This window comes from Pseudoalteromonas sp. 2CM28B, from assembly GCF_023161935.1.
The window spans coordinates 1-57,671 of sequence record NZ_JALNTH010000040.1 but is presented as its reverse complement, the minus strand read 5'-3'; the positions used below and the strand labels follow the sequence as shown (position 1 = coordinate 57,671).

Sequence of the window (57,671 nt, the reverse complement as noted above, 5' to 3'; positions counted from 1 at the left end):
CATTTTTATTTGAATTATATTTAGGCAATAAAAAAGCGAGTTATAAAACTCGCTTTAAATATTTAATAAGTAATGGCCATTACTATTTTTTAACTGGGCGTTTCCAACCATCTAAATTGCGTTGCTTGCCACGTGCTACGGCTAACTGATCATCCGCGACAGTATTGGTGATCACAGAACCTGCACCTACAGTTGCTGTAGCACCAATATTTACAGGAGCAACCAGTGATGAGTTAGAGCCAATAAAGGCATTATCGCCAATAACGGTTTTCGCTTTATTCACACCATCGTAGTTACAAGTGATCGTGCCTGCGCCAATATTCACTTTTTCACCAATTTCAGCATCGCCTAAGTAACTTAAGTGGTTTGCTTTAGAACCCTTACCTAAACGAGTTTTTTTCATTTCGACAAAATTGCCAATGTGCGAGTCTTCTTCCATTACTGCACCAGGGCGAAGGCGGGCGTATGGGCCGAGTGTACATTGAGCTGCAACTGATGCATCTTCAATTAGTGTATTGGCTTTAATAATAACATTATCACCGATGCTACAGTTTTTAAGTACACAGTTAGGTCCAATTTGTACGTTATTACCTAAGGTCACTGTACCTTCAAAAATAACGTTGATATCGATGAGGACATCTTCACCTGTTTTAACGTCGCCACGTACGTCAATACGTGCAGGGTCAGCAAGGGTGGCCCCATTTAGCATGAGTTCTTCTGCTTGCCATGCTTGATAAGCACGCTCTAATCCTGCAAGTTGTACGCGGTTATTTGCACCTTCAACTTCCATTGGGTGATCTGGTTGTGCTGATGTAATTTCTACGCCTTCACTATGCGCCATAGCAACTATATCTGTTAGGTAGTATTCACCTTGGGCATTATTGTTAGATAGGTTACCTAACCATGTTTTTAAAAGCTTACCATTTACCGCCATAATACCGGTGTTTACTTCGTTAATAAGTAACTGCTCTGCGGTAGCATCTTTTTGCTCAACAATACCCACTAACTTACCATCAACACGTAACATGCGCCCGTAGCCATTTGGATTTGCTAAATTAACGGTTAATACTGCTAAACCATTTTTAGGTGTCACTGCTAATAAGCGCTCAAGTGTAGATTGTTTCGTTAAAGGTACGTCACCGTATAAAACCAGTACAGCGTCGTCGTCATTTATATGTGGGTTTGCTTGTGCCACTGCGTGGCCTGTGCCTAGTTGCTCAGCTTGTAGCACCCAGTTTACGTTATTATCGGCTAACTGTTGTTGTAATAGTTCGCCGCCATGACCATAAACTAAGTTAGTCGATGTAGCACCTAGCGCATTGGCATTATCGATAACGTGTTGCACCATAGGTTTACCTGCCACTTTATGCAGTACCTTAGGCAGAGCAGAGCGCATACGAGTACCTTTACCCGCTGCAAGAATTACTGTTGTTAGAGCCATTAAAACAATTTCCTTTTTCCGTTGTTTTAGCTTGATAGAATAAGTGTGCTGCAAAGTAGATTACGTAAGTCACATCATGTGCAAATACTCAGTAGGCTAAGCAATGACTACTGAATCTTAACTTAAGCAAAATAACACCTAATAGAATAGGGTTATTGTAACGAGGATCTTGCGTAGATATAAGTAATAATGAAGAGATATTAGCCATTACGATTAATTTATTTACAAATAGTCACGGGATTTATCATCAAGCACAAAAAAGCCCACATAAAGTGGGCTTTTAAAAACCAGATAGGCTTACTTTTTACGTAATTGCTGAATAATGCGTAGCTGAGCAATTGCTTCAGCTAGTTGCATTGCTGCTTGATTGTAATCAAGTTCAGCAGATGCGCCTTTTGCCATTTGGGCTTCAGCGTCACGCTTAGCTTGCTCTGCAGCTTTTTCGTCTAGGTCTTCACCACGAACAGCTGTATCAGCAAGTACGGTCACTATGTTCGGTTGAACTTCTAGTGTACCGCCAGCAATATAGATGAGTTCTTCTTCACCAAATTGCTTAACTAAACGTACCATACCAGGTTTAAGGGCAGTTAGTAGTGGGGCGTGACCGGCGTTAACACCTAACTCACCTTCACTACCAGATACTTGAATAGATTCTACTAAACCAGAAAATAATTTCTCTTCAGCACTTACTACATCAAGATGTACAGTCATAGCTGCCATACTACCCTCCTAATTACATGCTTTTGGCTTTTTCTTGAGCTTCTTCGATAGAGCCAACCATGTAGAACGCTTGCTCTGGCATATCATCAAACTCACCGTTTAAGATACCTTTGAAGCCTGCAATTGTGTCTTTAAGTGAAACGTATTTACCTGGCGCACCTGTAAATACCTCTGCCACGAAGAATGGCTGAGATAGGAAACGCTGGATTTTACGTGCACGAGATACAAGTTGCTTATCTTCGTCAGAAAGCTCGTCCATACCTAGAATCGCGATGATGTCTTTAAGCTCTTTGTAACGCTGAAGAACTGTTTGAACGCCGCGCGCTACACCGTAGTGCTCTTCACCGATTACTTGTGGATCAAGCTGACGTGAAGATGAATCAAGAGGGTCTACCGCTGGGTAAATACCTAGTGATGCGATATCACGTGAAAGTACCACTGTTGCATCTAAGTGAGCAAACGTTGTTGCTGGAGATGGATCCGTTAAATCATCCGCAGGTACGTATACCGCTTGGATTGAAGTAATTGAACCTGTCTTAGTAGATGCGATACGCTCTTGAAGTACACCCATTTCTTCAGCAAGTGTAGGCTGGTAACCTACCGCTGATGGCATACGACCAAGAAGTGCTGATACTTCTGTACCCGCAAGTGTGTAACGGTAGATGTTATCTACGAAGAAAAGTACGTCGCGACCTTCGTCACGGAACTTCTCAGCCATAGTAAGACCTGTTAACGCTACGCGTAAACGGTTACCCGGTGGCTCGTTCATCTGACCGTATACAAGCGATACTTTATCAAGTACGTTTGAATCGTTCATTTCATGGTAGAAATCGTTACCCTCACGAGTACGCTCACCAACACCTGCGAATACTGAGTAGCCGCTGTGCTCGATTGCGATGTTACGGATAAGTTCCATCATGTTTACGGTTTTACCAACACCGGCACCACCGAATAAACCAACTTTACCACCTTTAGCGAATGGACATACAAGGTCGATTACCTTGATACCCGTTTCTAAAAGTTCTACTGAGCTTGATTGCTCTTCGTAAGTAGGTGCTGCACGGTGGATAGACATACGCTCGTCTTCACCGATTGGACCTGCTTCATCAATTGGCTCACCAAGTACGTTCATGATACGACCTAGGGTCTTAGTACCAACTGGAACTTGAATTGCTTCGCCTGTGTTTGCTACTGCAGCACCACGACGTAAACCGTCTGTAGTACCTAGTGCGATAGTACGTACCACACCGCCACCTAGCTGCTGTTGAACTTCTAAAGTCAAACCAGCTAAATCGCCATCTGTTACTTTTAGCGCGTCATATACGGCTGGCACGCTGTCTTGTGGAAATTCGATATCCACAACGGCGCCGATAATTTGGACGACCTTACCTAAACTCATGTCTATTCCTCTCGTTAATCTTTGCCTGAAGCATTAAACTGCTGCTGAACCAGAACAAATCTCACTAATTTCTTGTGTGATTGCTGCTTGGCGAGCTTTGTTATATACAAGCTGTAACTCATCCATAAGGTCACCGGCATTATCAGTTGCAGCTTTCATTGCAACCATGCGGGCAGCCTGTTCAGAGGCAGCGTTTTCAACTACACCTTGGTATACCTGAGACTCAATGAAACGTACTAACAAAGACTCTAAAATAGCCTCTGGGTTTGGTTCATATAAGTAATCCCATGCATGTGTAGATACTTCTTCTTCAGCTTTTGGCAAAGGGAGTAACTGATCTACTATTGGCTCTTGCTTCATGGTATTAACAAAGTTGTTATATACCAGGAATAAACGGTCAATTTTACCTTCAGAGAATGCATCTAGCATTACTTTTACAGGACCAATTACATCCTGTACTGAAGGCTTATCTCCAAGACCTGCTTTTTTAGCAAGCACTTGACCACCAAAACGTTGAAAGAAGCCAGCTGCTTTACTACCTAAAGTAGCAAAATCAGCATCTACGCCTTTTTCTTTCCACGCTTTAATCTCTAATGCGACTTTTTTAAACTCGTTTGAGTTTAAACCGCCACACAGACCACGGTCAGTAGAGATAACAATATAACCAACTCGTTTTACTTCACGTTCTTCTAAGAACGGGTGAGTAAAATCAAGATTTGCTTGAGCAACACGACCAATCACTTTACGTAATTTTTCAGCGTATGGACGGCTTGAAGCCACTCGTTCTTGCGCCTTTTTCATTTTAGACGCAGCAACCATTTCCATTGCGCTAGTGATCTTTTGAGTATTTTTAATACTGCCGATCTTGCTTTTAATCTCTTTTCCGCTGGCCATGACTCTCTCTCCGAATCAAGGTGTGCTTTAGAATATAAAGCACACCATTAATAACTAAATTACCAAGTTTGCGTAGACTTGAACTTCTCTAGAAGTTCTTTAAGCTGCGTTTCGATCTCGGCGTTGTAGTTACCAGTTTCATTGATTTGAGCCATAAGCTCTGCGTATGTGCTATTTGCGTAAGAAAGTAAAGCCGCTTCGAAATCCATAATTTTAGCGATTTCGATGTCTTTTAAGTAACCTTTCTCAGCTGCGAATAACGACAAAGACATTTCAGCAACAGACATTGGCGCGTACTGTTTCTGCTTCATTAGCTCTGTTACACGCTCACCATGCTCAAGTTGAGCACGAGTAGCATCATCAAGGTCAGACGCGAACTGCGAGAACGCAGCTAATTCACGGTACTGAGCTAGGGCTAGACGGATACCGCCACCTAGTTTCTTAACGATTTTAGTTTGTGCAGCACCACCAACACGCGATACCGAGATACCAGCATTTACTGCCGGGCGGATACCTGAGTTGAATAAGTCAGTTTCTAAGAAGATCTGACCATCGGTGATAGAGATAACGTTTGTCGGTACGAACGCAGAAACGTCGCCGCCTTGAGTTTCAATGATAGGCAATGCCGTCAATGAACCTGTTTTACCTTTCACTTCACCGTTAGTGAATTTTTCAACGTAATCCGTGTTTACACGTGATGCACGCTCTAAAAGACGCGAGTGAAGGTAGAATACGTCACCTGGGTATGCTTCACGGCCTGGTGGACGCTTAAGTAGCAATGAGATTTGACGGTAAGCAACAGCTTGCTTAGATAAATCATCATATACGATTAATGCGTTTTCACCACGGTCACGGAAGTATTCACCCATAGTACAGCCCGAGAACGGTGCTAAGTACTGAAGTGCCGCAGATTCAGAAGCAGATGCTACAACTACGATAGTATTTGCAAGTGCTCCGTGCTCTTCTAATTTACGTACTACGTTAGCAATAGTAGATGCTTTTTGACCAACCGCAACGTACACACACTTAACGCCTGTGTCTTTTTGGTTGATGATAGCATCGATTGCTAGTGCAGTTTTACCTGTTTGGCGGTCACCGATAACAAGCTCACGTTGACCACGACCAACTGGAATCATTGCATCGATAGATTTGTAACCAGTTTGCACTGGCTCATCTACTGATTGACGCTCGATTACACCTGGTGCAATTTTTTCTACAGGTTCAAAACCGTCGTTATCTAAAGCGCCTTTACCATCGATAGGAGCACCTAGTGTGTTTACAACACGACCAAGTAGACCCGCACCAACAGGCACTTCTAAGATACGACCAGTTGTGTATACTTTTACGCCTTCTGTAAGGTCAGCGTAAGGACCCATTACTACTGCACCAATTGAGTCGCGCTCAAGGTTTAGTGCGATAGCATAACGGTTGCCAGGAAGCTCAATCATCTCACCTTGCATACAGTCAGCTAGACCGTGGATGCGAATGATACCGTCAGTAACAGATACAATTGTACCTTCGTTACGAGCTTCACTTACAACTTCGAACTTCTCAATACGTTGTTTGATCAGATCTGAAATTTCAGTGGAATTAAGTTGCATGCTCTTTTTCCCAATTACGATTGTAGTGTTGTGGCTAAGCGATTTAATTTACCGCGTAAAGAGCCGTCAATTACAGTGTCACCCGCCTTGATAATAAGACCGCCAACAACTGTAGCGTCTTCACTACAATTCAGCTTAACTTTGCGTGCGAAACGTTTTTCAAGTGCCGCTACCAATGATTCTTGCTGCGCTGCAGCAAGAGGCGTTGCCGAAATCACGTCAATATCGATTTCTTTGTCATAGTCTGCTTTTAAAGCAGAAAATAAATGAGCAACTTCAGGTAGTGCAATCAAACGTCCATTTTCAGCCATCACCTTAACTAGGTTCTGACCTTGTTCGTTGAGCTGCTCACCACATAAGTTAATAAATAACTCAGCTTGTGCAGTAGCAGTAGGCAACCCAGCTAAAATGGTTGATGCCTGTTCATTGCTGGCAACGTGGCCAGCAAAGAACAACATGTCATTCCAACTTTCAATGGTGCCTTTTTCAACGGCAAGTTCAAAAGCCGCTTTAGCGTATGGGCGAGCGATAGTAGTCAATTCAGACATGCTCATACCCTCCTAATTACAGCTCAGCGACAAGTTTTTCAACGATGTCACTATGTGCGGCTTGATTGATTTCGCGCTCTAAAATTCTTTCTGCGCCAACCACAGCCAGAGTTGCTACTTTCTTACGTAGCTCTTCTGTCACACGGTTACGCTCTGCTTCGATTTCAGAGTGCCCTTGAGCAATAATTTTTTCACGCTCTTGTTGACCACGAACAGTTTCTTCGTCAACGATTAGCGTGGCACGCTTTTTAGCTTGTTCAATGATATCAGCCGCTTGAGCCTTTGCATCTTTAAGCTGTTCTGCAGCTTTGTGTTGCGCAAGTTCTAAGTCTTTTTCGGCTCTATCAGAGGCAGCTAAACCATCTTCGATTTTCTTCTGGCGAGCTTCAATTGCACCGTTTAGTGGTGGCCATACGTATTTCATACAAAATAATACGAACACCGTAAACGCAATTAATTCACCGATAAGAGTGGCGTTTAAGTTCACAACCGCTCCTCCTTAAATAGTAAGCTGTTCAAAAAATAAAATTAAAGTACGAACAACAATACCATCGCGATACCAACACCAATCATTGCTACAGCATCGATTAGACCAGCAAGGATAAACATTTTAACTTGTAGCGATGGTGCAAGCTCAGGTTGACGCGCACATGCTTCAAGGAATTTACCGCCCATGTTACCAAAACCGATTGCTGTACCGATTGCACCGAAGCCGATAAGTAAAGCTACTGCGATGTACTTAAGACCTAATACTAGTTCCATTTTTTTCTCCAAAGTTTCAATTGTAATTAAAAGTAAAAATTAAAAGTTATAAATTAGTGATTATCCGAACTTGCCATGCTTAGGTATACGATTGTAAGCATCATGAATACGAATGCTTGCAATACAATTACCAAGATATGGAATACAGCCCACACAAAGTGCAACGGTAGTTGCATTAAACCTATTGCACCGATAAGGATGAAGATTAATTCACCTGCATATAAGTTACCGAACAAACGCAGAGCCAGTGAAAACGGCTTAGAAACCAATGCGATAAGTTCTAGTAATAGGTTGAATGGGATTAAAAGAATCTGCATAGCTGTATTGTTTGAACTAAACGGGTGAAGTGTTAGTTCTTTAATAAAACCGCCGATACCTTTGATTTTAATTGAGTAACCAATCATTAGAATGAACACGCCCAGCGCAAGTGCAGCTGTCATGTTGATATCTGTAGTTGGTACAATTTTCATGTATACGTCGTGTGAATCCATACCGAATGCAGTTTCGCCAACAAAGCCAGCAAATGCAGGTAGGAAGTCAACTGGGATTAAATCCATTAAGTTCATTAAGAATATCCAAACGAATATTGTTAATGCTAATGGTGCAATTAGCTTACTTTTACCGTGGAAGGTATCGCGTACGTTGTCGCCAACGAACTCAACAACCATTTCAATGAAACATTGAAGTTTTCCAGGTACACCCAGAGTTGATTTTTTTGCGGCACTACGGAAGATCCATAAAAATATTAGACCTAGTCCGATAGACCATGCGAGGGTATCTATATGCCATGTCCAGAAGCCACTATCCGTACATGCTTTATTGAAGGCAAGACCGGCGTCGGTCGAGCACATCTTAGCATTGGTTAAGTGGTGCTGAATATGGCTAGATAGAGTAACTTCTTCTGCAGCCATGTTATATCCCAAAAGTTAATGTTTAAAAAAAACGGGTGTAAACAATCCTGTAAACAACACCAACACATAAGCACAAAAGAAAGGTAGCAGTACTACCGGATAAAGCTTTAGCATTAGTGCAAACAAAACGATTGTTAGCATAAATTTTAATCCGTTGCCGCGTTTTAACGAGGCATACGCTTGATTTGCTCGACTTGCACCCATATATCTGAATGCATAAAGCGCAAATACAAAGTTAGGAAGTACTGCGACTGCGCCACCAGCTAGAGCTGAAAGTGCGGCATTGGTTTCCCAACCTATAAAAATTATTAGTGCAGCTAAAAGGGCTACAAATCCCTGAAGGCAAATTAATTTTAATGCGGCAAGCCTATACGGGCTCGCTAACTTATTAGTCACTTTTAATTAACCTTTATGACGCTCTAATTGTCAGGGTATGAAAACTGGCGAAATTATACTTAATCCTGCCAGTTTTGCAACTTGAGTAGGTGCTTTGTAACACAAAATCGCTGTAAATGTCCCTTTTTAGACATCCAATGAATTAATGGTGGGAATAGTCTTGATTGATACGGTTTAAAATACCGTCTAACTCGTCAAGATTAGTGTAAGAAATAACCAACTTCCCTTTGCCTTTTTTGTTGTAATTTATTTCTACTTTTGCCCCTAAGTTATCAGCAAGCTGTTGCTCTAACTGTTTAACATCTGGGTCTTTTTCTATTACTTCTTTTGCTGGAACAGGCTCTAAAATAGAACGTACTAGCTTTTCAGTTTCGCGAACGGTCAATGCTTTTGCAACAGCTAAACGGGCAGCATCCGATTGCACTTCGCCTTCAAGTGCTAATAAGCAACGTGCGTGACCCATTTCAATGTCACCATGCTCTAACAAAATCTTTACATCGTTATTGAGGTTGTTCAAGCGTAATAAGTTAGTCACGGTAGTACGCGATTTACCAACGGCATCAGCCACCTGTTGATGCGTTAACTCAAACTCATTAAGCAAGCGATTAAGTGCTATCGCTTCTTCCATGGCGTTTAAGTCTTCACGCTGAATATTTTCAATTAGGGCAATGGCAACGGCCGCTTCATCGGGTACATCTTTAATAATACACGGTACAAACTCAAGCTTGGCAATTTGCGCAGCGCGCCAACGACGTTCACCGGCAATAATTTCATAACTGCTATGCGCAACTGGGCGTACAACAATCGGTTGAATTATCCCTTGTGAACGAATTGAACTGGCAAGTTCTTCAAGTGCCTCTTCAGACATGTCTTTACGAGGTTGGTATTTCCCTGAGTGTAAAAATTCGATGGGTAGTTTTTGTAATTCACTGTTGTTAGGCTGTGCCGCATTTTCAACTGCGTTTGTTACATTGGCGCTGTCGTGTTCCTTGCTTTCGCTTGGTGCAGGTTTAGATGAACTTAAAAGTGCATCGAGTCCTCGGCCTAAACCTCGTTTTTTAGCAGACATGTTATTTTTTTTACCTCAAAGTTAGGCGACAACAGGAGTTGTTTTTTCTTTTCTGCGCAGCATTTCACCCGCGAGAGCTAAATACGCTTTCGCACCACTTGATGCTCGATCGTAGTACATTGCCGGTGCGCCAAAACTAGGGGCTTCTGCAAGTCGAACATTACGTGGGATCACCGTACGGTATACTTTATCGCCAAAATGTTGTTTTAATTGTTCTGATACATCATTTGCTAATCGATTACGCGGATCGTACATAGTACGAAGTATGCCTTCAATCTGTAAGTTAGGATTAACTAACTTAGCAAGTTGCGTAATCGTATCCATTAATGCAGTTAATCCTTCCAATGCATAATATTCACATTGCATAGGCACTAAAATAGAATCGGCAGCAGCCATGGCATTAACGGTTAGCATATTTAAAGAAGGCGGGCAGTCTATAAAAATAAACTCGTACTGCTCCTGAATTTTTTCAAGTGCATTGCGTAAGCGTACTTCGCGAGCAAATAATTCCATCAATTTAACTTCTGCAGCGGTCACATCGCCGTTTGCAGCAATCATATGATACTCGCCTGAGGTTTCTTTAATAATCACCTCATCAATAGGCTTATCTTCTATGAGTAAATCATAGATAGTAGGGACGTCACCATATTTGTCGACGCCACTGCCCATGGTCGCATTGCCTTGCGGATCGAGATCTATTAACAGCACTTTACGTTTCGTTGCAGCCATAGATGCAGCGAGATTAACGGCAGTGGTCGTTTTACCTACTCCGCCTTTTTGATTTGCTAATGCGATGACTTTTGCCACAGTGTCTCTGATCCCTAGTCTTTAGAAAGAATTATTAAATGTCGTTGTGCATCTAAATCGGGTACTTCTAATGCAATTTTTTGCTCAAACTTAACACCAGCAGGGAGTGAGTCTAATTCCTCACTTGGAAATACCCCTTTAAGTGCAATGAACTTACCTGAATGATCGATTAAGTGCGAACACCAGTCAATCATATCTTGTAACGATGCAAATGCACGACTTAGTACGCCATCTAATTTAACACTTGGTTGATATTCTTCAACTCTTGACTGCACAGGGGTCACATTATCAAGGCCAAGCTCATGTTTAACATGCATTAAAAAACGTACACGTTTGCCTAAACTATCTAATAATACAAACTGCGTATCGGGTAAGGCAATAGCTAACACTATGCCCGGTAAACCAGGACCTGTGCCAACATCAATATAATGATGACCGGTCAAGTGAGGCGCAACAACTAAGCTATCCATTATATGTTTAACCATCATTTCTTGAGGTAAACGTACTGAGGTTAAATTATAGGCTTTATTCCACTTATCGAGTAATTCGACATAGCGAACAAGTTGCTGCTGTTGTTTTTGTGTTAGCGCAATATCAGTTTGCGCTAACAAAGTTGTTAATTGTTGCTGTAACACAATGTACCTTTACTGTTACGCAGTTTTGCGCAACAAGCCTTGCTTCTTCAGATACACTAATAATAGCGAAATCGCCGCTGGGGTGATACCAGAAATACGCGAAGCTTGACCAATAGTGTCTGGACGAGCATCAATTAGCTTAGCAACAACTTCATTTGATAAACCAGAGACGGTTTTATAATCAAACTCTTTTGGTAAAATTGTTTCTTCATGACGAAGCTGCTTATTGATCTCATCTTGCTGGCGTGCAATGTAACCTGCGTACTTCGTATGAATTTCAACCTGCTCTAAAGCGGCCTTATTGGTAAATTCAGATCCGAGTCCTTCAATGGCCATCAAGTCGTTATAACGCACTTCAGGTCGGCGTAATAATTCTTCTAAGCTGGCTTCACGCACAAGTGGAGTTTTAAGTAATTCATTTACTTGATCAACAACCGCATGATCTTTATGGATCCAGGTATCTTTAATACGCTGTTTTTCTTTAGCGATCACTTCCATTTTTTCGTTGAATGCTTGCCAACGTTCATCGTTAACTAAACCTAATTCACGGCCTTTTTCAGTTAAACGTATATCAGCGTTGTCTTCACGTAGTAACAAACGGTATTCAGCGCGGCTAGTAAACATGCGGTACGGTTCTTTTGTACCCAGTGTTGCTAAGTCGTCAATTAATACACCAACATAAGCTTCATCACGACGTGGCGTCCACGATTCTTTACCTTGTACTTGTAAGGCTGCATTCATACCTGCGATCAGACCTTGTGCGCCCGCTTCTTCGTAACCGGTAGTACCATTAATCTGACCAGCAAAAAATAAACCATCAATAAATTTAGTTTCTAATGATTGTTTTAAGTCGCGCGGATCAAAAAAGTCATACTCAATAGCATAGCCAGGACGACAGATATGTGCATTTTCAAATCCGGTGATCGATTGCACAATTTCTAACTGCACATCGAACGGTAAGCTGGTTGAAATACCGTTAGGATATAACTCGTATGACGTTAAGCCTTCTGGCTCTACAAATATCTGGTGCTTATCTTTATCAGCAAAACGGACAATTTTATCTTCAATAGACGGACAGTAACGTGGGCCTATTCCTTCGATAACACCTGAGTACATAGGTGAGCGATGTAAGTTTTTGCGAATAACATCATGTGTTTTTTCATTTGTGTAAGTGATGTAACACGGAATTTGTTGTGGGTGATCACTTTGTTTACCTATAAATGAGAATACCGGTGTTGGTGCATCACCTGGTTGTTCTTGCATTTTAGAAAAATCAACAGTGCGTGCATCAATACGTGGTGGTGTGCCGGTTTTTAAACGATCCACTCTAAATGGAAGTTCGCGTAAACGATCAGCCAATGCAATTGAAGGTGGATCGCCTGCACGGCCACCTTTAAAGTTTTCAAGACCGATATGAATTTGGCCACCTAAGAATGTGCCTACGGTTAGTACTACACTAGGAGCACTGAAACGCAGACCCATTTGGGTAACGACACCGGTTACACGGTTGTTTTCAACGATAAGATCATCACATGATTGTTGAAAAATCTTTAAGTTTTCTTGGTTTTGAAGTGTGTTCTGAATAGCCGCTTTGTACAAAGCACGATCCGCTTGAGCACGAGTAGCTCGTACAGCAGGGCCTTTAGAAGAATTAAGCGTACGGAATTGGATCCCGCCTTTGTCAATAGCCTGAGCCATTGCGCCACCCAGGGCATCAATTTCTTTAACTAAGTGGCCTTTGCCAATGCCACCAATCGCTGGGTTACAAGACATTTGACCAAGGGTATCCATATTGTGAGTCAGCAGCAGGGTATTCATCCCCATACGGGCAGCTGCCAATGCGGCTTCAGTGCCAGCATGTCCACCACCTACTACGATAACGTCAAAATTTTCGTGAAAAATCATTAATGGGATCCTACTTAAATCAAACCAGTAAACTTCAAAAGGGAGCGTATTCTACCTAGAAATTAGCAGAAGATAAATGATTAAACAGTGCTCAAGATCTAAGTAAGTGATCTCTAATAATATAAAGGATCTTTTAAAGAGATCTTTTAATACTATTACTACTACTGATCGGGTTTTCTGTTGATAAGCTTTAGATCGTGATTAAAAACATATAATTAGATCGGATCTAAAGGTGTTAATATGATCGGATCTTCAGGCAAATAAGCTCTGATCAAAACAGGCTGTTATGCACAGGCCGATCAAGTCTCGATCTTATCCCATGGATAAGCATGGTTAAAAAAGCAGTTTAATCAGTGTTTATCCACAAAATCTTTTAAATTATTAGTAAATTGTGGGTAACTTTATTTATAACTTTTTACTTGATCTTTCTATTTTAGACCTGTTTTTGCTATCCACGAGTCTAACCAAGCTAAGGCCGTATCTTCTGGAAGTGCTTCATCAAGAATATTCAGTTCTAAGCGCGGTGCTAATTGTATCGCGCCTTTTTGGCTTAAAAGCGTATCTATATTACGCCCTGCAAGGTTATACGTGTCATAACTGGTATCACCTAAAGCGATGACCGTGTACTTTAAGTGCGATAAATCATCAACTTGAGATAACTCATCAACAAAGTTAATAAGGTTTTCTGGGTAATCACCCGCACCATAGGTTGATGTACAAATTAACCAAATGGTATTTTGCTGATCTATTTCACTAAATTCAGGTTGATCATGTAGTTGGGTATTAATACCTTGGCTATTAAGCGCATCGCTTAGTTGCTCGGCAACGTATTCTGCGGATCCCATTTGACTACCAACGATAAGATTTACTGAACTCATGAATATTTGTGATCACTATTAGTTTTAATTGCCGCCTATAATAGCCCAGTGAGTATAACAGTAAAGTTAAGAGTGCTATTTTGTATAACTATTTTTGTACTTATTTAAGCCTTCACTTAAATGTACTGCTTAACTACTTGATAATTAAAGGTTTAACAAAATATCTTTAAATGTAATCTTCTGATCAAGTTGTTGATAAGGTTGGGGAAAGCTCTGCTTAACTATCAATTAAAGTTGCAGTTTTATTGCTAAGTCATTGATTTTATATTTAGTATTTGCCACCAGCGATTGAAAATAAACGTATAGATGCTTGTTGATCTTAATGTGGATATAAAGCTTGTTGATAACCTTAAATTGGGATCGAAAATAATTTTAAAAAATGATCTATTTAGTCAGATCAGGTTAAATAACCATTATTATTTTTTATAAACAGCCCTTTTTTAATTAAATACAGCTTATTTTCCTATTTTAAAGACGTTTAATTTATCTCTGAGGCAAAAAAACACGCAATTGTGGATAACTGATCTGCAAAAAAATAAAATTTGAGTGATCTAAAGTGAATATTTAACTGAATTTTGCTGGTGGTGTAGACGAACAAAACGTATTTTTTAGTTACGTTTTGTTTTTATGACTTGATAATTCCCCCTATTCAAACATGGATAACCAATGCTATAGCTTCAGTTTTAGAGTGTTTAATAAGCATAACTACAGCTATTTTGTTCTATAAATGAAAACGTTTTAGCCGCTAATAGCTGTGATTATTAGCGTTGTTACATTTTTTATGTACATTATTAAAGGCGAATTGAGGCTGATATAAGTGCAGCTCAAACTGTATTTGTAGTCTGTTTGGTTTTTAAAGTGGATTATTAAAGCACAGCTAGGTGAGTTGTTATTGTAAATATTAGGCATGGAAAAGGGCGCCTAAGCACCCTTAATAAATTATATTGTTACTTATTAATTCGACTATTTACCGATACAGAACGAGCTAAATATTTTGCCAAGTAGATCATCTGAGGTAAATTCACCAGTTATTTCGTTAAGATACTGCTGCGTTAAACGCAGTTCTTCAGCCAAAATTTCACCGGCCACATGCATTTCTAATTGTGTTTTACCGGTATCTAAGTGGTAGGCTGCATGCTCAAGGGCATCTAAGTGACGACGACGCGCCATAAATCCACCCTCTGTGGCCCCATCAAAACCAATACAGGCTTTTAAGTGCTCACGCACAAGTTCTATACCGTCAGCATTTTTAGCACTTAAACTGATGACCGGATATTGTTGCTTTTGATCCATACCGACTACATCACCTGATAAATCGGCTTTGTTTCTGATCACGGTCACGCCCATACCTTGGGGTAACTTAGCCATAAATTCTGGCCAAATAGCATGAGGGTCGGTATCGGTTGTATCGGTGCCATCAAGCATAAATAATACCCGATCGGCTTGGTTTATTTCATCCCAGGCTCGTTCAATACCTATTTGTTCAACGCGATCTGGGCTTTCACGCAGGCCTGCGGTGTCGATTATATGTAGTGGCATACCATCTATATGTATATGCTCACGTAGTACGTCTCGAGTGGTGCCTGCTATTTCTGTTACGATGGCCGCTTCTCGTCCTGCTAATGCATTAAGTAAGCTTGATTTACCTGCATTAGGGCGACCAGCAATTACGACGCGCATACCCTCGCGCATTATGCTGCCTTGTTTGGCTTGATTGGTTACGGCATTAAGCTGCTCAATGATGGCATTTAAATCACCGCCCACTTTTCCGTCTGATAAAAAATCGATTTCTTCGTCAGGAAAATCAATAGCTGCTTCCACATACATACGTAAGTGAATGACTTTTTCTACTAGGGTTTCTATGTGCTTAGAGAATTGGCCTTGAAGTGACTGTAGGGCGCTTTTAGCTGCTTGCTCACTGGTTGCATTAATTAAGTCGGCGATTGCTTCTGCTTGAGTTAAATCAAGCTTGTCGTTCATAAACGCACGCTCAGAGAATTCACCAGGCTTTGCTAAACGTACACCGTCTATTTTACTTATTTCTTTAAGTAGCATATCAAGGACAACAGGGCCACCATGGCCTTGAAGTTCGAGTACATCTTCACCGGTAAATGAGTTTGGGCCAGCAAAGTAAATCGCAATACCTTGGTCAAGTTGCTGACCTGCAAGGGTGTTAAATGGCACATAGTCGGCATAACGAACTTTAGGGACTTTGCCTATTATTTTTTCAGCAACCTGTTTGGCTAGGTTTCCTGAAACGCGAATAATACCAACACCGCCTCGGCCTGGGGCAGTGGCTTGTGCTGCAATTGTATCGTGATTGATCATGCGGTTTATTTGCCAACTTAAATAACGTAATGGCGGTATTGTAACCTATCAAATAGGCACTCGCGAATGCTGTTATAAAAAATTGACAATAAAAAAGGCGACCTAAGTCGCCTTTATATAAGTAGGGAGTTTAATCGCCCCTTACTTTAATTCCTTTTTTTTCCATGCCACGGTAGATGATCAACATCTGGACAATAGAAATAAGGTTAGACACTAACCAGTAAAGTACTAAACCAGATGGGAACCATAAGAAGAACACAGAGAAGATAACCGGCATAAAGGTCATCATTTTTTGCTGCATTGGATCGGTAACCGTCATAGGTTGTAGTTTTTGCGTTATAAACATACTCGCACCAAATAAGATTGGTAATACGTAGTATGGGTCTTTTGCAGAAAGGTCAGTTAGCCAAAGTACAAATTCAGCGTGACGAAGTTCTGTAGACTCTAAGAATACATAGAACAAGGCTAAGAAGATTGGCATTTGGAGTAAAATAGGGAAACAGCCACCCATAGGGTTTACTTTTTCTTTACGGTACATTTCCATGGTCGCTTGGCCGAATTTTTGACGATCATCGCCATACTTTTCTTTTAGCGCCTTCATCTTAGGCTGTAACGCACGCATTTTAGCCATTGAGGTGTACTGTGCTTTAGTCAGTGGATACATTAATGTTTTAACGATAATAGTGATGGCAATAATTGCTACACCCCAGTTACCTAAAATGCTGTGTAACCATTTTAATAGTACAAATAACGGCTGAGAGATAAACCATAACCAACCGTAATCAACGGTTAAGTCTAGGTCAGTGTGAATCGCTTCAAGTTTATCTGACTCTTTAGGGCCCATGTAATAAGTTGCAGTAAGTACTTGTTCACTACCAGCTTGAACATTTACCGCTTCGTCTTTAACACCAATAATAGCTGCGTTACTTTTAGTGATTAAACTATAAAGTGTATTCGCTTGATCTTGCATTGGTACCCAAGCACTTACAAAGTAATGCTGAATAAAGGCAACGTAACCACCTTGGGTATTAATGTTTAGGTTTTTATCGGCCATATCTGAAAAACTATACTTTTCGTATGGTTCCTCATCTGTACCGTATGCAGCCCCTAAATAGTTTTGATCAACCATGCTGCCTTTTTCTTGTACGGTACGCTTTATTTGTGTGTAAAGCTGTACTTGTACAGGCGCGCTGGTGGTGTTGTTAACTTTATATTCTAAGCCAACATCATACTGACCCTTTTTGAATACATAAGTCTTAGTAAAGCTTACACCGTTGCTGTCGGTAAATTGCAGTGGAACGCGAAGCTCATCACCTGTTAAGGTGTAAGAGGTTTGCTCTGATTGGTAAGTAGGACGACCATTTGCAGATGCATCTGGGCCATTTAAACCTATTAAACCACTTTGTGAAAAGTATTGTTTACCATCAAACTCACCAAGTAGCATGTAAGGAACATCACTGCCTTTGGTTTCTTTATAATTAATTAAGTTTGTTTCAACAATGTCACCGCCTTTGGTGTCAATTTTAACTTTGAACACGTCAGTTGTAATATCAATGACTGAGCGTTTAGCTAAAGTAGTTGAAGCAGGTAAACCAGAGTCTGATGAAGCTGGAACATAATCATCTGATTCCGGTGAGTTTGCTTTTAGTGTTTGTGTAGTGGCACTAGGATCGGCTTTTGGTGTGTTGTAGTCATTATTCCATTCTTGAAATAATAAAAACGACACTAGCATTAGGCCGATGAATAAAAACGTGCGTTGCGATTCCATAACAGCTCTTATTTCTCGTGTTGGTGGTTAATACGGGTTAATTTTTCAGGAACGGGGTCGTCTCCACCTGAATGTAAAGGATGGCATTTTAATATGCGTTTAACTGCGAGCCAACTGCCTTTTACTGCACCATGCAAATTAATTGCTTGAATAGCGTAGCTAGAACAGGTTGGATTAAAACGACAATGCGGACCCAATAGCGGGCTAATCCACTTTTGATAACCGCGGATAAATAAAACTAAACAACGTGTTGGTAACGCAGCAAGTGGTTTAAGTAACCTCATGTTGTACATGCCCCTACGTTATGTTTAGTGAATAGATACCATGTATTTAAAGACTTACTTTAAGATTTTAAACGCATGATTAAAAGGTGAGCTAAAGATACCTTAATTAACCCTGTAATTCTATTGCTATTGGGTTTGTTTAGTCGATTTAGCTGATTTGTTTGGGCGTTTTTTAAATGGTGGCGGTTTAGGGGCACCGGGTTTGCAGCGTTCATTAATTTTACGCCACAACTTTGTTAGTTGTTTGGTTAATTCTTCATTAGACTGTTCATCAATGCCACTTTTTACCATCAACACAATATCAATATTATCGAGAGTATGTTGGTTTAAACGAAAACTTTCGCGAGCAAGACGTTTAATACGGTTTCGTTGACATGCCTTTTTTACACGTTTTTTAGCAACAGTAAGGCCTAACCGAGGTTTTGACTGGTCACTTGGTTTTGCTAATAAGGTAAAGAAAGGAGTTGCAGCCCGAGCGGGTTCGTTAAATATGCGAGAGTAATGCGAGGGAGTTAACAGACGTAACTCCCTGCCAAAGCTAAAGTCTTCCACTTATAAATTAAGCAGAAAGAACTTTGCGGCCTTTAGCACGGCGACGAGCTAATACTTTACGGCCATTTACAGTTGCCATACGAGCACGGAAGCCGTGTGTACGTTTGCGTTTTAAAACGCTAGGTTGAAAAGTTCTTTTCATAACAATCTCATCCGATCGGTTAAAGTTAAAACATCCTATGCAGGTCGCGATCCTGGCACAGGTGCCATTGCGAGCGCGAGATATTATAGATGAAGTGACGAAAAGTCAATCATAATAGAGTGCGTAAAGCATGTTTATTTATGATCAATTTTCATGATCCGATAGGATCATCATAAATAAGAAGTTTTCCACAGCCCCTGTATAAAAAGTGAATAAAAGCATGGGAAAAGTAAATTAGATCGTAAATTGTGGTCGCGATCTGCTGCCAGTTTTGTTATGATCTCTAATCAAGCTTTAAAATAAAAAGCTTTTTAAATCAGTCTGTTATTATATTTATACATCGATATCAACAATTTTACAAAAATCAATCTTTTACTTGTGGATAAAGTGCATTCATAATAGTCGGTCTTGGGCTGCTTATTGAGCCATTTAAACGCAATACAGGTGTGATTTTTGAATCATTATTGATGTGCGGGAATAAAAATTATATCTCTGGGAGTTTTACTGTGTATCTGTCGGTTTGGCAAAGTTGTTTATATGTATTGCAAGATGAATTGCCTTCGCAGCAATTTAGTATGTGGGTCAGACCACTTCAAGCAGAAAGTACCGAAGATACCTTGACGATTTATGCGCCTAATCGTTTCGTACTTGATTGGGTAAGAGAAAAATACCTAAATAGAATAAATGAATTACTGGTTGAAATTTGTGGTGTAGAAGCACCAGAGTTACGCTTTGATGTAGGCAGCAAGCCGCTATTAAATGCACAAGCTGCGCCGGTAGTTGAAACACAATCAGCACCAAGTACGCAAGCAACGGTAAAACAACAACCACGAGAACAAAAACCAGTTGTTGAGCCCGCTCCTAAATCGGGTTATAAATCAAATATTAAAGAAAACTATACCTTTGACAGTTTTGTTGAGGGTAAATCTAACCAATTAGCAAAAGCGGCTGCCACTCAGGTAGCTGATAATCCTGGCTCTGCATTTAACCCTGTTTTTATTTACGGTGGTACGGGCTTAGGTAAAACGCATTTATTACATGCGGTAGGCAACGGTATTATGGCCAATAAGCCAGATGCTAAAATTGTCTACATGCATTCAGAACGCTTTGTGCAAGACATGGTTAAAGCACTGCAAAATAATGCGATTGAAGAATTTAAGCGTTATTACCGCAGTGTTGATGCACTCATGATTGATGACATTCAGTTTTTTGCTAATAAAGAACGTTCACAAGAAGAGTTCTTTCATACCTTTAATGCATTATTAGAAGGTAACCAGCAAATTATTTTAACCTCTGACCGTTATCCTAAAGAGATAGAAGGGGTTGAAGATCGCCTTAAATCTCGTTTTGGTTGGGGATTAACTATCGCGATTGAGCCGCCAGAGCTTGAAACACGCGTTGCCATTTTGATGAAAAAAGCCCAGCAAAGTAAAATTAATTTACCGCATGAAGTGGCATTTTTTATTGCTAAAAAATTACGCTCAAACGTACGTGAGCTTGAAGGTGCATTAAACCGTGTAATTGCTAACGCAAACTTTACCGGTCGCCCAATTTCTATCGACTTTGTAAAAGAAGCACTGCGTGATTTATTGGCGCTGCAAGACAAACTAGTCACCATAGATAACATTCAACGTACGGTTGCAGAATACTATAGAATACGTGTGTCTGATTTACTGTCTAAGCGCCGTAGCCGCTCTATAGCAAGGCCTCGCCAAGTTGCCATGGCACTCTCTAAAGAACTCACTAATCACAGCTTACCTGAGATTGGGGATGCCTTTGGTGGACGCGACCATACAACAGTATTACACGCGTGTCGCAAAGTTAAATCACTACGTGACGAAAGCCACGAGATTAAAGAAGATTACCAAAATTTAATAAGAACATTGTCATCTTAGGGCTGACTTTATTATGCAAATAACAATATCAAGAGAACAATTTTTAAAACCATTGGTGCAAGTATCGGGTGCCATAGAGCGTAAGCATACGTTACCTATTTTATCTAACGTATTACTCGTGGTAGAGAATGGCCAGCTTTCAATGACAGGGACCGACCTTGAAATTGAATTAGTGGCGAGTGTATTTGTAGGTGATGATGTTGCCGATACTAAACTCACATTACCAGCTAAAAAGTTACTCGATATTTGTAAAAGTTTACCGGATGGGTCTGACCTTACTTTAAGCTTGCAAGACCATCAGCTACTTTTAACCAGTGGTAAAAGTCGTTTTTCACTGACCACTTTAGCTGCTGAAGATTTTCCTAATTTAGAGCAGTGGGATGGTGAAGTTGAATTTCAACTAACGCGTTTAGAGTTACGTAAATTACTTGAAAGCACGCACTTTTCAATGGCAAACCAAGATGTGCGTTATTATTTAAACGGCATGTCGTTTGAAGTTGATAACAGCGATATAAAGACAGTTGCCACTGATGGGCACCGTTTAGCGATTGCACAAAAGCAACTAGGTCAGTCATTAAATACACAGCGCCAATTAATTATACCGCGCAAAGGCGTGCAAGAAATTATGCGCTTAATGGTGGCCGACCAAGAGTTAGTCACTATTCAGTTTGGTGCTAACCACATTCGTATTATTGATATTGAATTTACCTTTACAAGTAAATTAGTTGATGGTCGATTCCCTGACTACCGTCGTGTTTTACCTCGAGGTGGCGATAAAGTAATTACTGCGAATCGTGAATGGCTTCGTAATGCGTTTCAGCGTGTGTCTATTTTATCGAACGAAAAGTTTCGTGGTGTGCGTTTAAATTTATCAAACGGTTTATTAAAAATTACAGCCAACAACCCAGAGCAAGAGCAAGCTGAAGAAGTGGTTGAAATAATGTACGAGGGTGATGACCTAGAAATAGGCTTTAATGTGTCTTACGTATTAGATGTACTAAATACATTAAAAACCGAAGATGTATTATTTACGCTTGCCGATTCAAATAGCAGTGCACTTATAGAAGGTGCCGGCGATGAAGAAGCTATGTACGTTGTTATGCCAATGCGTTTATAAGATCATATATACATAATGAGCTTAAGTCATTTGAGCCTCAAATATTTTCGTAATATTGAGGCACTGACGCTAGAACCAGTTAATGGCGTTAATATAATTTATGGTGAAAACGGCAGCGGAAAAACCAGCCTTTTAGAGGCTATTTATTACCTTTCTCACGGCAAATCTTTTCGAACCTCTAAACATAAAAGCATCATAGCTCATCATCAAGATCAGTTTGTTATTTATGGCCGCAAAGCGTTATACGATTTATCTATCCCTATTGGTATTAGTAAAACCCAAGCGGGTGAAACCAATTTAAAAATACAAGGTAAGGCGAGTCGAAAAGTATCTGAACTTGCCCAGTTAATGCCGGTACAAATAATAACGCCAGAAAGCTACTCACTATTTTTTGGCGGTCCTAAGGAGCGCAGAAAGTTTTTAGACTTAGGTTTGTTCCACGTGGAACATGAGTTTTTTTTCTTATGGCAATCGTTTAATAAAGTGCTTAAACAACGCAACGCCTTATTAAAATCTAAGCCTAAGAATTATTTTGACCAAATCAAGTTTTGGGACAAAGAATTTGTTAGACTGGCAGAACAAATAAATAAATTAAGAATCGCTTATATAACTAGGTTTAAGCAGCAATTTTTTGATAAAATGTGTGCAGAATTAACGCTAATACGCGATTTAGAAATTAGCTTCAATGCGGGCTGGAAAGAGAGTGAATCTCTTTGTGATGCGTTAGAGCAATGTTTTGAGCGAGATGCTCGCCAAGGCTTTACAAGTAAAGGCCCTCATAAGGCTGATTTTAGTTTTAGTGTCGCTGGCAGCAGTGTTGAGAATGTATTCTCACGCGGGCAATTAAAGTTATTGTTGTATGCGTTAAAAGTAACGCAAAATAGTTTAATTGAGTCAGAGACAGATAAGCAATCTATATTGCTAATAGATGATCTACCTTCAGAACTAAGCGAAGATACAAAAGAGAAAGTGGGCCAGTTATTGACTCACTGTAGTTCTCAAATATTTATTTCTTCAATTTTATCTGAAAGTATTTCTGCTGTGGTGGAACCCATGCAACGAGAACTAAAAATGTTCCACGTGAAACATGGCAACCTAATAACAAGATAAGTGGGATTAACCATGTCTGAGAATTATGATTCGTCGAGTATTAAAGTACTTAAAGGATTAGATGCAGTAAGAAAGCGTCCTGGTATGTATATAGGGGACACCGATGATGGTACGGGCTTACACCACATGGTGTTTGAGGTCGTTGATAACTCTATCGATGAGGCCTTGGCGGGTCACTGCGATGATATTTATGTCACTATTCACTTAGACGGTTCGGTATCTGTAAGAGATAACGGCCGTGGTATTCCTACTTCTATACATGAAGAAGAAGGTGTATCTGCAGCTGAAGTAATTATGACGGTGCTACACGCCGGTGGTAAGTTTGATGATAACTCTTATAAAGTATCAGGTGGCTTACACGGTGTTGGTGTATCGGTAGTAAATGCATTATCAGAAAAGTTAAAACTAACCATTCGTCGTGAAGGTAAACTTCATGAGCAGTTTTACACTATGGGTGTACCTGATGCACCTCTAGCTGTAATAGGTGATTCTGAAACAAATGGTACTGAAATTCGTTTTTGGCCAAGTGGCGAAACGTTCACTAACCTTGATTTTCATTATGATATTTTGGCAAAGCGTTTACGCGAGTTGTCGTTTTTGAATTCAGGTGTAAGTATCATATTAAGCGATGAGCGCGAGGAAAATAAAAGCGACCACTTTAAGTACGAAGGCGGTATCAGAGCATTCGTTGAATACCTAAACCGCAATAAAACACCAGTGCATAAAGGGGTATTCCATTTTACTCACGAACGTGAAGAAGATGGTATTAGTGTAGAAGTATCAATGCAGTGGAATGATGCATTCCAAGAAAACATTTACTGTTTCACAAATAATATTCCTCAACGTGATGGTGGTACTCACTTAGCTGGTTTTAGATCGGCGCTAACGCGTACGCTTAATAACTACATGGAAAAAGAAGGCTTTAACAAAAAAGCTAAAACAACCAGTAATGCAACGGGCGATGATGCGCGTGAAGGCTTAACTGCAGTTGTGAGTGTTAAAGTACCTGATCCAAAGTTCTCATCGCAAACAAAAGACAAGCTAGTTTCTAGCGAAGTTAAGTCGGCAGTTGAGCAAGCAATGGCTGAAAAATTCACTGAGTTTTTATTGGAAAACCCATTGGATGCAAAAATTGTTGTTGGCAAAATTATTGATGCAGCACGCGCCCGTGAAGCAGCGCGTAAAGCACGTGAAATGACACGTCGTAAAGGCGCTATGGACTTAGCTGGTTTACCAGGCAAATTAGCTGATTGCCAAGAAAAAGATCCAGCTCAATCTGAACTATACATAGTGGAGGGTGACTCAGCTGGCGGTTCAGCCAAGCAGGGTCGTAACCGTAAGAATCAAGCGATTCTTCCGCTTAAAGGTAAAATCTTAAACGTAGAAAAAGCACGTTTTGATAAAATGCTATCTTCGCAAGAAGTGGCAACGCTAATTACTGCACTAGGTTGTGGTATTGGCCGTGACGAATATAACCCTGAAAAACTACGTTACCACCGTATCATAATCATGACCGATGCCGACGTGGATGGTTCTCACATTCGTACCTTGCTACTAACATTCTTTTACCGTCAAATGCCGGAAATTGTTGAACGTGGTTACATTTATATTGCTCAGCCTCCACTTTATAAAGTGAAAAAAGGCAAGCAAGAGCGCTATATTAAAGATGATCCAGCATTAGTTGATTACCTTACATCGTTAGCGCTAAGCAATGCAGCATTGTATACCAGTGATAGCGCAGAGGCGGTTGATGGTGAAGCATTAGAATCGATTGTTCACGATTATCAAAACACGGTTAAAGTTATCGAGCGCTTAAAGCGTAAGTATCCGAATACGGTTATGAACCGTTTGATTTACCAAAGTGAACTGAAAAAAGAAGACCTTTCAGACGAAGCTAAGGTAATTGCTTGGACTAAAGAGCTGGTTGATGACTTAATTGAACGTGATGAAGATGCAACTATTTTCCATGCCGGAACTGAGCACGATACAGAGCGCAACCTGTATTATCCAGTTGTGAATATTCGTCAGCATGGTGTGGATAAAGCGCACGTACTTCATTATGACTTTATTACATCAAGAGACTACCAACGCATTGCTCTAACAGGTAAAAATATTGCTAATATCATCACAGAAGGTGCATATATCCAACGTGGTGAAAAAACAAAACCTGTTGATAACTTTGTGGATGCATTGGAATGGTTGATCGCAGAGTCTAAGCGTGGGATCTACATTCAACGCTATAAAGGACTAGGTGAAATGAACCCAGATCAACTTTGGGAAACCACCATGGATCCAAGCGCACGCCGTATGTTGCAAGTGACGATTGAAGATGCTGTTGCAGCGGATCAATTGTTTGCTACGTTAATGGGCGATCAAGTTGAGCCGCGTCGTGAGTTTATTGAAACGAACGCACTGCGTGTGGTTAACTTAGACGTATAAAACATTATCGTAATCACAAAAAAGGAGCCTTAGGCTCCTTTTTTATTTTTTCAAACGCACAAACTGCTTAAAACCTGAGTGTACACAAGGTATACTGAGAGTAATTTTCACGCTACTTCTCAGATAGTAAAAAGCCAAATATGCAAAAATATGACGTTAAAACCTTTCAAGGTTTGATCCTGGCTTTACAGGATTATTGGGCACAGCAAGGCTGTGTCATTATTCAACCACTTGACATGGAAGTGGGCGCAGGGACATTTCACCCACAAACATTTTTAAAATCAATTGGCCCAGAGCCAATGTCGAGCGCATACGTTCAACCGTGTCGTCGTCCTACCGATGGTCGTTACGGTGAAAACCCAAACCGCTTACAACATTACTACCAATTCCAAGTTGTGTTAAAGCCATCTCCAGATAATATCCAAGAGCTTTATTTAGGCTCTTTAGCGGCGATGGGTATTGATACCCTCACTCACGAAGTGCGCTTTGTAGAAGATAACTGGGAATCACCAACGCTGGGTGCATGGGGACTGGGCTGGGAAATTTGGTTAAATGGTATGGAGGTAACCCAGTTTACCTACTTCCAGCAGGTGGGCGGCTTAGAATGCTCACCGGTCACAGGTGAAATTACCTACGGCCTAGAGCGTTTAGCAATGTATATTCAAGGCGTAGATAGCATTTACGACTTAGTATGGGCAGACGGTCCATTAGGGCGCGTAACCTACGGTGATGTATTCCATCAAAACGAAGTAGAGCAGTCTACTTATAATTTTGAACATGCAAACGTAGAAGACTTATTTGCACAGTTCGATAAATGTGAAGCTGAGAGCCAAAAGCTAATTGAAGCAAACTTACCATTACCTGCCTACGAGCAAGTAATGAAAGCATCGCACGCATTTAACTTATTAGACGCACGCCATGCTATTTCAGTAACCGAGCGTCAACGTTACATTTTACGCGTTCGTGCATTATCAAAAGCGTGTGCACAAAGTTATTACGATGCACGTGAAGCGCTTGGTTTCCCGCTGTGTAAGGATAAGTAAGCATGTCAGCAGAAAATTTATTAGTAGAAATTGGCACCGAAGAGTTGCCACCAAAATCACTTCGAAAATTAGCCGAAGCCTTTGCTGCAAACTTAACAGCAGAATTAGAAAGCCTAGAACTAGGTCACCAAGGTGTGAGCTGGTATGCATCGCCTCGTCGTTTAGGTTTACAAGTAAAAGCACTTGAAGCTAAACAACAAGACAAAGAAGTTGAAAAACGTGGCCCTGCAACTAAAGCAGCATTTGATGCTGAAGGTAAACCAACCAAAGCAGCCATGGGTTGGGCTCGTGGTTGTGGGATTGAAGTAAAAGATGCGCAAACACTAGAAACAGATAAAGGCGCATGGTTATTGCACATTGCTAAAGTTGCAGGGCAAGAAACCAAATTACTAATGGCTGATGCAATTAGTAAAGCGCTTGCTAAATTACCTATTCCTAAACCAATGCGTTGGGGCGCGAATAAAACACAATTTATTCGCCCTGTGCATACAGTAACTATTTTACTGGGTAGTGAGCTAATAGAAGGTGAGATACTGGGTAAGCAAGTGAGCAATCAACTGCAAGGCCATCGTTTTCATCATCCAGAAAAAATTAGCATTAACCATGCTGATGATGTGTTTGACGTACTTAAATCAGCTTACGTGATAGCTGACTACGAACAGCGTAAAGCACAAATTCGTGCGCAAATAGAAGGCGCAGCAAAAGCAGTTAATGCCGTAGTTGCAATGGATGAAGATTTACTTGAAGAAGTTACTTCATTGGTTGAATGGCCAGTAACGCTAACAGCTACATTTGAAGAAGCATTTTTAGATGTGCCAGCCGAAGCGCTTATTTACACCATGAAAGACGATCAAAAATACTTTCCGTTATTAGATCAAAACGGCAAACTTTTAAATAAGTTTTTGTTTGTTTCTAACATCGAAAGTAAAGATCCAAGTGTGGTTATTTCTGGTAACGAAAAAGTAGTGCGCCCGCGTTTAGCTGATGCGCAGTTCTTCTTTGAAACAGATAAAAAGAAAACACTTGAAAGCCGACTTGAGTCGCTAGACAGCGTTTTATTCCAAAAGCAATTAGGCACACTTAAAGATAAGTCACAGCGTATCAGTGAACTTGCCGGTTACATTGCAGAGCAACTCGGTGCAGATAAAGCACTAGCAGCGCGTGCAGGCTTATTAAGTAAAACCGATTTAATGACCGAAATGGTGATGGAATTTACCGACGTACAAGGTGTAATGGGAATGCATTACGCACGTCATGACGGTGAAGCTGAAGATGTCGCTGTTGCGCAAAACGAGCAGTACATGCCACGCTTTGCCGGCGATAACTTACCAACGAGTTTGATCAGCTGTGCAGTGGCTATTGCAGATAAGTTTGACACGCTGGTGGGTATTTTTGGTATAGGCCAAGCACCAAAAGGTGATAAAGACCCATTTGCACTTCGTCGTGCGGCCATTGGTGCATTACGTATCATGGTAGAAAAGCAGCTACCACTTGATATTTTAGACCTGGTTGCTAAATCACAAACCTTGTTTGGTGAAAAGCTGACTAACCTAAATGTATCAACCGATGTATTCGAATTTATGCTAGGGCGTTTCCGTGCTTGGTATCAAGATGAAGGCATTGAGGTAGATGTAATTCAAGCGGTACTTGCGCGCCGTCCAACGAAGCCTGTTGATTTTGATCGCCGAGTTAAAGCCGTAAGCCATTTCCGCACTCTAGACGCCGCAGAATCGCTTGCAGCCGCTAATAAGCGTGTAAGTAACATTCTGGCTAAAAATAACATTACAACGCAAGGTAATGTTGATCAGAGCTTATTAAGTGATGACGCAGAAAAAGTATTGGCTGCGCAAGTTGCAAAATTTGCCACTGATTTAGCACCACTGTACAGCGATGGAAACTACCAAGAGGCATTAAGCCAATTAGCAGGCATTCGTGACAGTGTTGATAACTTTTTTGACAATGTCATGGTTATGGCCGACGATGAAGCGGTTAAGCAAAACCGCCTTGCGCTTTTAAGTCAGTTAAGTGGGTTATTTTTAGAAATTGCAGATATTTCTGTATTACAAAAATAACAGCTAACAGCTATTAAAAAAGCCAGCATAATGCTGGCTTTTTAGTGTTTTATTTATATTAGTTAATAGAGGATTCATCATGAAGCTCCCAATGAAACGCATTTTCACGTTAGCCTTAGTGGGCCTATTGAGTGCCTGTACCAGCCAAATTTCAATTAACGATGTGTTACCGCAGCAAGAATTGGATCGCAGTATTTATTTAAGAGGGGACTTCACATTATGGGATGCCGAACCTCAATATCAATTTAAACAAGTTGGGCCTGCGCTTTACCAAGCCCAAGTTAGGTTTTCGACCCCAGGCAAAGTGTACGAATTCAAAATAGCGGATGCAGATTTTAGTGAAGGCTTTAACTGTGGCTACAGCGATTCACAGCCAACAGGGCAAAGCCTAACACTTGGCCAATCAACACGCGCCGACTGTAATACCATTTATAATTACTTTAGCTATACACCAGCGATTAAAGGCTCCTACATAGTCAGCATTGATTTTAGTGACTACGATGAGCCGCAAGTGACGATAACGAAGAAGTAAAAGCTGTCAGTCGTTAGTTTAAAGATAAAAATAAAAAACCGTGCTTGATTTAACAAACACGGTTTTTTTATTTTGAGCTGATAGCTTTACAACCCTTTCTTCACCACATACCTATACGGTAATTCTTCAACTTCTTTAGCCACTAGCGTGTGATCCATAAAGGTACAAAAGCTGGGAATGTCGCGGGTAGTTGAGGGGTCGTCGGCAATAATTAGCAGTGTTTCGCCGTCGCTCATTTTGCGAATTGCAGCGCGTATCATCATCACAGGTTCTGGGCAGCGTAGGCCGATAGCATCTAATTGGTGATCGGGGTTATCAAAGCTCATAAAAATTACCTGTAAAAATAGTCGTGGCTTGGTTAGGTCGGGTAGTTTAGCGCAAATAAAGCTGTTGGTTAACTATTTTACGTATAACAAAACAGCTCAACTTATTAATAGATAATCTGAAATAAGTTTAATGCACCCGATCACATTATTCATTTTAAACCTGCAAAAGCTGGTGGCATAAAAAAGGCGAACTAACTTGCGCTAGTTCGCCTTTTAATCACCAAGCTGGTTTTACATATTCAACACTAATTAGTCTTGAACACGTTCAAATACAGTTGCGATGCCTTGGCCTAAACCAATACACATAGTCGCTAAACCGTATTTTGCGTTTTTGTCTTCCATTAAGTGAATAAGTGAGGTGCTAATACGTGAACCCGAACAACCCAGCGGGTGACCCAGTGCGATAGCGCCGCCATTTAAATTCACTTTTTCGTCAACCACATCCGCTAAACCTAAGTCTTTAAGTACGGGTAATGATTGTGCTGCGAATGCTTCGTTAAGTTCAGCAACATCGATGTCATCAATAGTAATACCAGCTTGTGCCAATGCTTTTTTACTTGCTGGTACTGGGCCGTAACCCATGATTGATGGATCGCAACCGGCAACGGCCATCGCGCGAATATATGCACGAATTGGTAAGCCAAGTTCTTTTGCTTTTTCTTCGCTCATCACTAACATAGCTGATGCGCCATCAGAAAGTGCTGAAGATGTGCCCGCTGTAACAGAACCCGTAGCAGGGTTGAACACTGGACGTAGCTGCGATAAACCTTCAACGGTTGTTTCAGGGCGAATTACTTCATCATCTTCAACAAGGATAAGTGAACCGTCAGCATCGTGACCTTCCATTGCTAAAATTTCGCGGCGGAAACGCCCTTCAACTGTTGCAGCATGTGCACGTTGATGCGAGCGGTAAGCAAATTCATCTTGTTGCTCACGGCTAATACCGTGAATAGTAGCAAGGTACTCAGCGGTTAAACCCATAGAGCCAGATGCTTGTGCAATTGATGTAGCTAAGCCTGGGTGAAAGTCGTTACCGTGAGTCATAGGTACGTGACCCATGTGCTCAACGCCACCAATTAGGTATGTGTCGCCAGCGCCAGTCATAATTGCGCGAGCAGCGTCATGCAATGCTTGCATTGATGAGCCACATAAACGGTTAACTGTGGTTGCTGGCACTGAATGTGGAATGCCTGCAAGTAGAGATGCGTTACGTGCAACGTTAAAGCCTTGCTCTAATGTTTGCTGTACACAGCCCCAATAAATATCGTCAATTGACGCAGGGTCAACTGCCGGATTACGTTCTAATAAGCCTTTCATTAAATGAGCGCTTAAGTCTTCCGCACGTTTGTTTTTAAATACGCCGCCTTTTGAGCGACCCATTGGTGTGCGGATACAATCTACAATTACTGGATTATTCATGATATTAACCTTCCACCTTATAGAAAACACGGCCTTCTTCAGCCCACTTGCGAGTTTGCTCTGATACTTGGTAAATCGCACCTAGGTGAGCGTATTTGTCTGCTGCTGCAACAAAGTTAGCTAAACCTGTTTGATCTAAGTAACGGAACGCGCCGCCTCTAAATGGAGGGAAACCAACACCGTATACAAGTGCCATATCAGCTTCTTGAGGAGAAGCAACAATGCCTTCTTGTAAACAAAGTAGCACTTCGTTGAGCATTGGGATCATACAACGGTCAATGATTTCTTGTTTATCAAATTCTTTTGGTGCGTCTGTAATTGGTGCAAGTAGTTCAATCGCTGTTTGGTCATGCGATTTTTTAAGACGACCACGACGGTCTGTTTCGTACTTGTAAAAACCTGCTTTGTTCTTTTGGCCAAAACGTTTTTCGTTAGCAAAAACAGTCACTGGATCTTTCTCTGCACGTGCCATACGTTCAGGGAAGCCGTCTGCCATTACGCCAGTACAATGGAAAGCCGTATCAATACCGACTACATCAAGTAGGTAAGCCGGACCCATAGGCCAGCCAAATACGTTTTCCATGATTTTATCTACTTTTGCAAAGTTAGCGCCTTCAACCACTAATTTGCTAAAGCCTGCAAAGTAAGGGAATAAAACACGGTTTACAAAAAAGCCTGGGCAATCGTTAACAACAATCGGCGATTTACCTAGTTTAAGTGCGTAATCAACCACGGCATTAATCGTTTTATCTGAGGTTTTTGCACCACGGATAATTTCTACTAATGGCATTTTTGGTACTGGGTTGAAAAAGTGCATACCACAGAAGTTTTCTGGTTTTTCAAGTGCTTCTGCAAGTAGGTCAATACAAATAGTTGATGTATTTGACGTGAGCACAGTGCCTTCTGGCATATTCTTTTCAAGATCAGCAAGTACGGCTTGCTTCACTTTAGGGTTCTCTACTACCGCTTCAACAATAATGTTGGCGTTTTGTAGGTCTGCATCGTTAAGCGTTGGTTTGATTTTGCTAAGCGTTGCTAGCATTTTTTCCATCGGCATATGGCCGCGCTTAACTTTTGCACCTAATAGCTTAGACGCTTCACCCATACCTAAATCAAGTGCATCCTGTTGGATGTCTTTCATTATGATTGGTGTACCTTTATAAGCAGATTGGTATGCAATACCGCCGCCCATAATACCTGCGCCTAACACAGCAGCTTGTTTAATTTCTACATCGCTGTGCTTAGCAAATTTACGTGCTTTACCTTTAATGTATTGATCCGCTAAAAAGATACCTGTTTGCGCGGCTGCTTCGTTGGTACGAGCAAGCTTTGCAAAGTTGGCATTTTCAATTGCCATTGCTTCGGCGCGTGAGCAGTTTGCTGCCGCTTTAATAGTGCGAACGGCCATAACTGGAGCAGGATAGTGGCCTTTGGTTTTACCCATAACCATACCTTCTGCCATTGCAAAGCTCATGCCTTGCTCAACACGGTTTAATTTAAGCGGTTGTAATTTTATAGCGCGTTTTGTTTGCCAATCTAGCTTGCCAGCAATCGCCAATTCTAATGTTGCTATGCCTGACTCTTGTAGTTTGTTGGCACTAACTACTGCGTCAAATGCACCTACTTTAAGGGCATCAGCTGCGCGATTTTCGTTACCTGTGGTGATCCACATCATCGCGTTATCGGCACCAATAATGCGCGGAAGACGCACTGTACCGCCAAACCCAGGCATTATGCCTAATTTAACTTCTGGTAAACCCATTTTTGCTGAGTCACTTGCAACACGATAATCGGTAGCAAGTGCCCACTCACAGCCGCCGCCAAGCGCCAAGCCGTTTACAGCACTGAGTGTTGGGAATGGTAAGTCTTCAATTGCATCAAAAACGTCAGTTGCATCTTTGATCCACGTTACTAATTCTGCTTCAGGCTTAGTAAAAGTAGGTAAAAATTCGAAGATATCGGCACCAATAATAAAGTGGTCTTTATCACTGGTAAAAATCATGCCTTTAATATCAGTGTTAGCGGCTAATTCTTTTAATGCTGCCGCGCAATCTGAAAGAGTTTGTTGAGATAATGTGTTTACAGAACCTGTAGCACAAAACTTAAACTCGGCGATGTTTTCCTTCACGAAGCTAACTTCAAAGGAATCGCTTTTATATAACATTATTATTCTCCCTAGTTGATGAACTAAGACTGGTACGATGAGTTCATATTCAGACCAGTGTGCTTGCTTTAAATTAAAAATGCAACGAAAAATTTATCTTGGTTACAAACGTCTGGTTAAAATATAGCTGGTTTGGTGCTAAGGTGGGTTTGAAAGTTTTCTTTATTCATTTTATTGCGCTGTCTTAGTGTTCATAGCTTGGGTTTTATTAGAATAAATAGTACAGCTGTGTATGTGCTGTTGTTTACTTGCTCTTCGCCACACTTCGCCAGCCTTAAAGGTTACATGCCCTAAAGGACATTATGAAAAAATACTTATTAAGCGTAGCGGCAGCGACTCTATTTCTTTCTTTTACCTCTGCCAACGCGAAAACTGATATTGATGCATTTTTAGACGCTGAAAAACAGGCGCGCTATGGCAATTATCAAAATTTTAAAGAAGCGGTAGATTCATTGTCTCATCCGCTTAAACCGTATGTTGAAAAAGCATATTGGGAACGTTACCCCAGCTTAGCCCACCAAACAGAGATAGAAAATTTTCTCACTATTTATGAACATACGCCATTAGAGTGGCCAGTGCGTAAAGCATGGTTAAACTATTTAAAACGCAGAAATCAAAAAGCAGCGTTTATTAAAAACTATCGTGAAACCTCTGACAGTGAGCTTACTTGTACCCACCTTACTTTTCAGCTTGATCTTGGTGCGCCTAAAAAAGCAATACTCAATCAGGTAACCGACTTATGGACAGTGGGTGAGTCGCAGCCCAGTGAATGCGATGGCCTTTTTAAACGCTGGCGTCAAGATGGTTATTTAACGCCCGATGTTGTTTGGCAACGGGTCACTTTAGCGGCACAAGGTGGGTCTTATCGTTTACTGCCTTATTTAAAAACATTGTTGCCAGCCAATGAGCGCTACTTAGCCGATTTATACTCAAAAGTAAGACGTGACCCAAGTGCAGCGGCGGGGTTATACCGTTATAAGCGCAAAACAGTGAAAGAGGGTGAAATAGCGCTTTATGGTATTAAGCGTTTAATTTGGCGTGATAAAGAGTTGGCATTAAAGGCGTGGCAAAAAATTGAGGGGTTATTTGATTACACTGATGATGAAAAAGCGGATGTATATTATACCTTTGCGCTTTCATTGGCGTCGAGCGGCCATAGCCAAGCGAGCTTCTATTTAAATAAAGTACCTAAAGAGCGCCAAGATCGTAAATTAATGCAATGGCAGTTAGCTAATCTACTCAAAACCCAAGATTGGGAGGGAATTGCGGCATTTTTTACAGGTAAAGAAAATCTTAGCTTAGGGCAACAGTATTGGCTTGCTTATAGTTATGACAAACGCGCAGATCATGAAAAAGCCAAGGCAATTTGGACTAAAGTGGCCGCTAACCGTGATTATTACGGTTTTTTAGCCGCTGCGCGTTTGGGCATACCGGTTGACTTAAATGAGTTGCCCGTTAATGTAAATCAAGCTTTAGTAACAAGAGTGAGTAACGCACCGGGCTTTAAGCGTGCCAAAGCCCTGTATGAATTAGAGCGCTTTACTGCCGCTCGACGCGAGTGGAATTATTTAACTGATACCTCAGCTGATGATGAAAAATTAGCTGCGTCGGTACTTGCAGCCGAGCTGGATTGGTTTGATAGTACTATATTCACCCTAGCAAAAATAAAAGCATGGGATTATGTGGATTTGCGTTTCCCTTTTGCATTTCAAGAAATGTTTGAGCGTTACAGCAAGCGAAGCAAAATTGACCTAACTTGGAGTATTGCCATTGCACGTCGCGAAAGCTCATTTGCACCTGATGCGCGCTCTCATGCAAATGCACGCGGGTTAATGCAGCTATTACCAAGTACGGCAAAGTATATTAATAAAGGCACGGTTTCTAATCGTCGCTTGTATCAACCAAAAACCAACATTCGTCTTGGGACTCGTTATTTACAGTATTTAAAAAAGAAAAACCACGGCAATGAGGTGCTAGCTACAGCATCTTATAACGCTGGGTACCATCGTATTAAACGCTGGATACCTGAAGAGGCAATGCCGGCTGAGCTATGGGTTGAACTTATTCCTTACAGAGAAACCCGAGATTATGTAAAAAATGTATTTGCTTATCGGCAGGTTTATCATACTCGCCTTGGTCGGGAGGGGAACCTTCTAGCCCCCATATTAGAAATGACGATAGGCGGATAGTAAAAATAAATCTACAACCACAGAGGGATATTTACACAGTAAGTATCCCTCTTTTTTGAGCGCTTTGTGTATAAGTGGTAGACTCAAAGCAAGTTAAATTTAACAGATGGGTTTATTATGGAAAAATTAGCCGTTTTATACGCCGAACATATTGCAACATTGCAACAGCGTACACGTACTATTTGTGAGCAAGAAGGGTTAGAAGGATTAGTCATTCATTCAGGCCAAGCTAAGCGCCAATTTTTAGATGATATGTATTACCCGTTTAAAGTTAACCCTCATTTTAAAGCGTGGCTACCGGTTATTGATAATCCACATTGCTGGATTGTGGTAAATGGTAGCGATAAGCCAAAACTTATTTTTTATCGCCCAATTGATTTTTGGCATAAAGTACCTGATGAGCCAAGAAATTTTTGGGCAGAATACTTCGATATTGAATTATTATTACAACCTGATCAGGTTGAAAAGCTACTACCTTACGATAAAGCTAAATTTGCCTACATTGGTGAATACCTCGAAGTAGCACAAGCACTTGGCTTTAGTATTATGAACCCTGAGCCAGTACTTAACTATATTCATTACCACCGTGCTTATAAAACGCAATATGAGCTTGAGTGTTTGCGTAATGCTAATCGCATTGCGGTTGATGGCCATAAAGCCGCGCGTGATGCGTTTTTTAATGGTGGTAGTGAGTTTGATATTCAGCAAGCCTACTTAATGGCAACGCGTCAAAGTGAAAACGAAATGCCATATGGTAATATTGTGGCCCTTAACGAAAACTGCGCTATTTTGCACTACACTCATTTTGAGCCAAAAGCACCACAAACGCATAATTCATTTTTAATTGATGCGGGCGCTAACTTTAATGGTTACGCTGCGGATATTACCCGTACCTACGACTTTAAAAAGCAGGGTGAGTTTGCTGACTTAGTTAACGCTATGACAGCGCATCAAATTGAGTTAGGAAAAAGCTTAAAGCCAGGTTTACTGTATGGCGATCTGCATATTGATTGTCATAACCGTATTGCTCAGCTATTAAGTGATTTTAATATTGTTAAACTACCGGCAGCGGAAATTGTTGAGCGTCAAATTACCTCAACTTTCTTCCCGCATGGCTTAGGGCATCATTTAGGTGCACAGGTTCACGATGTGGGTGGTTTTATGCGTGATGAAACAGGGACACATCAAGCGCCACCAGAAGGCCATCCATTTTTACGCTGCACTCGCTTAATTGAGAAAAACCAAGTGTTTACTATTGAGCCAGGTTTGTACTTTATTGACTCTTTATTGGGTGATTTAGCACAAACAGACAATAAGCAGTTTATTAACTGGGAAAAGGTCGAAGCGTTTAAACCTTTTGGCGGTATTCGTATCGAGGACAATATTATTGTTCACGAAGATAGCCTAGAAAATATGACGCGTAATTTATTACTCGACTAAATCCTTATTAAAGACGAGTTAGCCAATACGCGCTAAAATAAACGGATACAAAGGGGCCTTTTGGCCCCATTTTTTTAATTAAAGCCTAAGTAAGTGCTATGTCTGAATATAAATACCCAGCCGAAGCTGTATTTCATCAAGAAGAAATTAAAAAAAGTACCTTTATCGTTCACATAGGTCACACGCCCGATCTAAATGCTGCGAAAGCCTTTATTAAAAATATTGAAGAAAAATACAGCGATGCACGCCACAATTGCTGGGCACATGTTGCAGGTAACCCAGGGGGCAGCCATGTTTATGGTTTTTCTGATGACGGGGAGCCCAATGGCACCGCCGGTAAACCCATGCTCAATGTACTAGTGGGCTCAGGCTTAGGTGAAGTGACCGCTGTGGTAACACGTTACTTTGGAGGTATAAAGCTCGGTACGGGTGGGTTGGTGCGTGCTTATGGTGGTTCACTCAATAATGCCTTAGCAAAACTACAAACCGTGGTGAAAGTGCCGAGTGCTGAGCTGGTGGGCTTTAGTGAATACAGTATGCAAGGGGCGATAGAGCAACATTTAAAAACGAACTTTCAGGTACTTAATATTGAAAAGCAGTTTACTGCAAATATTGAGTGGACTATTACCATTGATAGTCGCCAAGCGCAGCAAGCCATCAAAGATATTTTTGATTTAAGCCACGGCGCAGTTGAGTTAACAATCAAAGAGTAATAGTCTTACATTCATCCCATTTAATGGTTAAACATTAAATTTTCGAGTCATACAGTAGTTATTTTAATTTACTAATAAAAAAGCGATACGCTCAATGCAATTTCGTACCATCATAAAAATTCTTGGCCAATTGGTTGCGCTATTCAGTATTACTATGGTGCCACCAGCGCTAGTGTCTTTAATTTATAAAGATGGTGGAGGGGTGCCGTTTGTTTTAGCCTTTATATTCAGTGTTGTTATTGGCTTAATGGCTTATTACCCAAATAGGCATGAGCATGGCGATTTAAAAGCCCGCGAAGGCTTTTTAATCGTGGTTTTATTTTGGCTGGTACTCGGTACGTTTGCCTCCTTACCGCTGGTATTTTTACAAGAACCCAATCTCTCTTTAGCCGATGCCGTGTTTGAAGCCTTTTCTGGCTTAACCACTACAGGAGCTACCGTACTGACAGGCATAGAGTATCTGCCTAAATCGATATTGTTTTATCGCCAACAATTACAGTGGTTTGGTGGTATGGGGATCATTGTATTAGCGGTAGCAATCCTGCCAATGCTTGGCGTAGGTGGTATGCAGTTGTATCGGGCTGAGATTCCAGGTCCCGTAAAAGATTCCAAAATGACCCCGCGTATAGCCGACACTGCTAAACACCTTTGGTATATTTATGTGTCTATTACCCTTGCATGTACTTTGGCGTATTGGAGCGCTGGAATGAGTTGGTTTGATGCAATTTGCCATGCTTTTTCTACGGTGGCTATTGGTGGTTTTTCTACTTATGACGCTTCAATGGGGCATTTTGATAGCCCAGTAATTAACTTTATTTGTGTGTTCTTTTTAATTATCGCGGCCATTAACTTTTCACTGCATTATGCTGCTGTAGCGAGTCGTAATATTAGTGTCTACATTCGTGACCCTGAATTCAAAGTGTTTCTATGTATTCAGCTCGCGCTGGTGGTGATTTGTTTCACGGTACTTTCATCTCACGATGTTTATGCCAATGGCGATGAAACCCTCGATCAGGCATTGTTTCAAGCTGTATCTATGAGCAGCACCGCAGGATTTGCCACAGATAACTTTTCTGCTTGGCCTTTGTTTTTACCTATTTTATTAATATTCTCTAGTTTTATTGGTGGCTGTGCTGGTTCAACTGGCGGCGGTATGAAAGTAGTGCGCGTGTTTTTACTTTATCTACAAGGGGTGCGAGAGCTAAACCGCTTAGTGCATCCTCGAGCTATATACTCTATAAAGTTAGGACGAAAGGCGCTACCAGATAAAGTAGTTGAAGCAGTATGGGGTTTTTTCTCGGCTTATGCATTAGTCTTTATTATTATTATGTTAGCGTTAATGGGCACCGGGTTAGACAATATAACGGCATTCTCAGCAACGGCAGCGTGTTTAAATAACCTTGGGCCTGGTTTAGGTGATGTTGCTTCTCATTATGGCGCTATTACCGATACTGCAAAATGGATATTAACCGTGGCAATGGTATTTGGTCGTTTAGAGATATTTACACTATTAGTGCTATTTACCCCAACATTTTGGCGTGGATAACGTTTTAAATATTAGGAAAGAACTATGCAAAAAACCAATTTGGAAAAGTTAAGCCAAATCGTCACAGGTGGCATGGTCGATTTAGAAATACTGACACCAACCAGTAGCCGACGCGTAAAAACAGAGTTTATAGGCTTATTAGAAAAAAAGTTTATTATTTTAAATTACCCCAATGCAAAACGGCTCCCCATGGCAAGTGATTATTTACGCGATGGTGTGATGGTGGTGGTAAGAGCGCTTATAGAGGGCAGTGGTGGGCATGTACTAGCGTTTCGTCAGCAGCTTATGTCTGTAGCATCTCACCCGGCTAAGTTATTGTTTATCGACTATCCATCACAAGTACAGTTATTTGAGCTGCGCTCGCAAGCGCGTATACCGACGCTGTTTCCTGCCAAGTTAAAATTATCGGATGATCGCCCCTCCTTTGAAGGTGTTATAAAAGATATTTCGTTAACGGGTGTTATGTTTGATATTAAAACAACCCAAGAAATTGACGACATTAAAGATATGCGTTGTATTGTAGTGTTTGATGAAGATACAAAGCACGAAGGGCAAATATGCAGCGTGAAAAAACATGCTAAAGGTATATATTGCGGAATTCGATTATTTGCCAGTGAAGAGCAAATGAAAACCCTGATGGGAGATCACTTCATTGACCCTAGTGCACTTGAATTTGAAATTGTATAAGGCCTGTTATCTTTCGACGCTGAACATTTTACAATTCTAAAATATCAACAAGCTCTAACATTTTCGCTCTTTTGCAACAAATAGCCATGTGTTGTTGTTATTTTTAAAATCAATTTCAAATTTATTTTATAAATTTATTAAAAACAATTAGTTAAATATGTTTTTTTATTCTAATTTTTTGTTTATAACAAAATTAAACTTAACTCACCTTCCTTTTTGTTTATTTAATCCTCTTTTTTAGCGATTGCTCATCGACTGTGTGGGGCTTTCCTTAAACTCAACTCTTTGATTTTTATTGTTTTAATTTTATTGCCTCATCTACTGTTGCTAAAAAGCAACAAAATAACGAGTTAAATAGCGCCATTTTCAGCTAGTTGCAGGTTAATTCATTGAAAATTATAGTTTTTATATTATTGGCATCGAAGTTGTAATAGTCAGGCTGTATAGAACGAAACGTGATTTAAAGTAAAACACTTAATCGCATAAAACATAAACTTTGAAGGAAGATAGATTATGAAAAGCATTAATAAAACTTTAGCACTTATCGCATTGGCTTCTTCATCAGCTGCTTTTGCAGCAAGCGACTTTGATAAGCTAGACGTTGACGGCAACGGCGCGATCAGTCAAAGCGAAGCATCAGTTGATGCAAAACTAATGAGCATGTTTTCAGAGCTTGATACAGACCAAAACGGTGAGCTATCAAAAGAAGAGTTCTCTAAAGCATAACCCTAAGCTATTAAAGTTTTGGGAGTTAAAAGCTCCCCCATAATTTAAACGATTTTAAGGAATACTCATTATGAAAACATTACACAAAACATTTGCACTTATCGCTCTTGCTTCTTCATCAGCTGCCTTTGCAGCGAGCGACTTTGACACACTAGATACTGACGGTAACGGCGCTATTAGCCAAAGCGAAGCATCGGTTGATGCAAAACTTATGAGCATGTTCTCAGAGCTTGATACTGACCAAAACGGTGAGCTATCAAAAGAAGAATTTTCGAAAGCATAAGACAAGTCTAAGTATATTCTGAGTTGCCAAAGACAACCTAAATAGGCAAGGAAGCCTATGAAAGAGAATAACAAGGACTGTGATAGCCAGACACAATTTTTTGATAGACCATTGCATTACATTTTGAAGGATTAAATTATGAAAACATTACACAAAACATTTGCACTTATCGCTCTTGCTTCTTCATCAGCTGCCTTTGCAGCGAGCGACTTTGACACACTAGATACTGACGGTAACGGCGCTATTAGCCAAAGCGAAGCATCGGTTGATGCAAAATTAATGAGCATGTTCTCAGAGCTTGATACTGACCAAAACGGTGAGCTATCAAAAGAAGAATTTTCGAAAGCATAAGACAAGGCTAAGTATATTCTGAGTTGCCAAAGACAACCTAGATAGGCAAGGAAGCCTATGAAAGAGAATAACAAGGACTGTGATAGCCAGACACAATTTTTTGATAGACCATTGCATTACATTTTGAAGGATTAAATTATGAAAACATTACATAAAACATTCGCACTTATCGCTCTTGCTTCTTCATCAGCTGCTTTTGCAGCAAGCGACTTTGACATGCTTGATACTGATGGTAACGGCGCTATTAGTCAAAGCGAAGCGGCTGTAAACGCTGATTTAACAGCCGCATTTACTGAGCTTGATACTGACGGTAATGGTGAGCTTTCTAAAGCTGAGTTTGCAAACTTTTAATTTTTGACTTTTTTCATTGCACAGGGATCTCAGAAAAGGATTTCCCTCTTATAGGAGACTTATTATGAAAGCATTAAACACAACACTTGCGATTTTAGTATTAGCGTCATCATCAGCAGCTTATGCAGCGGTAGATTTTGCCTCTTTTGATAGTAATGGCGACGGTGTAATTAGTCAGCAGGAAGCTGCGTCTAATAAACAACTAATGAATATTTTTGATGACTTAGATACTGACGGAAATGGTGAACTTTCTAAAGAAGAGTTTGCAAGAGTACAATAAGTATTACCCCATCATACTCCACTAAAGCCGCTGAATAGTCAGCGGCTTTTTTATACTTGTTAGAGACTATATTTAAGTTGGAGAGAGAAGCTTCTTGGCTTGCCATAACGATATTGGTTATAGAACCCAATTTGACTGTAATAATGCTTATCAAATAAGTTATCGATATTTAGGCTAACAGATAATTGCTCATTCATTTGATAATTCGCCATTAGGCTGGCAATACCATAACTAGGCTGGTTTACCTCAACAGCGCCATAAACAGGGTTTTTAACTTCATCATAGCTATTGCTTTGCCAGCGATAGCCACCACCCACTTTTAGATTGTCTAATGCACCTGAGAGTTGATAGCTAGTAAAAAGTTTAAATTGATCTTTTGGGTTGGTGGTATTTAATACCGTATTATCCGGTTTTTCGCCTTTACTATGAGTATAGCCAAAATAAGCGTTCCAGTTGTCGGTTAATTTTCCGTTGATTTCTAGCTCGTAGCCCTGAGTTAATGTGCCGTCAATGGGCTTGTAGATGGCCTGAAGTGTTTCTGCAATGGTATCTCCCGTGTACTCGCCTACATTATCTTGATAAATTTTAAATCCAGAAAGGGATATGTCTAAACGTTCATCAAGTACAGAAGCTTTTATGCCAATTTCATAATTCTTACCTTTAATAGGGCTTAAATAATGTCCATTTTTATCAACTCGACTTTGTGGTGTAAAAATATCAGTGTAATTAGCATACAAAGCCCAATTCTGTGTTAGTTCATAAGTTGCTCCAAAATAATTAGTTAGTTCATCATTTATTTTATAATCATGCATGCGACCAAAATTATCTTGATTGGTTTGCCATTGATTTAACCGGCTTCCAACAATTAAAGACAAGGCATCGGTTATATTTAGTTGTGCAGCAACATAAAGTGCATCTTGTTTAGTTGTGCCATAAGATCCGTAAGCCGCTTCTGACTGCCAATTTGGTTTTGCAATGCTATAACTAGAGTCAGTGAAATCGCCGATAACATAGTCACTTTGTTGACTAGCATAATAAGGGGTCGAAAACTGTTGCTCTTGGGTATTATAACCAAATAGCAGTTGGTGACTTTGGCCCAGCCAATTAAACCGACCATTGAGTTCAACCTCATAGGTATCCTGCGTTCTGTTTGCATCAATATAGTTTATAGAACCGGGTTTCATTCCAGTGTTGTTTATAGGATCGGGCTCTCCTTTTACCCAAAACACATCATAGTCTAGGTCGTTATCACCATAGACATAATTAGCGGTTAGCTGCCAGTTAGCGTTAAAGTAATGCTCTAGGCGAATAAACGCATTAAGTGCATCGGTTCGAGAAGAGGCCCAATCTTGAGCTGTTGAAACACCTCTGTCATAAGCAGTGCGGGAGCCATCACTATAAAAAATAGGCAAACCACCTGACATTGTTCCTTTAGGAGTTGTCGATTGATTATCAACAGCAAGCGTCAACAAAGTATTGTTAGAAAGATCTGCCTCAATAATGCCATATAATGTTTGACTGGTTTGCGAAAAGCGATCTTGATATGAGTGTCTATCTTGATAAGCAACAACAGCTCGTCCTCTTATACTTTCACTATTATTTATACTTCCCGACACATCCACCATCGCGCGGTAGTTGTCCCATGAGCCTAATGAAGCAGTAAGATTTACTTGAGTGTTTACAGTTGGGCGTTTACGTATCAAATTAATTGCTGCCGAAGGGTTACCCGCGCCCAGCATTAACCCCGTTGCTCCTCTAACTATTTCGATACGATCATAAATTGCGGTATCGGTTAGGTTATCTCCATAATTAAAGCGGGTGTCATAGGTGGTCGCTATGCCATCATAAAGTATGCTGGTAACACTAATACCTCGGGCTGAAATAGAAAACTTACCATTATCTGCTTCTCGAGCATTTATGCCTGTCACACTGGTTATAGCTTCAATTGCGGTATTTAGTTGTTGGTCTGCCATGAAGTCGCTGGTTATCGCTATCGTTGATTGCGGCGTTTGCAAATGTGATAGCTCAAGACCTGTTGCAGAGCTCATGGAATTAACTTTATAGCCGTTCGCTTGCTCTCCGATTACGGTTAACCTTTCGATACCTTCGCTAGTGTGGGCGAGCGTTTGAGTTGAAACTGTTGAAAGTAAAAGGCCAACCAGAGTGTAATGAGTTACGGGATAATTTTTCTTAGAGAGTAGGTGTATCATTTGAAATCCATTTTTATTTAAAAACGTGAAATTAACTTTTCACATCAGTAGATGTCGCTGCTTGATAATCGAGCAAGAAGAGACTAATGGATTTTTCTTTATTAGTAAATGCTTTTGATAATGATTTTCATTTAGGTTTGGGTATTCTCCTTTTTACTTACAAGCGGGTTGTGAATAAAAAGGAGGAATTAATTATAAAAAGATTGCGCTAACTTGGAATAACTTTTCAACCACGTTAATGTGCTTTTTATCAATTAAGAACATGATTACATGATCGCCTGACAAAATAATTGTATCGTCATGGGCAATCAGTACATCGTCATTTCGCACAATTGCACCTATTGTGGTACCTGCTGGCAATTTAATATCGGCAATTGCGCGACCTACCACTTTAGAGGTATTTTCATCACCATGGGCAACCGCTTCTATGGCTTCTGCGGCTCCTTTACGTAGTGAGTACACGTTTACAATATCACCACGGCGCACGTGAGTCAGCAATGCAGAAATAGTCGCTTGTTGTGGTGAAATCGCAATATCAATTTCGCCGCCCTGTACTAAATCAACGTAAGCGCCTCGTTGAATAAGTACCATGGTTTTTTGTGCCCCCATGCGTTTTGCGAGCATAGCCGACATTATATTTACTTCATCGTCGTTGGTAACGGCAATAAACACATCAACCTGTTCAATGTGTTCTTCAGAGAGCAGCTCCTGATCGGATGCATCACCACAAAATACCACGGTGTTGTCGAGCATTTCAGAAAGCTGTTCGCCACGCTCTTTACTTCGCTCTAGTAACTTAACGCTGTGGTTTCTTTCCAGTGAACGGGCTAGACCTGCACCAATATTACCGCCACCGGCAATCATGATTTTTTTATACGAGCGTTCCAGCTTTTGTAGCTCGTTCATTACCGCACGAATGTGTTTGGTTGCGGCAATAAAAAATACTTCATCGTCGGCTTCTATTACGGTGGTGCCTAAGGGCTTTATCGCTTTACCTTGGCGGTAAATAGCGGCTACCCGAGTTTCAACATTAGGAATATGCTGCTTAAGTGTAGATAGGGCATAGCCTACCAATAAGCCGCCATAGTAGGCTTTTACAGCCACTAAAGAGAGCATGCCATCGGCAAATTGCAGTACTTGTAATGCGCCAGGGTAGTCTATTAGGCGGCGAATATACTTAGTAACGAGTGCTTCTGGGGCAATATAATGATCGACGGGTAAGTCATCATTATGGAATAGTTTTTCGCGGTATTTTAAATACTGCTCAGAGCGAATACGGGCTATTTTGGTCGGTGTATTAAAAATACTGTAGGCAACTTGGCATGCCACCATGTTAACTTCATCTGAACTGGTCACCGCAATAATCATATCGGCATCTTCAGCCCCTGCGCGACTTAGCACGTCAGGGTGAGCGCCATGGCCTGCAACACCTTGTAAATCGTACTTATCTTGCAGTTCGCGCAAGCGGTTACCGTCGATATCAACTACGGTTATTTCGTTTTGTTCACCCACTAGGTTTTCTGCGAGTGTGCCGCCAACTTGCCCAGCACCGAGTATGATTATTTTCATTATGTGCCCATATTATTAATACTAATTACATCAAAGTATTAGCTACCTCTAAACTGAAGTAGCTAAATGTGTTGCCTAGGTTTTTTTAACTAATTTAGCGTAGTAAAAACCGTCACTTTCGCCTGGTAATAACTGCAAGCCTGGTATGGTTTTAGTGTCTTCGCTGTGCAAAGGAATATGCTCTGCGTCTTCATTATTAGCTAAAAACTTAGCAACTTGTTGTTGGTTTTCTTGTGGAAGCACCGAACAAGTTGCATACACCAATGTACCGCCTGGCTTTAACAATGGCCAAATGCTGTCGAGTATATCGCCTTGGAGGGTCGATAAATCGTTAATGTCGGATGCGCGACGTAACCATTTAATATCTGGGTGACGACGAATTACGCCAGTTGCAGAGCAGGGTACATCTAACAAAATACGATCAAACTGTTCTTCATCCCACCAAGTGTGAGGTTGCGATGCATCACCACATTGTAAGTCGGCGCCCAAACCTATGCGTTCTAGGTTTTTTTTAACACGTTCTAGGCGTGTGGCATCGCTATCAAGCGCAAGTACATCAGCATCGGCAAGCTCTAAAATATGGCAGGTTTTACCACCAGGCGCTGCACAGGCATCGAGTATTGCATCACCATTTTGTGGGTCTAGGTAGCGTGCAGCAAGCTGCGCTGCCGCATCTTGTACTGAACAGGCACCGGTATCAAACTCAGGAAGTGAAAACACATCGCGTGGTTTGCTTAGTTTAATGCCATCAATAAAATCAGGGTTTAGAGTATGTTCAATATCGTTAGCGGTTAGCATTTCGCTATATTCTTGGGTGCTAAACTGCGATTGATTCACTCGAAGCCACATTGGCGCTTGTTGCTGATTAGCTTCTAGAATGTCTTCCCAGCTATCTGGGTAGGCTTCTTTTACTTGCTTTATAAACCAGTTTGGATGGTTGTATAAACACACCGGAATTTGTTTGGCTTTTTCTTCAAGCTCAGTTTGTTGGCGCTGAAAGCTTCGTAAAATGGCGTTAATAAGCCCTTTCAAGCCAAGAGCGCGTAATTGTTGTAACGCATTAACGGTTTCGCTAATTGCTGCATGCGGCGGTACACGCATGTGTTGTAGTTGGTAAATACCCACATACAACAAGAACTGGAAAATGCGGCGTTTGCCTTTAAGCGGTTGTTCTACTAAATGCTGGCAATAATTTTCTAGGCTAGGTAAGTAACGTAATACTCCATAGCAAATTTGCTGCAGTAAGGCTTTATCTTTAGGTGATAAGCCTTGGCTAGCGAAAGGGAGTTCTTGATTAAGCGATGCGCCTTTATCAACCACGTTATATAAAGTTTCAGCGGCTAGCGCTCTGACATTGCTTACATTACTCATTATTTTCGCCTAATACGGTGCCGGGTGTGACCCAGTCGCTACGACCGTTTAAAAAATCATTAATTGCCATTGGCTTTTTGCCTTGTGGTTGTAATTCGCTAATAGATAAAGCGTGTTTACCACAAGCCACAACGATACCGTTTTTATCACTTGCTAATACAGTGCCAGCTGCGCCTGACTGTTCAACCACGTTTGCTTGGTATATTTTTACCGTATTACCACGCATTTGGGTAAAGCATACTGGCCATGGGTTAAAGGCACGAATGTTACGCTCGATTTGCTCGGCATCCATAGACCAATCAATGTTGGCTTCGTCTTTTGAGAGCTTTTTAGCGTAATTGGCATCGGCGTCGTTCTGTGGCTCAGGCGTTATGTCCCCGTTGGCTAAACGATTTATGGTGTCGATTAATGCATCAGGTCCCAGTTCAGCAAGCTTAGCGTATAAGCTTGCACTGGTTTCAGTACTATCAATAGGGCAGCGGCTAATATGCAGCATATCGCCGGTATCTAGCCCTTCATCCATTTGCATTATGGTTACACCGGTTTGCTGATCGCCTGCCCAAATAGCACGTTGAATAGGTGCGGCGCCACGCCAGCGCGGTAAAATAGAACCATGTACATTTAAACACCCTAAACGTGGGGCATCTAAAATGGCTTTAGGTAAAATTAAACCGTAGGCAACGACAATCATGATATCGGCATTGAGGCTGCTTAGCTCTTCAAGTGCTTCGTCTGTTTTGAGTGATTGCGGTTGAAAAACGGGTAGGTCATGTTCTAATGCAAGCGCTTTTACTTCACTGGCTTTTAGTTTTTTTCCGCGACCCGCTGGACGATCTGGTTGACTGTAAACGCCCACTATTTGGTGTTCACTATCTATGAGTGCTTGCAGATGGCGTGCAGCAAAGTCCGGCGTACCGGCAAATATAATGCGTAATGGTTGTGTCACTGAGTTTCCTAATTATTTACTAAGGTGCTTATTACTGCGCTGCAAACTTCGCTTCTTTTTCAAGCTTTTTACGAATGCGTTGGCGCTTTAATGGAGATAAATAATCAATAAATAATTTACCTTGAAGGTGATCAAGTTCATGCTGAATACAAATCGCTAATAATTCGTCAGCATCAAGAATAAACTCTTTACCTTCTTCGTTGAGTGCAGCTACGGTAACGGTTTCTGCACGGTCAACTTTTGCATACGAATGAGGAACTGATAAACAGCCTTCTTCGCTCACGGTTGAGCCATCTTTTTTGATAATTTGCGGATTGATAAGCACGAGTGGTTCATTGCGCTCTTCTGATACGTCGATCACCACAATACGCTGGTGAATATCAACCTGTGTAGCAGCAAGCCCAATACCATTTTCATCGTACATAGTTTCTAGCATATCTTTGACAATTTCACGCACTTGATCGTCAACAACAGTTACTTCTTTTGCGATTGTACGTAAACGTTCATCTGGAAATCTTAAAACTTCTAACCTAGCCATAGTTACCTTTTACACTTATGCTTGAATTTAGGGTATTGTATGTTCTTATTTTAGCCATTCACGTTCCCCTTTAACAGGTTTTGGTTAATAATAATGAAAAAACACTATGAGGAAGCTCAATGAAATCTCCATTAATTGCAATTATACTTGTATTAGGTGCAACTTTTCCTGTGCTGGCAGATGTACTAACTATAAAAAAAGATGCACCTAAACAGTATGTTGTGAAAAAAGGTGACACGCTTTGGGATATCTCAGCTATATATCTAAACGAACCTTGGTTATGGCCTGAACTATGGCAAATGAACCCACAAATAGACAACCCTCACCTTATTTACCCCGGAGATGCGTTAGCATTAATTTACGATACAGACGGTAATCCGCGTTTAGTGATTAATAAAGCGTATCGAAAGCTATCACCTATGGGGCGTATTACGCCAAAAGGGAAAGATGCGATAACAACTTTACCGCTTGCGTTGATTAAACCGTATTTGTCGTTTGAGCAAGCTATTAACAGCGATACCATAAAAGAAAAGCCCTATATTTTGGGCGCCAACGAAAATACCAAAACCCAAACTATTGACCATATTTTATATGTAAAAGGTAACTTAAAACGTCATCAGGCATATGCTATTTATCATAAAGGTGCGCCTTATACTGACCCTAATACCGGTGAAGAGTTGGCGAGTAGAGCATCTTATGTGGGTATGGCTCGCGCGTTTAGAACAGGTGATGCGGCCAATGGCGAACCTGCCTCAGTAAGAGTTGAATCAGTAAAACGTGAGATCAAACAGGGTGACTTTTTATTACCTGCAATGGAAGGGCAGATGCTGCCCGTATATTTTGAGATGCATCGTCCTGAACAGCCAATGCAGGGTCAAGTGATTGCCTCTCCGCACGAGGTGAGAGAATTTAGCACGATGGATGTAGTGGTGCTAAACTTAGGTTCAGAGCAACAAGTTAAAGTAGGTCATGTACTGGATATTGAACGTCAGTCACCTAAGGTGATTGATAGTGCCAGAGGCCCGCGTTATACCGAAGATTCAAGTCGTTTAGAAAAATTGGTATCGGCTACTAGCGAATTATTTGGCTCAGAAACCGATGAAGATAGCGTTACTTGGAAAATGCCAGCAGAGAAAGTTGGTGAAATGATTATTTTTAAAGTGTATGACAAAGTTAGTTATGCGCTGATCACTAAAAATCAGCACCCAATTCGCATTGGAGATTTGGCAGTAATTCATTAAGTAGCGAGTCGGTGTTCTAGGAGGGAGCATGGAGCAATCGTTTGGCAAGCTAAGCCATTGGCTTGCCTTTTACTTATGCAAAGGGCTTGGAATAAAAACGCTATTAGCCCTCTCTAAACAGCATAGTTTAGAGTCACTGTTTTCCTTATCGCATTCCCAGCTGGTTATGTTGGGCTTAACAGCGAGCCAAGCAAGTAATTTACTTAATACAAATTGGCAGCAAGTTGCGCATTATGAACAGCTTATTAGCCAGCAACATATTATTGTTATTAGTATTTTTGATACCACCTACCCAGAACACCTAAAACAAATAGCCAGTGCGCCATTATTACTTTTTTGTAAAGGCGATATCAGCTTACTGTCTTCTCCACAAATTGCGATTGTTGGCAGTCGAAATGCAACCACCACAGGACTTGAAATTGCTGCAGAGTTTGCACATCAGCTAACGCTTGCTGGCATAACAGTAACCTCTGGTATGGCGCGTGGCATTGATGGTGCTGCCCATAAAGGAGCGCTGGCAGGAAATGGTAAAACCATTGCCGTACTAGGGACTGGTGTTGATGTTTATTACCCTAAACGCCATAAGTTACTTACAGAGCAAGTATTAACACAGGGTTTATTGGTAAGTGAGTTTTTACCGGGCACCGCGGCCAACGCGCATAACTTTCCACGACGTAATCGTATTATTTCAGGACTCTCTTTAGGCGTTTTAATTGTTGAAGCCGAAATTAAAAGTGGCTCACTCATCACCGTACGTTATGCGCTTGAACAAAATAAAGACGTTTTTGCGGTGCCAGGCTCAATTAAAAACCCGCTGGCACAAGCAAGCCATTTTTTAATTAAGCAAGGTGCTAAGCTGGTAGAAAACGTCGCGGATATTCTTGATGAGATGAACTTTTCATACCCTTCTGGTCTAAACTATAAAGAGTTAACTGATGCTGTAACCTCAGATTGTGAGGTGCTTAACAGTATTGGTTTTGAGGTGACCAGTGTGGACGATATTATGCGTCGAGTACAGTGGCCAATTGATAAATTACAAGCGCGATTGCTTGATTTAGAGTTAGACGATCAAATTGAACGTGTATTAGACGGCTATATTAAATTAAGCGCTGGAGGATAATATGTTTGATATTCTCATGTATTTATTTGAAAACTATGTTCACAGCGAAGGCGATGTATTTGTTGAGCAAAGCACACTTACCGATGAGTTACTCCGCGCTGGGTTTAACAAACCCGAAATTAACAAAGCCATTGACTGGTTAGATCAACTTGCCGCATTACAATACAGCAATGAATCGCCTTATTTATTAGCCACTCCACAACATGCAGTGCGTATTTTTACCGACAGTGAGTGCCAAGTTCTCGACACCGAGTGTCGCGGCTTTTTAATGTTTGTTGAACAAACGGGCGTCATTAATAGCACCACTCGTGAAATGGTGATGGACCGTTTAGCGGCGCTTGATAATTCAGCTATTACTTTGGAAGATTTAAAATGGTTAATTCTTATGGTGTTATTTAACGCCCCTGATTCTCAGCAGGCGTATGAGCAAATGGAAGATCTTATTTTTGATGAGCCCAGTGAAGTGTTACATTAATCATTATTGCGTGTTTTATTATTTTCAGCGTTAACAAACCGACTGCCATAGCTTGTATCTTTAAGGGTTTTGGGTATATTAGGCGAAAATTCACCAACCACTAGGATTTACATGAGTAAAATCGATCATTCACTTTTCTCGGCTAATAAACACGCCTTAGAAAAAGAATATGAGATATGCCCGCAATGTGGTTCAGAACTCGTCATTCGTAATAGTAAATCTGGGTATTTTTTAGGCTGCGCTAGTTACCCTAAGTGTGATTTTATTCGTCCGCTTGTACATCATGATAGCAATGAAATCAAAATACTTGAGGACAGCGAGTGTCCAGAGTGTCGTAAGCTGCTGGTGGTGAAAAATGGCCGCTACGGTATGTTTATTGGCTGTACCGGTTACCCTGAATGTCATTATATTGCCAGTGAGCATGACGATACACCAAGTGAAGAGCCTGTGATTAGTTGTCCTAAATGTAAAAAAGGCCACTTGGTTTCACGCAGCAATAAATTTGGGAAAGTGTTTTATTCTTGCGACTGTTACCCAAGCTGTAAATATACGCTTAATCATAAACCTGTAGATCAAGCGTGCCCAGCATGTGACTGGCCAGTTGTTACTGAGAAAAAAACCGCGAGTGGTATTGTGTTACAATGCCCACAAAAAAGCTGTATGCATAAGTTTGCTGCCACTGAATAACGTAAATATCTCTGGAGACAATTTTGTCTGACCTTTCTTCTTTATCTGCTGCAATAACTAGCTTAGAACAAGGCGATGTTATTTTATACCCAACCGAAGCTGTTTATGGCCTTGGTTGCGATCCTGACAATCAACAGGCGGTGGAACGTTTATTGAGTATTAAACAACGCCCTGTTGAAAAAGGGCTTATTTTAATTGCTGACAATTACGGGCAATTATTAAAATACGTCGATGACGCTAAGCTGCCTATGGATAAACGTGCCGATATTTTTTCAAGTTGGCCAGGCGCACTCACTTTTGTGATGCCTGCAGCTAAGTCTACCCCAAAGTGGTTAACTGGGCAGTTTGATACTATTGCAGTAAGAGTAACTAACCACCCTACAGTTAAACGTTTATGTCAACAGTTTGGTAAACCACTGGTATCAACAAGTGCTAATTTAACCGGCCAAGCAACGGTAACAAGTATTGTTGAAGCTCAGCAGCAGTTTGGCGAGCAGGTTAGTTTTTATGTTGATGAACCATTAGGTGGTAATACACAACCAAGTACCATTAAAGATGCCATGACTGGCAATGTATTCAGAGGTTAACGATGCAAAGCGAATTATTAAAACAAGTAAAAGCGTACTTTATGGCTTTGCAAGATACCATTTGCCAAGGCTTAGAATCAGCCGACGGGAAAGCACAGTTTGTTGAAGACAGCTGGCAGCGAGAAGAGGGCGGCGGTGGTCGTACTCGCGTTATTACCAATGGTAATGTGATTGAGCAAGGCGGTGTGAATTATTCGCATGTATTTGGTGCCTCTATGCCGGGCTCTGCCACTGCCCATAGACCTGAGCTTGCTGGGCGCAGCTTTCATGCGTGTGGTGTATCGTTAGTGATCCACCCTAAAAACCCGCATATACCAACAAGCCATGCCAATGTACGCTTTTTTATTGCCGAAAAAGAAGGTGAAGAACCGATTTGGTGGTTTGGTGGTGGTTTTGATTTAACCCCGTTTTATCCTGTACTTGAAGATGTAGTGCATTGGCACCAAGTTGCGCACGATGTGTGTCAGCCTTTTGGCGATGATGTATATCCAAAATATAAAAAATGGTGTGATGAATACTTTTATTTAAAACATCGAGATGAAACCCGTGGCGTAGGCGGCTTATTTTTTGACGATTTGAATGAGTTAGGTTTTGAGCAAAGCTTTGCATTTATGCAATCGGTGGGTAATGGCTTTTTAGATGCTTACGTTCCTATTATTGAGCGTCGCAAAAACGATAAGTACACCGAACAACAACGCGACTTTCAATTATATCGCCGTGGTCGTTATGTTGAGTTTAATTTAGTCTGGGACCGCGGCACATTATTTGGCTTACAAAGCGGTGGCCGAACTGAATCTATTTTAATGTCGATGCCACCCTTAGCACGTTGGGAATATAACTATACCCCAGCCGAAGACAGTGCAGAGGCATTACTATATAAAGATTTCTTAAAGCCACGTGATTGGTTAGCTCTAGGCTAGAAATTGTCCGCCAGTCAATAAACTACTTATTGACTGGCTTTTAAAGTTATTGTTCTAGTTTAAAGCTTCGTACCTGCTCATCTAACGAGCGAGCTAAATTGAGTAACTCTTCACTGACTTTTTGATTTTCATCCGCATCTACTAACGATTGCTCTGCATTATCACTGATACCAACAACGCTTCTATTTATTTCTTCGGCGGCTAGATTTTGCTGCTCTGTTGCATCGGCTATTTGTATATTTAGCTCATTTATTTCATTCATTTGGCTAGAAATATCTTTTAAAGCCTGTGCAACTTGTTGTACTTGTTGCGCTCTTTCGTCTGCCTCCGCACACGACTCACCCATGGTTTTAACTGTTTGCGCTGCTTCTGATTGCAACTTATCTATAGTGCGGCGTATTTCATCGGTAGAGGCATGAGTTCGGGTTGCTAAAGTTCGTACTTCATCAGCAACAACGGCAAACCCTCTTCCAGCTTCACCTGCACGGGCAGCTTCAATGGCTGCATTAAGTGCTAATAAATTTGTTTGCTCGGCGATACTGCTGATCACCTCAAGCACTTTACCCACTTCAAGCGTTTGCTCTTGCAGTTGTCTCACTTGATCTGCCGCTTGGCGTACATCTTGTGCTAACTGATTAATGCTGAGCTCTGTTTGCTCTGCAACCTGCATGCTTTGCTGTGCTAGCTCATTACTGTTCTCAGATTTTTCTTGAGCAAAATGAGTGGTGTTTCTTACCTCGTTTGAAGAGCTTTCTAGCTCATTAATTGCTGCGGCCACCGAGTCGGTACTTTTCTTTTGTTCTAAAATAGCGCGCTCAGTAGTATCGGCAGAAGTATAAATTTTCTCTGCTGAATGAATAAGCACTTTTGAAGAGTGAGATACCTGAGCAATGTTATCTTTAAACGTAGCAATCATTTGGTTAAAACTGGTGGCCAGCCAGCCGAGTTCATCTTCGGCGTTATCTTCAATGCGTAAGGTTAGATCTTTATTAGTAGTGGCTAAGTGCATTGCATGGCCGAGCTTTTTAAGGCGCACTATAAATATTTTTCTAAACACTATACCTAGCAGCACAAAGGCAATAATAAAAATAGTAGACAGTAGGCTGGTGGTTATTAAGGTGTTGTAAGTTACCTCGCTATCAATATCGGCTAAGGAATAGCTAATTTTTACCACGCCTAGCACATCGCCTTCTTGTGCTTGATGGCAGCCTAAGCAGTTAGTGCCTTTATAATCAGAGCTTGCATACATCGGGCGTAGGTAGGTCATACTGCGATTATTATTGCTTTGCTCTATAAATAAACTTTCTTTACCCTGTAGTGCTTCGCGTTCGCTATTATTACTCGCTGTTTGGTTTTTATTTCCGGCCCCATACAGTTTATTAACTATATCGGAGCGAATAATATGAGCATCTTCAATATTAGGGTGTTTGCGTAGCTTTTGGCTCAATAATTCTCGATTAGCCATAGTACCCGTTAGCATCATGGTGTTTATTGAATCAAAATAGTTATCGGCAAGTAGCTTGATGTTTTCTGCCACCGTATCTTGTGCGAGTGTGCGCTGTTGGCTCGCACTACTAAAAATACTGGCTATAAGTACTATAATGCCGGTAAATGCTAACAAAGCATAAATTTTATGTTGGATTGATTTCACACGCGCCACGCTTTTCTAACTATTTGATAGGGTATTATCTTTATTTTAGAAAAGCGGGTTTTGACTTAGCGCAAATAATCCCCAATTGAAGAACGGGATAGATTAATGCTGATTAATCATATGACTGGCAAGCTGTGCCAGTGATTGGCGTAAACCTTCGCGTAAAACGGGGTTATCAATTTCTATGTCTAAGGTTTTATTCATGCAATACATCCACTGATCACGTAAATCTTGATCAATAGGAAATGGCATATGACGTTTGCGCAGCATTGGATGGCCATGTTTTTCTACAAATAAGTCTGGGCCACCAAGCCAACCGGATAAAAACTCAAAAAATACTTGGCGAATTCTATCTAATGGTTGAGGATGCATATCATATAACGGTTTAGCGTATTCATCACTGGCCATTATATCGTAGAATCTATTAGCAATTGCACGCGTGGGGGCTTCTCCACCAATGATTTCATACGGGGTTTTATCTGGCGTAGGTGCTTGCGTAGTTGTAGACGGCTTTGATCTTGAAAAGAGTCTTTTAATCATAAGTTTATCATCGTTAATAGGCAGTACTAAAACTGCGAAGAGGTTGTTTAAAATGGACAAATATGCGGTTTTTGGAAATCCAATCAAACATTCAAAATCTCCCATTATTCATCAGCAGTTTGCAAAATCATTGGGAGAGCAAATCGACTATCGCGCAATATTAGCACCTATCGATGGATTTGAAAAAACAGTCGCTGCTTTTTTTGAGCAAGGGGGAAAAGGCGCCAATGTCACTGTTCCTTTTAAAGAGCAGGCTTTTGCTTTAGCCGATGAACTCACCCCAGTTGCTAAACTGGCAGGCGCAGTGAACACCCTTAAAAAGCGCGATGATGGCAGTTTACTCGGTGATAACACTGATGGCACTGGTTTTGTTAACGACTTACTGACCAATAAAATAACGATAACAGGTAAACGCTTGTTGATCATTGGTGCGGGTGGCGCTGCTCGAGGAGTTATCTTACCTTTACTAGAGCAACATCCTGCAGAGATAGTTATTGTTAATCGCACAGTACACAAAGCCCAAACATTGGCAAAACTCTTCACTGGAAATGGCAATGTTTCGGGGTATGGTTTTGACGACCTTCCTTTTACTGATTATCATTTAGTTATTAACTCAACTTCGAGCAGCATGAATAACGAATTACCTGCGTTAAGCGAAAAGCACTTAAGCACATGTGAAATGGCTTATGATATGTTTTACGCTACGCAAAATACGCTATTCATGAATTGGGTCAGCGAACACAATAAAGCAGCTAAGCTATTAGATGGCAGTGGTATGCTAGTAGGCCAAGCCGCCCAAGCTTATTATGTATGGCGAAATAAAATGCCTGAGATTGTTCCTGTTATTACTGCACTAAAGCAGGGAGTGCTTAAATGAATCAAGCAATACAGTTTATAGATCGACTCGAATTTAGAGAGCCAACTCATCAATTAGTTTTTTTTGCACAAGTAAATGGCATGCTAGTTGAGTGTGTGATTGCTGTCAGTAGTTTAAATTTAGCTGATGAGAGTCATGCAACGCGTTATTTTGAGCAATACCGTTTTGATTATGAAGAACGTGCCGAGCAGCTTATCGAAGATGAATACTATAACTCGGCAGGTCAAATAGAAGTGAGTTTAGTTAGTTAAATTAACTAGCATCTTCAGCTAAGTATTCATCTTTAAGCTGCACGTAATTATCAGCAGACACTTTTAAAAAGCTCAGCTCTTGCTCTGTTAATGGGCGAGCTTGTTTTGCTGGGCTACCTACATATAAAAAACCAGATTCTAAACGCTTATTAGGGGGTACTAAAGCACCGCCACCAATAATTACCTCATCTTCTACAATCACATTATCCATGATAATGGCGCCCATCCCCACAAGTATGCGGTTACCTAATACGCAGCCATGTAGCATTACCTTATGACCAACGGTTACATCATCACCAATAATAAGTGGGTAGCCGTCTGGATTATTCTTTGTTGCTCTTGATAAGTGTAAAACGCTGCCATCTTGTATATTAGTACGTTGACCAATACGAATATGGTTAACATCACCGCGGGCAGCAACTAACGGCCATACACTGCTATCATCACCTATAGTGATATCACCGACTAATACAGACGACTCGTCTACATAAACAGATTCATTAAACGCAGGAGTGATTCCTTTATAAGAACGTATTGCCATATATGCACCTTTAAATTAAACATATTAAGAGTATTAGTGTAACAGTAGCGCTTATTTTAGTGCCAGCAAAGCCTATATTGATTATAAAACTACCAGTTTCACCTGCTTTCGCTCAGATACTAACCGAACAGTGTGTTTTTTTAGTTTTTCTTTAAAAAAGTACTTGCGTAAAAATCTGTTCTCCCTATAATGCGACCCCACTGAGACGGGGAACGCCAACGCATAGCGAGGCACGAACTGCTCAGAGAGTTAAATAAAACTTGAGATTAAATCATCGAAAGAAAGTTTAAAATTAAGTGTTGACTCGAAAAATAAAGGATGTATTATACGCATCCCTAGCGACAACGTCGCAACGTTCTTTAACAATATAAAGCAATCATCTGTGTGGGCACTCGTACAGATTGAGTTCTAACAGCCAAGCTAC

Annotated in this window: 56 protein-coding genes; 25 read left to right on the top strand and 31 right to left on the bottom strand. The window is 40.9% G+C overall.

Features of this window, described 5'->3' with window-relative positions:
• Nucleotides 1-82 precede the first annotated feature (82 nt).
• From glmU to rpmH, 20 genes are all read right to left on the bottom strand, one after another.
• On the bottom strand, nt 83-1,441 hold the full coding sequence (gene glmU / locus MTN96_RS30890; protein ID WP_248533984.1) for a bifunctional UDP-N-acetylglucosamine diphosphorylase/glucosamine-1-phosphate N-acetyltransferase GlmU: 1,359 nt from the start codon (nt 1,439-1,441) through the stop codon (nt 83-85).
• Between the two features lie 297 nt (nt 1,442-1,738).
• Nucleotides 1,739-2,161: a F0F1 ATP synthase subunit epsilon gene (locus MTN96_RS30885; protein ID WP_008464176.1), complete on the bottom strand. Its 423-nt coding sequence runs from the start codon at nt 2,159-2,161 to the stop codon at nt 1,739-1,741.
• Nucleotides 2,162-2,174: 13 nt separating this feature from the next.
• Nucleotides 2,175-3,560, bottom strand: a complete 1,386-nt coding sequence (atpD, locus tag MTN96_RS30880) for a F0F1 ATP synthase subunit beta (RefSeq protein WP_024601473.1) — start codon at nt 3,558-3,560, stop codon at nt 2,175-2,177.
• A 33-nt stretch (nt 3,561-3,593) separates the two neighbouring features.
• Nucleotides 3,594-4,454 (bottom strand): F0F1 ATP synthase subunit gamma, encoded by an 861-nt coding sequence (atpG, locus tag MTN96_RS30875; RefSeq protein ID WP_138626157.1) that lies wholly within the window; start codon nt 4,452-4,454, stop codon nt 3,594-3,596.
• 59 nt (nt 4,455-4,513) lie between these two features.
• A complete protein-coding gene (gene atpA / locus MTN96_RS30870; protein ID WP_248533982.1) occupies nt 4,514-6,055 on the bottom strand; it encodes a F0F1 ATP synthase subunit alpha in 1,542 nt (513 codons plus the stop codon).
• Between the two features lie 14 nt (nt 6,056-6,069).
• Nucleotides 6,070-6,603, bottom strand: coding sequence for a F0F1 ATP synthase subunit delta (gene atpH, locus MTN96_RS30865; RefSeq protein ID WP_016900009.1), 534 nt, complete (start codon nt 6,601-6,603; stop codon nt 6,070-6,072).
• A 16-nt stretch (nt 6,604-6,619) separates the two neighbouring features.
• Nucleotides 6,620-7,090: a F0F1 ATP synthase subunit B gene (atpF, locus tag MTN96_RS30860; RefSeq protein WP_036980703.1), complete on the bottom strand. Its 471-nt coding sequence runs from the start codon at nt 7,088-7,090 to the stop codon at nt 6,620-6,622.
• 41 nt (nt 7,091-7,131) lie between these two features.
• Entirely contained in the window at nt 7,132-7,365 is a 234-nt protein-coding gene (gene atpE, locus MTN96_RS30855) for a F0F1 ATP synthase subunit C (RefSeq protein ID WP_004335261.1), read from the bottom strand.
• A gap of 53 nt (nt 7,366-7,418) precedes the next feature.
• On the bottom strand, nt 7,419-8,276 hold the full coding sequence (gene atpB, locus MTN96_RS30850) for a F0F1 ATP synthase subunit A (RefSeq protein WP_138626155.1): 858 nt from the start codon (nt 8,274-8,276) through the stop codon (nt 7,419-7,421).
• A 15-nt stretch (nt 8,277-8,291) separates the two neighbouring features.
• Nucleotides 8,292-8,672, bottom strand: a complete 381-nt coding sequence (locus tag MTN96_RS30845) for an ATP synthase subunit I (RefSeq protein WP_008112121.1) — start codon at nt 8,670-8,672, stop codon at nt 8,292-8,294.
• 142 nt (nt 8,673-8,814) lie between these two features.
• Complete coding sequence (locus tag MTN96_RS30840; RefSeq protein ID WP_138626154.1) at nt 8,815-9,741, bottom strand: ParB/RepB/Spo0J family partition protein; 927 nt, start codon at nt 9,739-9,741, stop codon at nt 8,815-8,817.
• Between the two features lie 21 nt (nt 9,742-9,762).
• Complete coding sequence (locus MTN96_RS30835; protein ID WP_138626153.1) at nt 9,763-10,548, bottom strand: ParA family protein; 786 nt, start codon at nt 10,546-10,548, stop codon at nt 9,763-9,765.
• Between the two features lie 14 nt (nt 10,549-10,562).
• A complete protein-coding gene (gene rsmG, locus MTN96_RS30830; RefSeq protein ID WP_008464169.1) occupies nt 10,563-11,183 on the bottom strand; it encodes a 16S rRNA (guanine(527)-N(7))-methyltransferase RsmG in 621 nt (206 codons plus the stop codon).
• 15 nt (nt 11,184-11,198) lie between these two features.
• Nucleotides 11,199-13,088 (bottom strand): tRNA uridine-5-carboxymethylaminomethyl(34) synthesis enzyme MnmG, encoded by a 1,890-nt coding sequence (gene mnmG, locus MTN96_RS30825; RefSeq protein ID WP_248533980.1) that lies wholly within the window; start codon nt 13,086-13,088, stop codon nt 11,199-11,201.
• A gap of 428 nt (nt 13,089-13,516) precedes the next feature.
• The gene (locus MTN96_RS30820; protein WP_024601476.1) at nt 13,517-13,966 is read right to left on the bottom strand and encodes a flavodoxin domain-containing protein; all 450 of its coding nucleotides are present in this window, start codon (nt 13,964-13,966) and stop codon (nt 13,517-13,519) included.
• Between the two features lie 963 nt (nt 13,967-14,929).
• Nucleotides 14,930-16,294, bottom strand: a complete 1,365-nt coding sequence (gene mnmE, locus MTN96_RS30815) for a tRNA uridine-5-carboxymethylaminomethyl(34) synthesis GTPase MnmE (protein ID WP_138626202.1) — start codon at nt 16,292-16,294, stop codon at nt 14,930-14,932.
• Between the two features lie 130 nt (nt 16,295-16,424).
• Nucleotides 16,425-18,062, bottom strand: coding sequence for a membrane protein insertase YidC (gene yidC / locus MTN96_RS30810; protein WP_036980721.1), 1,638 nt, complete (start codon nt 18,060-18,062; stop codon nt 16,425-16,427).
• A gap of 8 nt (nt 18,063-18,070) precedes the next feature.
• Nucleotides 18,071-18,346, bottom strand: a complete 276-nt coding sequence (gene yidD / locus MTN96_RS30805; RefSeq protein WP_008467044.1) for a membrane protein insertion efficiency factor YidD — start codon at nt 18,344-18,346, stop codon at nt 18,071-18,073.
• A gap of 126 nt (nt 18,347-18,472) precedes the next feature.
• Nucleotides 18,473-18,898: a ribonuclease P protein component gene (rnpA, locus tag MTN96_RS30800; RefSeq protein ID WP_008467046.1), complete on the bottom strand. Its 426-nt coding sequence runs from the start codon at nt 18,896-18,898 to the stop codon at nt 18,473-18,475.
• 7 nt (nt 18,899-18,905) lie between these two features.
• The gene (gene rpmH / locus MTN96_RS30795; protein ID WP_008112968.1) at nt 18,906-19,040 is read right to left on the bottom strand and encodes a 50S ribosomal protein L34; all 135 of its coding nucleotides are present in this window, start codon (nt 19,038-19,040) and stop codon (nt 18,906-18,908) included.
• A 506-nt stretch (nt 19,041-19,546) separates the two neighbouring features.
• Between rpmH and dnaA the strand changes: the two genes are divergently transcribed.
• The 7 genes from dnaA (at nt 19,547) to MTN96_RS30760 (ending at nt 29,248) form a co-directional block, all read left to right on the top strand.
• Nucleotides 19,547-20,935: a chromosomal replication initiator protein DnaA gene (dnaA, locus tag MTN96_RS30790; RefSeq protein ID WP_036980723.1), complete on the top strand. Its 1,389-nt coding sequence runs from the start codon at nt 19,547-19,549 to the stop codon at nt 20,933-20,935.
• Between the two features lie 13 nt (nt 20,936-20,948).
• Nucleotides 20,949-22,052 carry a DNA polymerase III subunit beta gene (gene dnaN / locus MTN96_RS30785; RefSeq protein WP_036980725.1) on the top strand — a complete coding sequence of 368 codons (1,104 nt, stop codon included), beginning with the start codon at nt 20,949-20,951 and terminating at the stop codon, nt 22,050-22,052.
• Between the two features lie 15 nt (nt 22,053-22,067).
• The gene (gene recF / locus MTN96_RS30780; RefSeq protein ID WP_036980728.1) at nt 22,068-23,162 is read left to right on the top strand and encodes a DNA replication/repair protein RecF; all 1,095 of its coding nucleotides are present in this window, start codon (nt 22,068-22,070) and stop codon (nt 23,160-23,162) included.
• A gap of 12 nt (nt 23,163-23,174) precedes the next feature.
• Nucleotides 23,175-25,601: a DNA topoisomerase (ATP-hydrolyzing) subunit B gene (gyrB, locus tag MTN96_RS30775; RefSeq protein WP_036980730.1), complete on the top strand. Its 2,427-nt coding sequence runs from the start codon at nt 23,175-23,177 to the stop codon at nt 25,599-25,601.
• A gap of 140 nt (nt 25,602-25,741) precedes the next feature.
• Nucleotides 25,742-26,644: a glycine--tRNA ligase subunit alpha gene (gene glyQ, locus MTN96_RS30770; RefSeq protein WP_013463645.1), complete on the top strand. Its 903-nt coding sequence runs from the start codon at nt 25,742-25,744 to the stop codon at nt 26,642-26,644.
• Between the two features lie 2 nt (nt 26,645-26,646).
• Nucleotides 26,647-28,716, top strand: coding sequence for a glycine--tRNA ligase subunit beta (gene glyS, locus MTN96_RS30765; protein ID WP_248533978.1), 2,070 nt, complete (start codon nt 26,647-26,649; stop codon nt 28,714-28,716).
• Between the two features lie 79 nt (nt 28,717-28,795).
• Nucleotides 28,796-29,248 (top strand): hypothetical protein, encoded by a 453-nt coding sequence (locus MTN96_RS30760; RefSeq protein ID WP_036980733.1) that lies wholly within the window; start codon nt 28,796-28,798, stop codon nt 29,246-29,248.
• Nucleotides 29,249-29,334: 86 nt separating this feature from the next.
• Here MTN96_RS30760 and tusA read toward each other — a convergent pair whose 3' ends face one another.
• The 3 genes from tusA to fadB all read right to left on the bottom strand — a co-directional run bounded on the left by tusA (nt 29,335) and on the right by fadB (nt 33,157).
• Nucleotides 29,335-29,574, bottom strand: coding sequence for a sulfurtransferase TusA (tusA, locus tag MTN96_RS30755; protein WP_036980734.1), 240 nt, complete (start codon nt 29,572-29,574; stop codon nt 29,335-29,337).
• 249 nt (nt 29,575-29,823) lie between these two features.
• Nucleotides 29,824-30,993 carry an acetyl-CoA C-acyltransferase FadA gene (gene fadA, locus MTN96_RS30750; RefSeq protein WP_013463651.1) on the bottom strand — a complete coding sequence of 390 codons (1,170 nt, stop codon included), beginning with the start codon at nt 30,991-30,993 and terminating at the stop codon, nt 29,824-29,826.
• 4 nt (nt 30,994-30,997) lie between these two features.
• Entirely contained in the window at nt 30,998-33,157 is a 2,160-nt protein-coding gene (gene fadB, locus MTN96_RS30745) for a fatty acid oxidation complex subunit alpha FadB (RefSeq protein ID WP_248533976.1), read from the bottom strand.
• Nucleotides 33,158-33,459: 302 nt separating this feature from the next.
• Between fadB and MTN96_RS30740 the strand changes: the two genes are divergently transcribed.
• The 10 genes from MTN96_RS30740 to MTN96_RS30695 all read left to right on the top strand — a co-directional run bounded on the left by MTN96_RS30740 (nt 33,460) and on the right by MTN96_RS30695 (nt 41,723).
• Nucleotides 33,460-35,346, top strand: a complete 1,887-nt coding sequence (locus MTN96_RS30740; RefSeq protein ID WP_248533974.1) for a lytic transglycosylase domain-containing protein — start codon at nt 33,460-33,462, stop codon at nt 35,344-35,346.
• Between the two features lie 117 nt (nt 35,347-35,463).
• Complete coding sequence (pepQ, locus tag MTN96_RS30735) at nt 35,464-36,786, top strand: Xaa-Pro dipeptidase (RefSeq protein ID WP_248533972.1); 1,323 nt, start codon at nt 35,464-35,466, stop codon at nt 36,784-36,786.
• A 98-nt stretch (nt 36,787-36,884) separates the two neighbouring features.
• Nucleotides 36,885-37,499, top strand: a complete 615-nt coding sequence (locus MTN96_RS30730; RefSeq protein WP_013463655.1) for a YigZ family protein — start codon at nt 36,885-36,887, stop codon at nt 37,497-37,499.
• Between the two features lie 94 nt (nt 37,500-37,593).
• A complete protein-coding gene (locus tag MTN96_RS30725) occupies nt 37,594-39,045 on the top strand; it encodes a TrkH family potassium uptake protein (protein ID WP_069438500.1) in 1,452 nt (483 codons plus the stop codon).
• Between the two features lie 24 nt (nt 39,046-39,069).
• Complete coding sequence (locus MTN96_RS30720) at nt 39,070-39,732, top strand: flagellar brake protein (RefSeq protein ID WP_036980743.1); 663 nt, start codon at nt 39,070-39,072, stop codon at nt 39,730-39,732.
• Nucleotides 39,733-40,245: 513 nt separating this feature from the next.
• Nucleotides 40,246-40,458, top strand: coding sequence for an EF-hand domain-containing protein (locus MTN96_RS30715; RefSeq protein WP_036980745.1), 213 nt, complete (start codon nt 40,246-40,248; stop codon nt 40,456-40,458).
• A gap of 70 nt (nt 40,459-40,528) precedes the next feature.
• Nucleotides 40,529-40,741 (top strand): EF-hand domain-containing protein, encoded by a 213-nt coding sequence (locus MTN96_RS30710; RefSeq protein ID WP_013463659.1) that lies wholly within the window; start codon nt 40,529-40,531, stop codon nt 40,739-40,741.
• A gap of 138 nt (nt 40,742-40,879) precedes the next feature.
• Nucleotides 40,880-41,092 (top strand): EF-hand domain-containing protein, encoded by a 213-nt coding sequence (locus MTN96_RS30705; RefSeq protein ID WP_013463659.1) that lies wholly within the window; start codon nt 40,880-40,882, stop codon nt 41,090-41,092.
• 138 nt (nt 41,093-41,230) lie between these two features.
• The gene (locus MTN96_RS30700; protein ID WP_013463660.1) at nt 41,231-41,443 is read left to right on the top strand and encodes an EF-hand domain-containing protein; all 213 of its coding nucleotides are present in this window, start codon (nt 41,231-41,233) and stop codon (nt 41,441-41,443) included.
• A 64-nt stretch (nt 41,444-41,507) separates the two neighbouring features.
• Entirely contained in the window at nt 41,508-41,723 is a 216-nt protein-coding gene (locus MTN96_RS30695) for an EF-hand domain-containing protein (RefSeq protein WP_010392739.1), read from the top strand.
• Between the two features lie 59 nt (nt 41,724-41,782).
• Here the strand turns inward: MTN96_RS30695 and MTN96_RS30690 are convergent, their stop codons facing one another.
• The 5 genes from MTN96_RS30690 to def all read right to left on the bottom strand — a co-directional run bounded on the left by MTN96_RS30690 (nt 41,783) and on the right by def (nt 48,357).
• Nucleotides 41,783-43,933: a TonB-dependent siderophore receptor gene (locus MTN96_RS30690; RefSeq protein ID WP_248533970.1), complete on the bottom strand. Its 2,151-nt coding sequence runs from the start codon at nt 43,931-43,933 to the stop codon at nt 41,783-41,785.
• A gap of 192 nt (nt 43,934-44,125) precedes the next feature.
• On the bottom strand, nt 44,126-45,502 hold the full coding sequence (trkA, locus tag MTN96_RS30685; RefSeq protein ID WP_036980748.1) for a Trk system potassium transporter TrkA: 1,377 nt from the start codon (nt 45,500-45,502) through the stop codon (nt 44,126-44,128).
• Between the two features lie 75 nt (nt 45,503-45,577).
• Nucleotides 45,578-46,873: a 16S rRNA (cytosine(967)-C(5))-methyltransferase RsmB gene (rsmB, locus tag MTN96_RS30680; protein ID WP_248533968.1), complete on the bottom strand. Its 1,296-nt coding sequence runs from the start codon at nt 46,871-46,873 to the stop codon at nt 45,578-45,580.
• Entirely contained in the window at nt 46,866-47,819 is a 954-nt protein-coding gene (gene fmt, locus MTN96_RS30675; RefSeq protein WP_069438498.1) for a methionyl-tRNA formyltransferase, read from the bottom strand. Before fmt ends, rsmB begins: the two co-directional genes overlap by 8 nt.
• 31 nt (nt 47,820-47,850) lie before the next feature.
• A complete protein-coding gene (def, locus tag MTN96_RS30670; RefSeq protein ID WP_013463665.1) occupies nt 47,851-48,357 on the bottom strand; it encodes a peptide deformylase in 507 nt (168 codons plus the stop codon).
• Nucleotides 48,358-48,476: 119 nt separating this feature from the next.
• On the opposite strand from def, the gene MTN96_RS30665 reads away from it, so the two are divergent.
• The 6 genes from MTN96_RS30665 to hemF all read left to right on the top strand — a co-directional run bounded on the left by MTN96_RS30665 (nt 48,477) and on the right by hemF (nt 53,387).
• The gene (locus tag MTN96_RS30665; RefSeq protein ID WP_069438497.1) at nt 48,477-49,598 is read left to right on the top strand and encodes a LysM peptidoglycan-binding domain-containing protein; all 1,122 of its coding nucleotides are present in this window, start codon (nt 48,477-48,479) and stop codon (nt 49,596-49,598) included.
• Between the two features lie 28 nt (nt 49,599-49,626).
• Nucleotides 49,627-50,718, top strand: coding sequence for a DNA-processing protein DprA (dprA, locus tag MTN96_RS30660; protein ID WP_036980754.1), 1,092 nt, complete (start codon nt 49,627-49,629; stop codon nt 50,716-50,718).
• Between the two features lies 1 nt (nt 50,719).
• A complete protein-coding gene (locus MTN96_RS30655) occupies nt 50,720-51,193 on the top strand; it encodes a DUF494 family protein (RefSeq protein WP_036980756.1) in 474 nt (157 codons plus the stop codon).
• A gap of 111 nt (nt 51,194-51,304) precedes the next feature.
• On the top strand, nt 51,305-51,880 hold the full coding sequence (locus MTN96_RS30650; protein WP_069438495.1) for a type I DNA topoisomerase: 576 nt from the start codon (nt 51,305-51,307) through the stop codon (nt 51,878-51,880).
• Between the two features lie 23 nt (nt 51,881-51,903).
• On the top strand, nt 51,904-52,467 hold the full coding sequence (locus MTN96_RS30645; protein WP_036980759.1) for an L-threonylcarbamoyladenylate synthase: 564 nt from the start codon (nt 51,904-51,906) through the stop codon (nt 52,465-52,467).
• 2 nt (nt 52,468-52,469) lie between these two features.
• Entirely contained in the window at nt 52,470-53,387 is a 918-nt protein-coding gene (gene hemF / locus MTN96_RS30640; protein WP_036980761.1) for an oxygen-dependent coproporphyrinogen oxidase, read from the top strand.
• Between the two features lie 46 nt (nt 53,388-53,433).
• Here hemF and MTN96_RS30635 read toward each other — a convergent pair whose 3' ends face one another.
• Both MTN96_RS30635 and MTN96_RS30630 read right to left on the bottom strand, forming a co-directional pair.
• Nucleotides 53,434-55,038 carry a methyl-accepting chemotaxis protein gene (locus MTN96_RS30635; protein ID WP_036980763.1) on the bottom strand — a complete coding sequence of 535 codons (1,605 nt, stop codon included), beginning with the start codon at nt 55,036-55,038 and terminating at the stop codon, nt 53,434-53,436.
• Nucleotides 55,039-55,140: 102 nt separating this feature from the next.
• Nucleotides 55,141-55,578, bottom strand: a complete 438-nt coding sequence (locus MTN96_RS30630; protein ID WP_010392770.1) for a group II truncated hemoglobin — start codon at nt 55,576-55,578, stop codon at nt 55,141-55,143.
• Between the two features lie 52 nt (nt 55,579-55,630).
• On the opposite strand from MTN96_RS30630, the gene aroE reads away from it, so the two are divergent.
• Entirely contained in the window at nt 55,631-56,455 is an 825-nt protein-coding gene (gene aroE / locus MTN96_RS30625; RefSeq protein WP_055013139.1) for a shikimate dehydrogenase, read from the top strand.
• Nucleotides 56,452-56,706 (top strand): DUF1488 domain-containing protein, encoded by a 255-nt coding sequence (locus MTN96_RS30620; protein ID WP_069438494.1) that lies wholly within the window; start codon nt 56,452-56,454, stop codon nt 56,704-56,706. Before aroE ends, MTN96_RS30620 begins: the two co-directional genes overlap by 4 nt.
• Before the next feature lies 1 nt (nt 56,707).
• Here the strand turns inward: MTN96_RS30620 and MTN96_RS30615 are convergent, their stop codons facing one another.
• Nucleotides 56,708-57,247 (bottom strand): gamma carbonic anhydrase family protein, encoded by a 540-nt coding sequence (locus MTN96_RS30615; protein WP_010392775.1) that lies wholly within the window; start codon nt 57,245-57,247, stop codon nt 56,708-56,710.
• Nucleotides 57,248-57,671: the final 424 nt, after the last annotated feature.

Excerpts from the sequence above, each read along its gene's own strand:
- glmU (WP_248533984.1), bottom strand. The coding sequence starts at position 1,441 with ATGGCTCTAACAACAGTAATTCTTGCAGCGGGTAAAGGTACTCGTATG.
- MTN96_RS30885 (WP_008464176.1), bottom strand. The coding sequence starts at position 2,161 with ATGGCAGCTATGACTGTACATCTTGATGTAGTAAGTGCTGAAGAGAAA.
- atpD (WP_024601473.1), bottom strand. The coding sequence starts at position 3,560 with ATGAGTTTAGGTAAGGTCGTCCAAATTATCGGCGCCGTTGTGGATATC.
- atpG (WP_138626157.1), bottom strand. The coding sequence starts at position 4,454 with ATGGCCAGCGGAAAAGAGATTAAAAGCAAGATCGGCAGTATTAAAAAT.
- atpA (WP_248533982.1), bottom strand. The coding sequence starts at position 6,055 with ATGCAACTTAATTCCACTGAAATTTCAGATCTGATCAAACAACGTATT.
- atpH (WP_016900009.1), bottom strand. The coding sequence starts at position 6,603 with ATGTCTGAATTGACTACTATCGCTCGCCCATACGCTAAAGCGGCTTTT.
- atpE (WP_004335261.1), bottom strand. The coding sequence starts at position 7,365 with ATGGAACTAGTATTAGGTCTTAAGTACATCGCAGTAGCTTTACTTATC.
- atpB (WP_138626155.1), bottom strand. The coding sequence starts at position 8,276 with ATGGCTGCAGAAGAAGTTACTCTATCTAGCCATATTCAGCACCACTTA.
- MTN96_RS30840 (WP_138626154.1), bottom strand. The coding sequence starts at position 9,741 with ATGTCTGCTAAAAAACGAGGTTTAGGCCGAGGACTCGATGCACTTTTA.
- mnmG (WP_248533980.1), bottom strand. The coding sequence starts at position 13,088 with ATGATTTTTCACGAAAATTTTGACGTTATCGTAGTAGGTGGTGGACAT.
- MTN96_RS30820 (WP_024601476.1), bottom strand. The coding sequence starts at position 13,966 with ATGAGTTCAGTAAATCTTATCGTTGGTAGTCAAATGGGATCCGCAGAA.
- mnmE (WP_138626202.1), bottom strand. The coding sequence starts at position 16,294 with ATGATCAATCACGATACAATTGCAGCACAAGCCACTGCCCCAGGCCGA.
- yidC (WP_036980721.1), bottom strand. The coding sequence starts at position 18,062 with ATGGAATCGCAACGCACGTTTTTATTCATCGGCCTAATGCTAGTGTCG.
- yidD (WP_008467044.1), bottom strand. The coding sequence starts at position 18,346 with ATGAGGTTACTTAAACCACTTGCTGCGTTACCAACACGTTGTTTAGTT.
- rpmH (WP_008112968.1), bottom strand. The coding sequence starts at position 19,040 with ATGAAAAGAACTTTTCAACCTAGCGTTTTAAAACGCAAACGTACACAC.
- dnaN (WP_036980725.1), top strand. The coding sequence starts at position 20,949 with ATGCAAATAACAATATCAAGAGAACAATTTTTAAAACCATTGGTGCAA.
- recF (WP_036980728.1), top strand. The coding sequence starts at position 22,068 with ATGAGCTTAAGTCATTTGAGCCTCAAATATTTTCGTAATATTGAGGCA.
- gyrB (WP_036980730.1), top strand. The coding sequence starts at position 23,175 with ATGTCTGAGAATTATGATTCGTCGAGTATTAAAGTACTTAAAGGATTA.
- glyQ (WP_013463645.1), top strand. The coding sequence starts at position 25,742 with ATGCAAAAATATGACGTTAAAACCTTTCAAGGTTTGATCCTGGCTTTA.
- glyS (WP_248533978.1), top strand. The coding sequence starts at position 26,647 with ATGTCAGCAGAAAATTTATTAGTAGAAATTGGCACCGAAGAGTTGCCA.
- MTN96_RS30760 (WP_036980733.1), top strand. The coding sequence starts at position 28,796 with ATGAAGCTCCCAATGAAACGCATTTTCACGTTAGCCTTAGTGGGCCTA.
- tusA (WP_036980734.1), bottom strand. The coding sequence starts at position 29,574 with ATGAGCTTTGATAACCCCGATCACCAATTAGATGCTATCGGCCTACGC.
- fadA (WP_013463651.1), bottom strand. The coding sequence starts at position 30,993 with ATGAATAATCCAGTAATTGTAGATTGTATCCGCACACCAATGGGTCGC.
- fadB (WP_248533976.1), bottom strand. The coding sequence starts at position 33,157 with ATGTTATATAAAAGCGATTCCTTTGAAGTTAGCTTCGTGAAGGAAAAC.
- MTN96_RS30740 (WP_248533974.1), top strand. The coding sequence starts at position 33,460 with ATGAAAAAATACTTATTAAGCGTAGCGGCAGCGACTCTATTTCTTTCT.
- pepQ (WP_248533972.1), top strand. The coding sequence starts at position 35,464 with ATGGAAAAATTAGCCGTTTTATACGCCGAACATATTGCAACATTGCAA.
- MTN96_RS30730 (WP_013463655.1), top strand. The coding sequence starts at position 36,885 with ATGTCTGAATATAAATACCCAGCCGAAGCTGTATTTCATCAAGAAGAA.
- MTN96_RS30725 (WP_069438500.1), top strand. The coding sequence starts at position 37,594 with ATGCAATTTCGTACCATCATAAAAATTCTTGGCCAATTGGTTGCGCTA.
- MTN96_RS30720 (WP_036980743.1), top strand. The coding sequence starts at position 39,070 with ATGCAAAAAACCAATTTGGAAAAGTTAAGCCAAATCGTCACAGGTGGC.
- MTN96_RS30715 (WP_036980745.1), top strand. The coding sequence starts at position 40,246 with ATGAAAAGCATTAATAAAACTTTAGCACTTATCGCATTGGCTTCTTCA.
- MTN96_RS30710 (WP_013463659.1), top strand. The coding sequence starts at position 40,529 with ATGAAAACATTACACAAAACATTTGCACTTATCGCTCTTGCTTCTTCA.
- MTN96_RS30705 (WP_013463659.1), top strand. The coding sequence starts at position 40,880 with ATGAAAACATTACACAAAACATTTGCACTTATCGCTCTTGCTTCTTCA.
- MTN96_RS30700 (WP_013463660.1), top strand. The coding sequence starts at position 41,231 with ATGAAAACATTACATAAAACATTCGCACTTATCGCTCTTGCTTCTTCA.
- MTN96_RS30695 (WP_010392739.1), top strand. The coding sequence starts at position 41,508 with ATGAAAGCATTAAACACAACACTTGCGATTTTAGTATTAGCGTCATCA.
- MTN96_RS30690 (WP_248533970.1), bottom strand. The coding sequence starts at position 43,933 with ATGATACACCTACTCTCTAAGAAAAATTATCCCGTAACTCATTACACT.
- trkA (WP_036980748.1), bottom strand. The coding sequence starts at position 45,502 with ATGAAAATAATCATACTCGGTGCTGGGCAAGTTGGCGGCACACTCGCA.
- rsmB (WP_248533968.1), bottom strand. The coding sequence starts at position 46,873 with ATGAGTAATGTAAGCAATGTCAGAGCGCTAGCCGCTGAAACTTTATAT.
- def (WP_013463665.1), bottom strand. The coding sequence starts at position 48,357 with ATGGCTAGGTTAGAAGTTTTAAGATTTCCAGATGAACGTTTACGTACA.
- MTN96_RS30665 (WP_069438497.1), top strand. The coding sequence starts at position 48,477 with ATGAAATCTCCATTAATTGCAATTATACTTGTATTAGGTGCAACTTTT.
- dprA (WP_036980754.1), top strand. The coding sequence starts at position 49,627 with ATGGAGCAATCGTTTGGCAAGCTAAGCCATTGGCTTGCCTTTTACTTA.
- MTN96_RS30655 (WP_036980756.1), top strand. The coding sequence starts at position 50,720 with ATGTTTGATATTCTCATGTATTTATTTGAAAACTATGTTCACAGCGAA.
- MTN96_RS30650 (WP_069438495.1), top strand. The coding sequence starts at position 51,305 with ATGAGTAAAATCGATCATTCACTTTTCTCGGCTAATAAACACGCCTTA.
- hemF (WP_036980761.1), top strand. The coding sequence starts at position 52,470 with ATGCAAAGCGAATTATTAAAACAAGTAAAAGCGTACTTTATGGCTTTG.
- MTN96_RS30630 (WP_010392770.1), bottom strand. The coding sequence starts at position 55,578 with ATGATTAAAAGACTCTTTTCAAGATCAAAGCCGTCTACAACTACGCAA.
- aroE (WP_055013139.1), top strand. The coding sequence starts at position 55,631 with ATGGACAAATATGCGGTTTTTGGAAATCCAATCAAACATTCAAAATCT.
- MTN96_RS30620 (WP_069438494.1), top strand. The coding sequence starts at position 56,452 with ATGAATCAAGCAATACAGTTTATAGATCGACTCGAATTTAGAGAGCCA.
- MTN96_RS30615 (WP_010392775.1), bottom strand. The coding sequence starts at position 57,247 with ATGGCAATACGTTCTTATAAAGGAATCACTCCTGCGTTTAATGAATCT.